The sequence below is a fragment of the Chromobacterium sp. IRSSSOUMB001 genome (assembly GCF_023507765.1).
In the GTDB taxonomy this organism is placed as follows: Bacteria; Pseudomonadota; Gammaproteobacteria; order Burkholderiales; family Chromobacteriaceae; genus Chromobacterium; species Chromobacterium haemolyticum.
Window position 1 is genome coordinate 229,509 of the sequence record NZ_JALCYU010000004.1, and the last position, 55,560, is coordinate 285,068.

Below are 55,560 nucleotides of genomic sequence, written 5' to 3' on the forward strand. Positions count from 1 at the left end.
CAGCGACAAGCGCTGGTCGATAAAGCTGCCGTTGAGCTGATTGATGCTCTGCGCCCGCTGGATCGCCTCTTCCAGCCCGGTCCAGGCCAAACTGGCTTCCGGCTTGTCCGCCAGCCAGATGTAAACCGTCTCGCTGTCCTGCACGCCGATCTGACGCATGAGTTCGCCGCGCTGAGCGGCGCTGACGGCCAGTTGGTCCAGCACGGCGCTCTTGCTCTCGGCCAGGGCGTCCAGCTGAATGTCAAAGCCCTGCACCAATACTTTTTGTTCCTGCTCCAGCAATGCGATCAGCCGGGCAACAAGATCGCTCTCGGCCCGGCACAACTGGCAGAATTCTTCAACAACGTTCATGCCTGACTCTCAACTGCGCGCTTAACGCGCCAACAATTCCTTGGTGGAGGCGATCAAACCGTCGGCGATCTTCTCCGGATTGACGTTGAACGTACCCGCGGCAATCGCCGATTTGATCGCGGCCACCTTTCCGGCGTCGAAGCCGGAATCGCCGCTGACCTTGCTTTCCACCGCGCTCAGACGGCTGGCCAAAGGGTTGATCGTCACGCTGTCGGATCCACTGGCGGCAGGGTTGGCATTGGCGGCCGCATCTCGCGGCGCGGCCTTGTTCTGGGTGCTGTAGCTTGCTGACAGCTTGCCCGAGTTATCTACTTTCATGGCATGGCCTTCCCAAAGGGAACCTGGATTACCTCTATTATCGGACGGAAAAACAATATCTTGAAGACTTTCTCCAAATATCCGCCCCCGCCCGCCGCGGCCATCACCTCGGCTTGCCGGCGAGCCGTCTCAATATATCACCATCACGCTGCCGTCCGCCTGCACTTGCCCGCGTATCACACGACCGGAGGCCATACGCACCGACACTTGCTCGCCTTCGGCGGCATTGCCTATCGCCAGCCCGTCGGCCGCCGCGGCGAAACCTTCTCCCGACGCCACCACCTTCACTCGCTGGTTGCTGTTCACTAGATAAGGCGCACGCACCATAAAGCTGCGCAACCAGGCGCCGGCCGGCGCGCCGGAGCGCATGGTCTTACCTATGGCCTGCTGCAGGTCGTCCAACACATTCCGCGCCAGGCTGGGATTGGCCACGTCGACTAAGCGCACGTCGGCGGCGCTCAGCACCTCGCCGGCCGCCACGGCCCGGCTCAGGGCCACGCCCATTTTCTTTTCATTGATCCGCACGGGAATCCGAAGTGCCCAACCCAGCTCCGGGCACGACACCGCGACGAAGGTGGCGCCGGTGGTCACGCCTGGCGTCGCCCAATCCGCCTTGGGCTGCGCGCAGGCCGGCACCGCCAGCTTACGGTCCAACTGCCCCAAGGTCCAAGTGGCGGGACGCATCGACAATTCGTGCTTGAGGAAGTCTCCGGCTAAAGCCTCCAAGCGTCCCAGGTCCTGCATGCCCGCGGCCGATGCCGCCACAGCCCAGACGCAGCACATCATCCAAAGTAGTAAACGTCGCATATCCGCATTCTAGCGCAAGCAGGGCCGGGACTGCAGCCTGCGCCCTCCTATTGACAATGCAGCGGAGAAATTAAAATACTCGCTTGAATAGAGCTTAGAGCCTGTTCAAAGTCTCGCGAGCAAGAGCGAGACAAGGCTAAAATGACTGAGAAAGCGGAATGTACGCGTGGTACATGAGCATTTCGAAGACGTTTTAACGCCGTATCGCTGAAGCGCAGCAGACTATGAACAGGTTCTAAGAATTTGTTCACGGTCTCTAGAGCTAAAGCGAGACTTTGAATAAGCTCTAACACTGCGGCAGACGCAAAAAAAACGGCCCCCATGGGGCCGTTTTCGCGTCCAAAGCGCTTCAGCTCAAACTGCGTTCGATGAAGGCTTTGACCTCGTCGGCGTCCGCCGGAAACACCGACACTTTCTGCGGCAGATCCTCCAGGCCGTCAAAACCGTCAGGCCGCGGCGGATCGCGGTCCAGCGCTTCGCGGATGGTGGCGGCGAACTTGGCGGGCAAAGCGGTTTCCAGACAAACCACGGTTTCGCCAGGGCTGCGCAACTCGCGAGCCACCTTGACCCCGTCGGCGGTATGAGTGTCCACCACCACGCCGTCTTCTCGGTCCAGCTGGCGGATAGTGGCCAGGCGGTCGGCATGGCTGCTCTTGCCGGAAACGAAGCCGAAGACCTCTGCTGCGGCGGCGGTCTGTTCCTCGGACAAGGTGAAACCGGTTCCGGCGTCCACCTGGCGCCACAGCGCTTTCAGCGCTTCCGGGTCCCGTCCCAGCAGATCGAACACGAAGCGCTCGAAGTTGGATGCCTTGGAAATATCCATCGACGGACTGGAGGTAACGTAGGTGTTGGCCGTGCCGCGAGGGCGGTAGGCGCCGGTGCGAAAGAACTCGTCCAGCACGTCGTTCTCGTTGGTGGCCACCAGCAGCCGTTCTATCGGCAAGCCCATCTGACGCGCAATGTGACCGGCGCAGACATTGCCGAAGTTGCCGGACGGCACGCAGAAGCTGACCTTTTCCTCATTGCTTGCCGTGGCGTTGAAATAGCCCTTGAAGTAATACACCACCTGGGCCACCACTCGCGCCCAGTTGATCGAGTTGACGGTGCCTATCTTGTGATGCGCTTTGAAGGCATGGTCGTTCTGCACCGCCTTCACGATGTCCTGGCAGTCGTCGAACATGCCCTGGATCGCGATATTGTGGATATTGGCGTCGTGCAGGCTATACATTTGCGCGCGCTGGAACGGGCTCATCAGTCCGTCCGGGCTCAACATGAACACTTGGATGCCAGCCTTGCCCCGCATCGCGTACTCGGCGGCGCTGCCGGTGTCGCCCGAGGTGGCGCCCAGAATATTCAGACGCTCGCCCTTCCTGGCCAGCACGTATTCGAACAGATTGCCCAGCAACTGCATCGCCATGTCCTTGAAGGCCAGCGTCGGGCCGTTGGACAGTTCCAGGATGGCCAGGCCATCATGCAGCCGCTTGAGCGGTGTGATCGCCTCGCTGCCGAAGGTCGCGCGGGTATAGGTACGCTCGACGATGGATTTGAGATCGTCTTCCGGGATATCGGTAGCGAACAGACGGATGACTTCAAAGGCCAATTCGGCATAGGACAGGCCGCGCCAGGCGTCCAGCCGCTCGCGATCAATCCGCGGATAGCTCTCCGGCAACACCAGGCCGCCGTCGGGCGCCAGGCCCATCAGCAGGATGTCGCTGAACGATTGCGGGGCCATGCCCCCGCGGGTGCTGATATAACGCATCAGGGAGTTTCCAGATATTGGGCGCAGGCGGCGGAGGCGTCCTTCATCCGCTGTTTGCCGCGCGGGTCGTCTTTCTTGATCTGGCCGGTCAGCACGCCCATCACCTCTTCCGAGGAAAAGCGGCCGGCCAGATGCTGGCTGGCGCACTGGCAATATTTTTGCACTTGTTCCGACGAGTGCTGGCCAACGCCGTCCGAAGCCGGAGTGCGTTTGACGCAGCCACGCATCAAAAAGCCCTGCAACAGGCTGTGCTGGCCGGGGGACAAGGGCGTCGCCCCGGCGCTTGCCAGGATCAGACCGGCGCCGAGGCCGGTCAGCCAGCGTTTAATCATTCAGTTCTTCCATGCGCAGGCGCACCACTTTGCCGGTGATGCTTTCCAGCGCCTCGATGCCGGAGATGGCGCGGTCAATCGCCTGTTCCTGCACGCGATGGGTCAGGATCACCACTTCGGCGGTGCCGTCGGACACCGAGCCTTTCTGGATGACCGCCTCGATCGAGATGCCGTTTTCCGCCAGCAAACGGGTGATGTTGGCCAGCACGCCGGCGCGGTCAGCGGCGCCGATGCGCAGATAGTAGGAGCTGACCACGTCGGAAATCGGCAGGATGGGCAGGTCCTGCAACTGGTCCGGCTGGAAGGCCAGATGCGGCACGCGGTGCTCCGGGTCCGCCGTCAGCAAGCGAGTCACGTCGACGATGTCGGCCACCACCGCGGAGGCTGTGGGCAGCGCGCCGGCGCCGGCGCCGTAGTACAAGGTGGGCCCCACCGCGTCGCCCTTGGCCAGCACAGCGTTCATCACGCCGTTGACGTTGGCGATCAACTGGCGCGCCGGAATCAGCGTCGGGTGCACGCGCAACTCCACGCCGGCGGGGGTGCGGCGGGTCAGGCCCAACAGCTTGACTCGGTAGCCCAATTCCTCGGCGTATTTGATGTCGCGCCCTTCCAGCTTGCTGATGCCTTCCAGATAACAGCGGTCGAACTGCATCGGAATGCCGAAGGCCAGCGCCGCCATGATGGTGAGCTTGTGGCCGGCGTCATGGCCTTCGATGTCGAAGGTGGGGTCGGCTTCCGCGTAGCCCAGCTGCTGCGCCTCGGCCAGCACTTCGGCGAAGCTCGCGCCCTTCTCGCGCATCTCGGTCAGGATAAAGTTGGAAGTGCCGTTGATGATGCCGGCAATCCACTCGATGCGGTTGGCGGACAAGCCTTCGCGCAGCGCCTTGATGATGGGAATGCCACCGGCCACCGCGGCCTCGAAGGCCACCATCACGCCCTGTTCCTGCGCGCGGGCGAAAATCTCGGTGCCGTGCAGCGCCAGCAGCTTCTTGTTGGCGGTGACCACATGCTTGCCGTTGGCGATGGCCTTGAGCACCAGCTCCTTGGCCACGGTGTCGCCGCCGATCAATTCCACCACGATGTCGACATCGGGGTTGTTCACCACCTGCATCGCGTCGGCCACCACGTCCACGTCCGGACCCAGCAAGGATTGCGCGCGGGCCTGGTTGCGGTTGGCCGCTTGCAGCAGGCGGATCTGACGGCCGGCGCGGCGGCTGATTTCCTCGGCGTTGCGTTTGAGAACGGTGGCGGTGCCGCCACCTACAGTCCCTACGCCCAATAGGCCGATATTGATCGGTTTCATTATCTGCTCCCTGTCTCTAGTATTTTGTCCCTGCCCGCGACGGCCAGCCCTGATCAAGAGCCGTGCCGCCAAGCCATTGCCGGCGCAGCGGGCGCGTGTCCCAAGTTTTCCTTGTCAGCGGACCGTATCCGCTGACAAGGAAAGCCTGATGGCAAGACGGGAGCCGCAGCCCCCGTCCCTCCGCTCAAACCTCAAGCCTCAAGCAACCGCGGTTTCAGGCTTCGCCGCCGTGGCGCTTGCGATAGTTTTCCAGGAAACGCGCAATGCGGCCGATGGCCTCGACCAAATCGTCCGAGTTGGGAAGGAATACCACGCGGAAGTGATCGGGCGCAATCCAGTTAAACCCTGAGCCCTGAACCAGCAATACTTTCTCCTCCTGCAACAGCTCCAGGATGAACTGCTGATCGTCGCCTATCGGGTAGACTTTGGGGTCCAGCTTGGGGAACAGGTAGAGCGCGCCCTGCGGCTTGACGCAACTGACGCCGGGGATGTCGGTCAGCAGCTTGTGCGCCAGATCGCGCTGGCGCGCGAGGCGGCCGCCCGGCGCCACCAGGTCGTCTATGCTCTGGTAGCCGCCCAGCGCCGTCTGGATCGCGAACTGCGCCGGCACGTTGGCGCACAAACGCATCGAGGCCAACATGTTCAGGCCTTCGATATAGTCCTTCGCGTGTTTCTTTTCCCCGGACAGAATCATCCAGCCCGCGCGGTAACCGCAAGCGCGGTAGTTTTTGGACAGGCCGTTGAAAGTGACCACGAACAGGTCCGGCGCCAGGGAGGCGATGGAGGTGTGCTTGACCTCGTCGTAGAGCACCTTGTCGTAGATTTCATCGGCGTAGATGATCAGCTGATGCTGGCGAGCCACCTCTACGATCTGCTTGAGCAGCGCCGGCGGGTAAACCGCGCCGGTGGGATTGTTGGGGTTGATTACCACGATGGCGCGGGTTGAGGGCGTGATCTTGGCGCGGATGTCGTCGATGCTGGGGAACCAGCCCTGCTCTTCGTCACACAGATAATGCACCGCCTTGCCGCCTGCCAGGCTGACGCCTGCGGTCCAGAGCGGGTAGTCCGGCGCCGGCACCAGCACTTCGTCGCCGTTGTCCAGCAGCGCCTGCATCGCCATAACAATCAGTTCGGACACGCCGTTGCCGACGATGATGTCGTCCATGCCCACATTGGGCAGCTGTTTTTGCTGGGCGTAATGCATGATCGCCTTGCGCGCGGCGAACAGGCCCTTGGAGTCGGAATAGCCGGAGGCTGACGGCAGGTTGACGATCACATCCTCGATGATTTCGTCCGGTGCGAAGAAACCGAACGGCGCGGGGTTGCCGATGTTCAGCCTGATGATACGATGGCCTTCGTCTTCCATCTTCTTGGCGTGCTCAAGCACCGGACCGCGGATGTCGTAACAGACGTTGGCGAGTTTTTGCGATTTATGGACTGGCTGCATGACGACAATGTTTTCCGTGGCTTGCCGCCCGCCGGAGACGGCGGTCTTGCCCTGGCGGCGCGGTTTGTGTTCTTTCATCTGATCTCTTTGGATGTCCCCGCTGAAGCGATGACCACGTTAACGTTGTGGCGGCAATCAGCGGCGGGGTCGAGTTATAATCCTATCCCAATCTCTGATGCACTGCAGCAGGTTCTTCGCCCCCGAAAAGGGCCGTCCGCCGCAGCGCTCGCAATCGGGAATCCACTCACATGAAAATGCAGCAATCGCTTGGACAGGGCCGCAACTTGTTCACCGGCTATGGCGAAGGCCATGTTCTGATCAACGCCCAGCGTCACGAAGGCAATCTGATCGTAACCGCGGACAGCGTGGCGCCTTGGCCGGTAACCGCTTTCGAGGATTTGCAAGAAAGCCATTTCAGCGCGCTGCTGGCGCTGCAGCCGGAAGTGGTGCTGTTCGGCACCGGCAAAAGCCTGCGCTTTTGCCACCCGCGCCTGTCCGCCGCGCTGGCCAACGCCGGCATTGGCGTGGAAACCATGGACACCCAGGCCGCCTGCCGCACCTTCAACATCCTGCTGGCGGAAGACCGTCGCGTCGTCGCCGCGCTGCTGGCGATTTGACTCAACCGGCGACCGGCCGCTCCGCCTGCGGACACATCCACACCAGCCAGGCCGCCAATAAGGCCGGCGTCGCGGCCAGCATGAACAGGCTGGCCAGGCTCCAGTCCTGACGCAGCAACTCGCCGCCCAGCCATGGCCCCAACACCGACCCCACCCTGCCGACGCCCAGGCTCCAGCCCACGCCGGTGGCGCGCAAGGAGGTGGGATAGGCGTTGGCCGCCAGGGCGTTGATCGCCGGCTGGCCGCCCACCACGCAAAAACCGGCGGCGAACAACAGGCCAAACAAGCCGGCCTGCTGCGCGCCCAACTGCCCCAGCATGGCAACGGCCGCCGCCGCCAGCGCGAAGCTTGGCAGCATCACCCGCAAAAAACCCAGCCGGTCTATCCAGATCCCCAACAGCAAAGTGCCGGCCACGCCGCCCAGTTGCAGCGCGGCGCCGGCGAGAATGGCGCTTTGCGTGTCCAACCCGGCGTCCCGCGCCAGGGCCGGCATCCAGTTGGACAGGAAATAGAGCAGAAGCAGATTCAAAAAGCTGAGCGTCCACAGGGTCAGCGTCAGCCGTGCGCGGCCGGCCCGGAATAAATGCGGCAACGACGCGGCGGCGACGGGCTCCCGCAGCGTCAGGCAAGACACCGTCGTCCCGCTCATCGCCGGGTCCAGACGCCGCAACCAGAACAGCGCCTGTTCGCGCCGTTGCCGCGACAACAGAAACTGCAACGACTCCGGCAACTGCCGCCACATCCACAGCGCCAACAGCAGCGGCGCGGCCCCGCCAACCGCAAACACCGCGCGCCAACCGTGGGCAGGAACCAGCCAAGCCGCCAGCAAGCCGCCCAACAGCGCGCCGACGGTGAAGCCGCAGGAAATCAGCATCATCATACTGACCCTGCGCCGGAGCGGACTGTACTCGCCGGCCAGCGCCATCGCGTTCGGCATGATGCCGCCCAGCCCCAGGCCGGTCAGGAAGCGCAGCCACAGCAGGTGCTCCAGTGTGGCGGCGAAGGCGGTGGCCAGCATGCCCAGGCCGAACCACAAAGTGCACAACAGCAGCAAGGCACGGCGGCCGAAGCGGTCCGCCAGCGGACTGAACAGTAAAGCGCCCAGCAGCAAACCAAGCAAGCCGGCGCTGAACACCGGCCCCAAGGACGGTTTGGCCAAGCCCCAATCCGCCAGCAGCGCCGGCGCGACATAGGCCATGGCCTGAACATCGACCCCATCCAGAATCATCAGCAAGCCGCAAAGCAGCAGCAGCCGACGCTGAAACCCGCCCAGCGGCCGCTGATCTAGCCAGACGTCGATCTCCAAACTTGAAGCTTGCGCCATTTCCACCCCCCGTTATGCCAATGGCAAACAAGATGTCCACAAAGCGCCCTCCGGTCAAGCCGCGCCTACAAAAAGCCCACCTTGAGGGTGGGCTTGTCGTCGGTCTGAACCGGATCAGTGTAGCTTCAAAGACGGCCTCGCGGCGCGGCGCAACTTGTCTCCGACATAGAGCAGGCCGGCCAGCACCCAGCCGTGTACAGCCGCTTGGTGCATACGGTACAGAGAGCTGTAGATCAGCTTGGCGCCGCGGCCCTCCACATAGTAGTCGCGCTTGGGGCCAACCACCGCCGCCAAGCTGCCCACCGCGCTGTGCTTGCCCAGCGACACCAGCATGCCCTGTGGCTTGAAGACGAAGGGCTTGCCCTGGCGGCCGGCAACGCGCCGGCTCAGTTCGTCCGCCAGCCAGCGCGCCTGCTGGTGCGCCACCTGGGCGGTGGCCGGCAGATTGCGGCCGCTGTCGCCGTCCGGCGCTTCGGCGCAATCGCCCAGCGCATAGACGCAGGCGGCGCCCTGGCAGCGCAGCCACTTGTCCACCTGCAATTGGTTGATGCGGTTGGTCTGCAGGCCCCCCAAACCGGCCAGCCACCCCGGCGCCTTGACCCCGGCGGCCCAGACAGTGATGTCGGCCGCCACCTTGTCGCCGCCCTGCAGTTCCACGCCATCGGCGTGCACGGCCGCCACCCGGCTGCCGGTCAGCACCTTGATGTTGCGCGCGGCCAATTGCTCCTGAGCATAAGCGGACAAAGACGGCGGCGCGGCGGCCAGGATGCGGTCCGCGCCTTCGATCACGCTGATTTCCACACGCTCCGGCTGCAGGCGCGCGCCGTAATGATGCAGTTCGCACAAGGTGTGGTTCAATTCCGCCGCCAGTTCGACTCCGGTGGCGCCGCCGCCGACGATGGCGATTCCAAGCTTGGCCAGCGGTTGCAAGCCGCTGCTGCAGCGGAAGGCCAGTTCCAACACCCGGTGGCGCAGCTTCTCCGCGTCGTCAGGGGTGTTCAGGAACATCGCGTGCTCGCCGACGCCGGGCGTGCCGAAATCGTTCGCCTCTGCGCCCACCGCCAGCACCAACCAGTCATAGGACACTTCGCGCGGCGGGCTCAGTTGCGCTCCGCCCGCATCGCGCACTTCGGCAAGCTGGATGCTGCGCCGTTCGGTGTCCAACGACTGCATATAGCCGAACTCGAACTCGTAACCGTTGCGATAGCCATGGGCGAAGTAATTGACCTCGTCCTCACCGGTGTTGAGCGCGCCGGTGGCCACCTCGTGCAACAGCGGCTTCCAGATGTGGGTGGGCGAGCCGTCGACCAGCACGACGCGGGCCTTGTGCTGCGCGCCCAGGGTGCGCCCCAGCCGGGTGGCGAGTTCCAGGCCGCCGGCGCCGCCGCCAACGACGACGATGCTGGGCAATGCGGAATTGCGACTTAACATGACAGATCCTTACAAGGTAGAAATCACTAAACAAACGTTCTGGCGGCAACACGCTTGTTTAGGGAGTTCTTGCTTCAGATCAAGGAAGAAGTATGCACAGGCTGGCAGTGCAAGCCAAGATTACACAGCAGAAAAAACCAAAGACATGACGGAGGGGAAAATGGCGAAACCAGCCGCCCGAGACGAAGCCGGCCCGGATTTCGCCATGAAAACCGGGCCGGGTAAGCGTTACGGAAAATGAAGGCATCCGCAGTCTCGCGACTTGAAAACGATCAGTGCTTGCTTGGTTCGTCGCCGATGGACGCTTCCAGTTCGCTCAGTCCCAGAAGCAGCAACTGCTCCAGTTGATTGAAAAAGCCCTCGCACTGGCCGCGTTGCGCCTCGTTCTCGAAATCGATGTCGTCGACGATGCGGCCAAGCAAGCCCAAGCCCACGCAATCCGGATTCGCGGCCAGCCACAGGGCTAATTCATCCGCGGCTTCGCAGCCGATGTCGTGGCCATGTCGCAGTTCCCGCGCCTCCGGCACTTGCCAATAATGAGGCGCAGCGCGGCCAGGGATATAACGGACATAGGGCAAGGCCGTTTCCCTGGCTTCAAGCTCGGACGCCCGATGGCGGAGAGGGGGAGCAAACCAAGATTTCATGATGAAGCCTCCTGTATGGAAGACATCTTTCAGCCCCGCTCACCGCCGCGGGGCGTAGCACTCACGACATGAAGCGTAAACACGCCTTGCGCTCCCAACCGGCTCCGGAGCTCACGCCATGACCCGCAGCCCAGTCTCGGCCAGACGAGCCGGCAGGGTCAAGGCGCGGCGGCCGCTTTCCCCGAGAAAGCTTTCAACGAGCTCTCAAAAGGACGCCTTGGCGACAAACTCCATTTCCTCGCGCGTGATCGGGTGACGCAAAGTCAGCCGCTCCGCGTGCAACAGCAAGCGCTCGGCTTTCGCCAACACCGCCTCCGGCGCGTAGATGTCGTCGCCCAGAATGGGATGGCCCAGATGCAGCATATGCATGCGCAGCTGATGGGCACGGCCGGTCAAGGGCTCCAGTTCCACTCGACTGGTCTGCCGCAAGCCGTCGCGCAGCACTACCCGGTAATGGGTAACGGCCTGCTTGCCGTTCTCGAAATCCACCTTCTGACGCGGGCGGTTCGGCCAGTCAATGATCAGCGGCAGGTCTACGGTGCCGCTGTTCTGTTCGACGATACCGTCCACCACCGCCACATAGCGCTTGTCCACCTTGCGATCCATGAAGGCGATGGATAACTCGCGCTGCATGCTGGCGCCGCGCCCCATCACCACCAGGCCGGATGTCGCCATATCGAGCCTATGCACGGTCAGCGCATCCGGATAAAGCCGCTGAACGCGGCTGATCAAGCAGTCCGCCTTGTCCTCGCCGCGGCCCGGCACCGACAGCAAGCCGGCAGGCTTGTTCAACACCAGGATCGCCTCGTCGGCGTAGATCACGTCTAGGCCTGTGTCCGGCGGCGGATTGTAATGTTCCAGATTATGGCGAATGGTCATGGGGCAATGGAAAGGAAAGCGGAAAAAGGCGGCGATTATCTGCGCTAAACGCTGCTGCGACAAGCTGTTGCCATGATTTTTCGCTAGCGCTGTCTCTTGAAATACACAGCCGGCGGCAGCATTCTCAACATCATCGCCTCCGGCGGCCGCAAGCGTCGCCGGTCTTCCCAGCATAGTCTGAAAAGGAACCGCCGCATGGCAGAACGCTTTTACATCGACCCCTATCAAACCCGGCTGGAAACCCGCGTGGCGCGGCACGACGACGCCGGTCTGGTGCTGGAGGACACGCTTTGCTACCCGCTTGGCGGCGGCCAGCCGGGCGATACCGCCACGCTAAGCTGGGACGGCGGCGGCTGTGCGATAAGCGATACCCGACGAGACCGCGAAACACGCGCCATCGTCCACTTGGTGCCCCCCGATACGCCGCGGCTCGCCGCCGGCACGGCGGTCACCCAGGAACTCGACTGGGCGCGCCGCCATCGCCACATGCGCATTCACACCTGTCTGCACTTATTGTCCGTGGTGATCAAGGCGGGTGTCACCGGCGGCAATCTGAGCGCGGAATCCGGCCGCCTGGATTTCGACTTGCCCGAGGGCATGGAGTTGGACCGCGAGCACATCGAAAACGAGTTGAACCGGCTAGTGGCGGAAGACCGCGCGGTGCGCATCGAAATGAGCAGTGGCGAGGCGCTGCAGCGGCAACCGGAGTTGATAAAGACCATGTCGGTGACGCCGCCGCTCCACCTGCCTGAAATCCGCTTGATCAATATCGACGGCATCGATCTACAGCCCTGCGGCGGCACTCATGTGCGCAGCACCGGCGAGATTGGCCCCGTCGTGGTGAAAAAGATTGAAAGCAAAGGCGCGCGCAACAAGCGGGTGGTAGTGGCGCTACGCGACTAAGAACCTGTTCACGATCTCGCGAGCTAAGGTGAGACAAGGCGAAAACGGCTGAGAAAACGGAGTGTACACACGGTACATGAGCATTTCGAAGCCGTACTCACCGTGTAACGCTCCACGACGCACAACGGATCGTAAACAGCTTCTAAACCCCTGCCGGCGCGGCCAGCCGTTGGCTAATCACGGCCAGTTCGACCTTCAGACTATCGACGAAACGCTCCAGCAACGGAGAGACGGGCCGGTGCAGCGGTCGCACCAGATTGACCGCGAACGGAATGGACACGCTAAAGCGCCTCACGGCGAGGCCCGCGCCGGCGTAATCCAGCGCGGTCAACGGATTAACCACGGCCACGCCAATGCCCTGCCGCGCCATGGCGCATACCGAGGCGGCGCTATGCGTCTCCACCACCATGCGCCGCTTGACCCCCCTCTCGGAGAACACCTGATCCAGCTGTTGCCGATAGCTATCAGCCGCCGCCAGGCTGATGAAGGCTTCGCCCTCGAAGTCTTCTGGCGCCAGCACCGTCTTGCTCAATAAGCGATGCCCTTCCGGCAACACGCACAACTCGTCCGCCTGCAGCAGGGGCTCCACCCTGGTTCCCGCCGGCGCGTGCGCGCTCTCGCTCAAACCCAGGTCATGGCGTTGCGCCGCCAGCCACTCCTCCAACAACGGCGATTCCTGCGGCGCGATGTTCAGGCTGATGCCCGGCGCTTGCGACAAAAAACGCCGACACACCGCCGGCAATAGCGATTGAGCGAAAACCGGCAAACAGACAATCGACAATTGCCCTTGTTCGAACTGGCGAATCGCCGCCGCGCTGCTGACGATGCGCTCCAGGCCCTGATAACTGCGCTGCACTTCCTCGAACAACAGCAACCCCTGCGCGCTAGGCCGCAAGCGGCCGCGGCTGCGCTCGAACAAGGCCATGCCCAGCAATTGTTCACAGCGCGCCAGTTCGCGGCTGACCGTGGGCTGCGAAGTGCGCAGCAAAACGGCCGCCTCGGTAACACTGCCGGTGGTCATCACCGCGCGAAACACTTCGATATGGCGCAGGCTGATGTCCATTCCGCCTCCTCTTAAGCAACTTGGCAATCCATATCATAAATGAAAGAGGTGGCGATAATTTGATATTTTATTTTTGCCGGGGCACGCGCCATGATGCTTCTGTCTGCCACCCCTAGCCAACGCCACGCCATGAAATGCTTTGACGCCCGCCAACTGACCGAACTCGCCCGCCAGTACGGCAGCCCGCTCTGGGTTTACCACGCCGACACCATTCGCCGGCGCATCGCCGAACTGAAGCGCTTCGACGTGATCCGCTATGCGCAAAAAGCCAACTCCAATATCCATATCCTCAGCTTGATGCGAGAACAGGGCGTCAAAGTGGACGCAGTGTCGCTGGGCGAAATCGAGCGCGCGCTCGCCGCCGGCTACAAGGCCGACTCCGCCGAGCCCTCCGACATCGTCTTCACCGCCGACGTGCTGGACCGCGCCACGCTGGAACGCGTGGCGGCCGCGGGCATCGCGGTCAACGCCGGTTCCATCGACATGCTGCGTCAGCTGGGCGCGGTCTCGCCCGGCCATAGGGTCTGGCTGCGCGTCAACCCCGGTTTTGGCCACGGCCATAGCCAGAAAACCAATACAGGCGGCGAGAATAGCAAGCACGGCATCTGGCATGAGCAAGTATCCGACGCGCTGGACGTGATCCGTCAATTCGGCCTTCATCTGGTAGGCCTGCACATGCACATCGGTTCGGGCGTTGATTACGGCCACCTGCAGCAGGTCTGCGGCGCCATGGTCAAGCTGGCGACTGAACTGGGGCACGACATCGAAGCGATCTCCGCCGGCGGCGGCCTGTCCATTCCTTACCGCGACGGCGACGCACGCATCGATACCGCGCATTACTTCGATCTATGGGACGAGGCGCGGCGGCGGATCGCCGCGCATCTGGGGCATCCGGTGCGGCTGGAAATCGAGCCGGGCCGTTTTCTGGTAGCTGAATCCGGCGCTCTGATCACCGAAGTGAGAGCGGTCAAGACCATGGGCAGTCGACGTTTCGTATTGGTGGACGCGGGATTCAACGATTTGATGCGCCCCGCCATGTACGGCAGCCATCACGATATTTCCGTCCTGAGCGTGGACGGAACGGAAAAATCCGGCGAGCGCGCGCCTTGCGTGGTGGCCGGGCCCTTGTGCGAATCGGGGGACGTCTTCACCCAACAGGAAGGCGGCGTGGTGGAAAGCCGCCCACTGCCGGACGCTCAGGTAGGGGATCTGCTGGTGTTTCACGATGCCGGCGCCTACGGCGCCACCATGTCGTCTAACTACAATAGCCGGCCGCTGCTGGCCGAAACCTTGATCGACGGCTCCTCTAGCCGCCTGATCCGCCGCCGCCAAACCATGGCGGAATTGTTGGAGCTGGAACGAGTCTAGGCCTGGATCAACTGAGCTTCAGGTCGTCCAGCGTCTGCTGGAAGGCCTGATAAATATCCTGATAACTGGCGTAGCCGTTGAACACGCCCACCACTTGGGGCGATTGCAAGCCGCGCGCCAGCAATTGCCGGCCGCGGCGCGAGCGCGGGCTCAGCGCGCGCAGCCGCTGGCTGCGCTCGTCCCAATACACCAGCTTGGCTTCGTCCGCGCCCTCCAGCCGTGAAATCAATTTGTCCACCTGCTCCGCCGGTTGCAGCATCATGCGGTGGGAGAGCCTCTTGCCAAGGGCGGATGCATATTCCATGAGTCATGTCCGGTGCTTCGCAGTGGGCCGGCGTGCGATCCATACTGCGGATTGGAAAAACCTTGCCGGCCCATGCCTCCAGAAAGGCAGCCAGCCGGCAACACCTCACATTTTTCTCAATAAGGGAATGCGCCACAATCGGATTAATCTTAAATTCCTGGCGAAAATACTGGCCGGCGAAAATGACAAAAGGGCGTCGAAACGCCCTTTGATACCGCCGTCCCTGGCTGTTCCCGCCTAGTTTTTCAGCACCATATTGTTGATAACGAACTTCACGCCCGGAACTTTTTCGGCAATCTGCCCTGCTTTGAACATTTGCTGGTCGTCGGTCATGCCGCCTTCAATCGTCACCTCACTCTTCTTGCTGCTCACCTTCAAACCAAGCGCCTGCAATTCGGCATCGCCGTTCAAGGCCTGCTGCACGCTGGCGGCCAGCTCCTCATCCGTCGGCGGGGTCTGTTCGGCGTAAGCCGGCAGGCCGGCGGACAGCAAGGTGGTCAACAGCAAGGCGCGGATGCAAAAACGTTTCATCAGATTCTCCAGTGATATGGCTCAAGCCCAAGCTTCAGCGCGAATGTTTTACCGCATACTAGCGAGGAAACTTTTCAATTTTGTTGCCGGTCCATGACAACGCGGCATGACGCTTCCGACCGTTAGCGCCGCCGCAACATTCGCCGCGGGCATCATTGCCCCGTCATGTGCGTCCCAGCGTAAAATCAGACCGAATTTGCAGCGCGTCGCTGCCTTAGCCCTGTTTCAGAGAATCTACCGCATGTTTAGAAAATGGCTGTTGTTACTGCTCGTCGTCGGCCTGGCCGCCTGCTCTACTTCCAGCCCGCCGGGCAAGCCTGGCGGCGCGGCGCGTGAAAGCGACGCGCCCACCTCGCTGCCGGCCTGGAGCCAGCAAGAACTGGGCGATACCCTCGTCGCGCTGAAGCAAAGCTGTAAAGCCATTGCCAGAAAGCCGGGCTGGTCCGAAGTGTGCAGGCAAGCCAACGGCATTGCCGCCGACAACGCTCAGGCTGTGCGCCAATTCTTTGAAAATCGCTTTGCCGCCTGGAAGGTCAACGACGGCGGCCGCGACAGCGGTTTGATCACCGGTTATTACGAGCCGCTGCTCAGCGGCAGCCGGACACGCAGCGAACGCACTCCCTGGCCGGTGTATGGCATTCCAGCGGACTTCTACAGCGTGGACGTTCCGGCCTCCCTCCGCGGCAAATCCAGCCTGACTGCGCGCCGCAGCGGTCCCAACCGGCTGGCGCTGAGCGCGGCCGGCGACATTGAGATCCGCCCCGCCGACTTTCCCGCAGACAGCCGCGGCACGCGGCTGAAAGGCAGACTGGACGGCAAGCGCCTGCTGCCTTATTACACCCGCGCCGAAATCAATCAGGGCAAGGGCGTGGCCAACGCGCCCATCCTGGCCTGGGTCGAAGATCCGGTGGAGTTGTTCTTCCTGCAAGTGCAAGGCTCGGGTCGCATCCAGTTGGACGACGGCAGCTTCATCCACGTCGGCTACGCCGAACAAAACGGTTACGGTTACCAATCGATCGGCAAATGGCTGGTGGACAAGGGGGAGTTGACCCTGGGCGACGCATCGATGCAGGGCATCAAGGACTGGCTGGCCCGCAACCCGCAACGCCGGCAGGAGCTGTTCGCGGTGAACCCCAGCTATGTGTTCTTCAAAAGCTTGCCGGGCGACAACGGCGGGCCAATGGGCGCGCTGGGCGTACCGCTGACCGGGGGCTACAGCATCGCGGTAGACCCGCGCTACATCCCGCTGGGCGCGCCGGTCTACCTGGTCACCACTTGGCCTCACTCCACCCAGCCGTTGACGCGGCTGGTGCACGCACAGGATACCGGCAGCGCGATCAAGGGCGCGGTGCGCGCCGATTTCTTCTGGGGTTACGGCACCGAAGCCGGCATGTACGCCGGCAGAATGAAGCAGCAAGGCAATCTGTGGATGCTGCTGCCCAAAGGCATGAACCCGTCCCAGGCCCTGTAAGCTGTTAAGCTCCCGGCGGCGCGCGCGCGCCAGCGCCGCCGCCTTCTTTTGTTCCCAACAGCCGCAAACCTCGCCCTCCTCCGACGATCCACCCTCTTTGTTCTCTCCGCCCGCGGCTTGGGCGACGCTTCGTCCAAGCTGACGCGGCGAGCGTATTGCCACCTAGCCTCTCCGCATTAGAGCCGGTTCAAAGCCTGCTGCGCGTCGTCTATGCAGCTACGAATCCGCACCAAGAAACCTCTCGCCCTTCCCCTACGCAAGCGCGTCTGTCATGGCCCCTTGCAGTCACAGTCCCATAGAACCCTTTTCAGGCAAGGCTTTCCTGCGTCCAAAGCATTATTCCATTCAAATTATCTTTTATTGAATTTTCCTAATATTGATTTTCATCAAGCGTCGAACAACACGAAATAAATAAGATTTTCGAAATTTTATATTTTTACGTTTTTATTGCTTTGTTCGATGGAGATGAAAATGACGACAATAGATAAGACGCCTCCCAAAATCAGCGTCTTTGCCTTTGTCATGATCACCGCCGCCGTGGTCGTCAGCGTCCGCACGCTGCCAATGACGGCTCAACCGGGGATGATGACGATTTTCCTGACCTTGGCGGCCGCGCTGCTGTTTCTGGTGCCCACCGCCCTGGTGTCCGCTGAACTGGCCACCGCCTGGCCGCAGGATGGCGGCCTGTTCATCTGGGTTCGCGAAGCCTTTGGCGAGCGCATGGGCTTTGTCGCAGTGTGGATGCAGTGGATACAGATGGTGTTCGGCATGACCTCCATCATCATGATCATCGCCGCCACTTTCGCCTATGTGTTCGACCCTGCCCTCGCCAGCAACAAGTTCTACATGCTAGCGATGATCGTGGGCATCTGGTGGGCCTGCACCTTGGTGAACATGCGCGGCGTGAAAACCCTGGGCTGGGTGTCCACCATCTGCGTGAGCCTGGGCGTCTTCATGCCCGGCGTGGTGCTGATCGGTTGCGGCATCGCCTATCTGGCCGGCGGCCATCCCATCATGACCGACGTGTCCTGGAGCTGGAACAACCTGGTCCCCAGCTTTAGCGACAGCGGCACGCTCGGCCTCTTCATCGGCTTCATTTTCGTGGTGATGGGCATGGAGGTGTCCGCGTCCAACGTCTCCGCCATCAAAGACGCCCGGCGCAACTATCCCATTGCCATCATCCTAGTGTCGGTGATCATGGTATTGCTATCCGTGATCGGCTCCGCGGCGATCTTCATAGCCATCCCCAAGGAAAAAATCTCGATGACCGCCGGCTTGATGCAGGCCTTCGAGCTCTACTTCAATCAATGGGGCATGGGCTGGCTGGCTCCTGTCATGGGCCTGTGCATCGGCCTGGGTCTGGTGGGCCAGGTGAACTCCTGGGTGCTGGGCCCGGTGCGCGGCTTGCAAGCCACCGCGGACTCCGGCGCACTGCCCAAATTCCTGCAGACGACCAACCGCCACGGCGTGCCGGTCACTCTGGTGCTGATCCAGGCGGCGGCCATTACCGTCGTCGGCGTGCTGATCACCGTGATGCCGAACGTGGATAACTTCTACTTCATGCTGATGGGCCTGACCGGGCTCGTCTATCTGGTGGCCTATCTGTTCATGTTCTCCGCCGCCATCTACCTGCGTTACAAGCGTCCGGACGTGGAACGCAGCTTCCGAGTGCCCGGAGGCAACGCGGGCATGTGGGTCTGCTCCGGCCTGGGCATCGTCATCTCGCTGCTGGCCGGCTACCTGGGTTTCATCCCGCCGGGCAGCTTCCATGGCTCCTCCCATGAATACCTGCAATTCCAGCTCATCGGGCTCGCCATCATGCTGGTGATTCCCTTCCTTGTGTACGCCTACGGCCAAAAAGCCAGGCACGCCCGCTCCGCCGGCGTTGCGCCGCGCACTTCTCCCGCCAGCAAAGCGCGTCCCGCCGAAGGCAAATGAGCCGCTTACGCCCCCTAAATTACAAGGTTAATCTGTTATGAACACTCCGAACGCCTCCCCGCTTAACGTCGATGCCCTATTCATCGGCCCCAAATCCGAAAACCGCGTGTTCTTCAAGGAAATGATGGAATACGCCGTGTCCGAACACCTGCACTGGCGCGCGGACTTCCATCCGGAAGACCCGGCGCTGGTCACCCCGGTGGAGCAGCACGCCGGCGATTTCCGCCAGACCCTGTACCGAACCGAAGGCATCCTGCGCCAGCTGTCCTCCAAGCTGAAAAACACCTCGGTGCCCTGGTTCTCCCCGCGCTATCTGGGCCACATGAATGCGGACACGCTGATGGTGTCCAACCTGGCCTACGTGATGACCATGATGTACAACCCCAACAACTGCGCGCACGAAGCCTCGCCCACCACCACCGAACTGGAAGTGGAAGCCGGCCTCGACCTGTGCCGGATGTTCGGCTACGACCCCAAACGCAGCTGGGGCCACATCACGTCCGGCGGCACCGTGGCCAACTACGAAGGCATGTGGGTGGCGCGTAATCTGAAGACCATTCCGCTGGCCATCGCCCAGCATGAAAAAGCCCGTGATCTGGTCGCCGGCAAAAGCGAGAAGGAACTGTTGAACCTATCGCCCAGCGCGGTGCTGGACCTGACCGACGAATTGAAAAAGCGTGGCCTGTTCGAAGAAGTACGCGCCTTGTCCTGCCGCGGCGTCGGCATCAAGCAAGGCTCGCTGGGCAAGATCCTGGTGCCGCAATCCAAGCACTACTCGTGGATGAAGGCGATGGACGTGCTGGGCATCGGCCAGGAACACATCGTGCCGCTGCCGGTGGACGAAAACTATCGCACCGACGTCGCCAAGATGCGCGAGATCACCTTCCGCCTGATCAAGGAAGGCCATCCCATCCTAGCCATGGTGTCCGTGGTGGGCACCACGGAGGAAGGCTCGATCGACCATGTCGACGAGGTGATCAAGCTGCGCGCCGAATGCGAACGGAAATACGGCGCCTCCTTCTACGTGCACGTGGACGCGGCCTACGGCGGCTATGTCCGCGCGATGTTCCTCGATGAGGACAACCGCTTCATGGACTACGACGCGCTGCTGGCCCGCTACCGCGCCGAAGACATCATCCCGGCCGGCGTCACCTGGCCCAAGCACGACGTTTACGAAGGCTTCAAAGCAATGGCGGAAGCGGATTCCATCACCGTGGATCCGCACAAGGTGGGCTACATCCAGTACGCGGCCGGCGCCGTCTGCATGAAGGACAAGCGCATCGTCGACCTGATCTCCTACCACGCCGCCTATGTGTTCGAAGAAGTGGACGAAGCCGAAGGCGCCGACACCAAGGTGGTGCTGGGTTCCTCCATCATGGAAGGCTCCAAGGCCGGCGCCACCGCCGCCGCGGTATGGGCGGCCCACCGCCTGGTGCCGCTGAACATCGGCGGCTACGGCAAAGTGATCGGCCGCGGCATCGTGACCGCGGACTGGTTCGCCCAGCGCCTGGCCTCCGCCAAGCCGCTGACCGTTGGCCGCCGCCGTTTCGAAGTGCGCCCCATCATGCACCCGGACTTCCACATGGTGAACTTCACCTTCAAGGAAATCGGCAATGACAGCCTGGAAGACCACAACCGGCTGAACAAGAAGATGTACGAGATCTGCTCCTACGCTTCCGGCCGCACCTACACCAACGATTTCCTGACCTCATCCACCTCTCTGTCCGTGGAAGAGTACGGCGACACCCCTTGGCACTACGTTGCTAGCCGCGGCTTCAGCCGGGCCGAATGGGACAAGGTGGAAAGCGTCTACATCCTGCGCGCCGCCGTGATGACTCACTTCCTGCGCAAAGCAGAGGATTTCGACGCTTACTGGGAACAGCTGCGCGAAGTCTTCGCCGCCAAGCTGGCCCATATCGTGGACATGGAAGACAAAACCGGCGCCGACACCCTGATCGCCGCCTGATCCCCCTCCGCTCCCGGCCTGGCCGGGAGCGTTTTTTTTCATCACCAGACCCAATACCGACTATGAGTTTGTCCGGTTTTTACGAACGCATCCTTCTCTTCATCAAGGATGGTTGAGGATTCCACATGCAAGTCAATTTCAAGGCCATAGGGGCCACCTTGCTGATTTCCGGCACCATGCTGGGCGCCGGCATGCTGGCGCTGCCGCTGGTGTCCGCTGGCATGGGTTTCGGCTACGCCTGCCTGACTCTGTTTCTGATCTGGGCGTTGATGACCTACACCGGCCTGATGCTGCTGGAGGTCTGCTTGTCTTTTCCCGAAGGCTACGGCTTCGACGCCATCGCCCGCTCGCTGTTCAAGGCCAAGGGCAGCTATCTGATCAACACCAGCCTGCTGCTCTTGCTCTACGCGCTCTCCTCCGCCTATATCTCCGGCGGCGGCTCCACCTATCAATCCAGTCTGCACCAGTACCTGGGCCTAAGCCTGTCTCCAGCCCAGGTCTCGCTGGTCTTCACCGTCCTGATCGGCGGCATCGTCTTCGCCAGCACCACGGCGGTGGACAAGGTCAACCGGCTGCTGTTCAGCCTGAACATCCTGATCTTTCTGGCGCTAAGCGCGGTTATCCAGCCCTACGTCGACACCGGCAATCTGTCGGAAAGCACGGATTCGGCCAAATACATGCTGGCGGCCATTCCCATGTTTCTGACCGCCTTCGGGTTTCACGGCAGCGTGCCCAGCATGGTCAAATACCTGGGCCGCGACCAGCCTCGCACGCTGCGCAACGTCTTCATCGCCGGCAGCCTGATCCCCATGGGCGTCTACCTGCTGTGGGTGTTCAACACCCTGGGCACGCTGCCGCGCTATGGCAGCCACAGCTTCCAGGCGATCTCGGCCCATAATGGATCGGTGGGCATGTTTCTGGACGAATTCCACGCGCTGGTGCCCACGCCGCAAGTGCCATCCCTGCTGTCCGCCTTCTCGTCCATCGCGCTGTTCACTTCCTATCTTTGCGTATCGCTCGGCTTGTTCGACGCCATGGCCAGCACTCTGAAACGCGGCGACAGCCTGCGGCAGCGGCTGCAAACCGCGCTGATCACTTATCTGCCGCCGCTGGGCTTCGCGCTGTTCTTCCCCGGCGGCTTCGTCGCCGCGCTGGGCGCCGCCGCCATTTTCCTGGTGGTGCTCGCCATCCTGTTCCCGGCGCTGGCCCTGATCAAACTGCGCCGCCAGGACAACTACCGTCCCGGCTACCAGGTCAGCGGCGGCGGCACCCTGCACTGGGCGATAGGCGGTTCCGGCCTCGCCATCATCTTGTTCCAGATCCTGGTGATGCAAGGACTGCTGCCCGTGTTCTGACGGCGCCTCCGCGCCGTCGTCCGGACGCGCGGCCAGCACGGCCGCGCGCCGCAATCATGGAGGTAAACGAAATGAAGCAATCGACCCTGATCCGGGATCTGCAGCAACGCGGCCTGATCGCGCAGGCCACCGACGCGGACGCGCTCGACGCGCTGCTGTCCCGGGAAACGGTCACCCTGTACTGCGGCTTCGACCCCACCGCCGACAGCCTGCACCTCGGACACTTGGTGCCGCTGCTGCTGCTCAAGCGCTTCCAGATGGCCGGGCACCGCCCTATCGCCCTGGTCGGCGGCGCCACCGGGATGATAGGCGACCCCAGCTTCAAGGCCAGCGAGCGCAAACTCAACACCGCGGAGGTGGTGGCCGGCTGGGTGGACAAGATCCGCCGCCAGGTGGAGCCCTTCCTCCGCTTCGAAGGCGACAACGCCGCGCTGATGGCCAACAACCACGAATGGTTCGCCAGCATGAGCGCGCTGGATTTCCTCCGCGATGTCGGCAAGCATTTCTCAGTCAACGCCATGATCAAGAAGGAATCCGTACAGCAGCGGATCCACCGCGACGATGTCGGCATCTCCTTCACCGAGTTCGCCTACAGCCTGCTCCAGAGCCACGACTACGTTGAACTGAACCGCCGTTTCGGCTGCAAGCTGCAGATCGGCGGCTCCGACCAATGGGGCAACATCACCGCCGGCGTCGACCTGGTCAGACGGGTGAACCAGCAGCAGGCCTTCGGCCTGACCATGCCCTTGATCACCAATAGCGATGGCACCAAGTTCGGCAAGAGCGAAGGCAACGCGGTCTGGCTGGACCCTAACAAGTGCTCGCCCTACGCCTTCTACCAGTTCTGGCTGGGCGCGGCCGACGCCGACGTCTACCGCTTTCTGCGCTACTTCACCTTTTTGTCCAATGAAGAGATCCAGGCCATCGAGGCCGAAGACCGCGCCTCCGGCGGCAAGCCACGGGCTCAGCGCATCCTGGCCGAGCAAGTCACCGAGCTGGTGCACGGTCCGGCCGCGCTCGCCGCCGCTCAGCGGATCACGCTTAGTCTGTTCGACAACGACGTGGAAGGCCTCAGCGCCGCGGACTTTGCTCAACTGGCCCAGGACGGCATGCCGCGGCTGACCCTGCCGCCGCAATCCACCCCGCTAATCGACGCCTTGGCGGCCAGCGGCCTGGCCGCGTCCAAAAGCGAGGCCCGCACGCTGCTGCAAAGCGGCGCGGTCAGCGTTAACGGCGCCAGAACGGAGGCGCTGGAAGCTCGGCTGGAACAGGCCGATCGCCGCCATCAACGCTATACCTTGTTGCGGCGCGGCAAGAAACAGTACTGTCTGTTGATTTGGGAATAAACGCGAGAAACCGCGTGAAACGGCCCGGACGCTGAAGCGCCGGGCTCGCCCCGCCCCAAGCCTGACGGCGAACGGGCGGGGCTGCCGGCCTCGAATCGGCCAGCGAGCTAGCGGGGCTGGAAGGCTTCCGTGCTCAATCCTTCCACCACCTGCATCACGTGGGAATAGTGCTGATCCAGCAATTGCAAGGTCCGGTCCGCATCCCTGGCCAACACGGCCTGCATGATGGCCTGATGCTCGCCCTCGTCGCTGTAACGCTTGGAGGACGGCAAAGCCGGATCAAACCAGATATGCCGATAGCGCTCCAAGCGGTTGTACAAGGACTCCATCATCTCCACAATCACCGGCGAGTGGCTGCCGCTGATGATGGCCAAGTGGAACGCCATGTGGCGGTCCGCCCAGTCCTGAAGATCCACATCCACGTCGTTCAGATCTATTCGGCTCAAACGGTGGTAGCTGGCCAACACCTCCAGTTCCCACGCCTCGTCTCCCTGCTCCAGCGAGCGGCGCACCGCCTCCTCCGCCAGCACTCGGCGCACCAGCAGAATGTCGTAAAGCTCATGGCGGGAAATCGGCGCCACCCAAAAACCGCGCTGCGGCTCCATCACCACGTATTTGCACCAGCTCAGGCGCAACAGCGCTTCCCGGATCGGAGAGCCTCCGGCGTCGTAACGCGCCTTGAGGTCATGCAACAGCAATTTCTGCGACGGGCGGTATACGCCCAACAGAATGTCCCGTCGCAACTCCTGGAATACCTTGTCGGCCAATGTGGCGTTACTGCTTGCCGCCTTTTTTTCCTTCTGTGGCATTCGGTTTTTTCCACATGAGAGCGCGCAATAGCGCGCGAAACGCTAGATAGTAACTGAAAACGACGTCGCATATTGATTTTCCCCATCGGAACAGGGGGGAAATAGCTAAAAGCTACGCCTATCCGGCATGGAAATCCGCAATCAGGGAAGCATTCAACAAAGAGACGGGCGAGGTGGCAATAACGGGGCGGCCGACCAAAACAAAAAGCCGACCTAAGCGTCGGCTTCTGATTTGAATCGCCAAGAACCGCCGTGTTTAGCGAGGAAGTCTTGGTGGGCCCCCGGGGAGTCGAACCCCGCACCAACGGATTATGAGTCCGCTGCTCTAACCAAGCATGAGCTAGAGGCCCAGAGCTGCGCATTATAACAGCCCAAAAGCAAAACCCCAAGCGTCTAATACCGACGGCTTGGGGTTTTCGTCCGGCGCAGGCTGTTAGCCTAAACCGGCGTCACATCGAATCACTGACCGCCCGGCTCGTTGTCCAGGAAGCTGCGCAGGCGTTCCGAACGGGTCGGGTGACGCAGCTTGCGCAGAGCCTTGGCTTCGATCTGGCGGATGCGCTCGCGAGTCACGTCGAACTGCTTGCCCACCTCTTCCAGCGTGTGGTCGGTGTTCATGTCGATGCCAAAACGCATGCGCAACACCTTGGCCTCACGCGGGGTCAGCGTGTCCAGCACTTCCTTGGTGGCGTCCTTCAGGCTGGAATACATCGCAGCGTCGGACGGCGCCAGGTTGTTCTGGTCTTCGATGAAATCGCCAAGATGGGAATCGTCGTCGTCGCCGATCGGGGTTTCCATGGAGATGGGCTCCTTGGAAATCTTCATGATCTTGCGAATCTTCTCTTCCGGCATCTCCATCTTTTCCGCCAGCTCGGCCGGGTCCGGCTCATGGCCGGTTTCCTGCAGAATCTGACGGCTGATGCGATTCATCTTGTTGATGGTCTCGATCATGTGCACCGGAATACGAATGGTGCGCGCCTGGTCCGCGATGGAGCGGGTGATCGCCTGGCGAATCCACCAGGTGGCGTAGGTCGAGAACTTGTAGCCGCGGCGGTATTCGAACTTGTCCACCGCCTTCATCAAACCGATATTGCCTTCCTGGATCAGATCGAGGAACTGCAGGCCGCGGTTGGTGTACTTCTTGGCGATGGAGATCACCAGACGCAGGTTGGCCTCGATCATCTCTTTCTTGGCGCGGCGCGCCTTGGATTCGCCCGCCGACATCTGGCGATTGATTTCCTTAAGCGCCTTGATCGGCAGCATCGCACGATCTTGCAACTCGGACAGCTTGGTCTGCTTCTCGATGATCGCGTGTTTGAAGCGGGTCAACGCCTCCGCCCAGCCCTTGCCCGAATGGATCTCGTTTTCCACCCAATCAAGATTGGTCTCGTTGCCCGGGAACACCTTGATGAAGTGAGCACGCTCCATGCGCACGCGGCTGACACAGATATCCTGGATGTCGCGCTCGTAAGTGCGGATTTCGTTGACGCGGCTGCGCAGCGAGTCGCACAGGCTTTCCACTTGGCGGGTGGAGAAGCGCACCAGCATGAACTCCGTGGTGATCGCGTCTTGCAGCTCCAGGTATTCCTTACTCTGCGCACCCTTGGCGGAGAGCACCTTGACCATCTTGTCAAACAACATGCGCACGCCGGCGAAGTGCTCCAGTGCATGCTGCTTCAGCTCTTCGAGGTTGATACCGGCGGCGTCGGCGGCATCGCCTTCCTCCTCCTCTTCTTCCTCTTCCTCTTCGGCCTCAGCGTCGAGCAACTCGTCCTCGTCCGCCTGCGCGGCGAACGCGGCCTCCTCCTCGGACGGCGCGTTCAGATCGATGAAGCCGTCAACCACCTCGTCCACGCGCACTTCGTCGCGGCCGACGCGTTCCACCAGCTCCAACACTTCGGCGATGGTGCCCGGACAAGCCGAAATCGCCTGGATCATGTACTTCAGGCCGTCTTCGATCCGCTTGGCGATTTCGATCTCGCCTTCGCGGGTCAGCAACTCCACCGAACCCATTTCGCGCATATACATGCGCACCGGATCCGTGGTGCGGCCAAATTCGGAATCCACCGAGGACAGCGCCGCTTCGGCTTCTTCCACGGCGTCTTCATCGGCCACCGGCGGAGTGGCGTCGGACATCAGCAGGGTGTCCGCATCCGGCGCTTCGTCGTAAACCTGGATGCCCAGACCGGAAATCATCGTGATGATGTTTTCGATCTGCTCTGCGTCGGACACGTCTTCCGGCAGGTGGTCGTTGATTTCCGCGTAGGTCAGATACCCACGCTCTTTACCCAAGGCGATCAGCTGGCGCAGGCGTTTACGCTGCTCTTCCAGGCTCATCACTTCGGTTTCGTTTTCCTGCACGTCTTTTTGATTTTCGGGAGAGGCCGCCATTTCGCTTCCTGCTTGAAATAAGCCGAAAAAAACAGTTGATAATAACACAAGCAAACAACGCTGTTTGTGTAGCCCTGCGGGGCGCTTTTAAAACCACGGCATCGCTTTCGGCAATCCGGCGCGCGCGCCCGACTGCTCGGCAATCTGCCGGGGCGGCGACATCGTCAAGCGTTTGGCGCCAGCAAATCCCGCAGCAATTCCCCTAGCAATCTGACTTCTTCCGGAGTCAGGCCTTCGTTCCGGTCCTTTTGTTTTAGCCGTTCCACCTGAGTTTGATGCAGCATTTTCAGGAGCTTGGCAGCGCCGTCCTGAAACTGCTGTCTATCCTCCTCGCTGGGATCGGCGAACTCGTCCGGGTCCTGCATGGCCTGCTGCAGAACACTATCCACCAGCCCTTCGTATGGAGTGCCGCGCAGGCTTTCCATCAATTGCGCCGTATTCGGCGGCTGGTCGTGCCCTTGCACGCATTCGGCCAACATGGCAAAGCAGGCAAGCTCGTCGGACAGTGCCATACTGTCCGGCAAACGCACATCGCCGGCCCAACCAGGGTTCAATAGCAGCCATTTGATCAGGCGCGTCACCATGGAGGACTGTGGCGGGCGATGCGATACCTCCGGCAAACGGTGCTCCCGCTTGCCTTTGCGCTCCGACTTCCGTTGGCCCGTCGTCAACATGTCGAATTCGTCGACATCCACACCGGCGAGTTCCGCCAGTCTTTTCTTGATGATGAAGCCCAGGGCCGGAGCGGCAATCTGCGCCAGAAGGGGCGCGGCCTGACGGATCAGATCGGCCTTGCCTTCCGGCGTGGTCAGGTTCACCTCGCGACACAATTCGCGGGTGAAGTAAACGGACAGAGGCAAGCTCTGCTCTTCCAATACTTTTTCAAAGGCCTCGGCGCCGAACTCGCGGATATAGCTGTCCGGGTCATGTTCCTGCGGCAGGAACAGAAAATTCAGCGCCTTGCCATCCTGCAATTGCGGCAGGCTGTTTTCCAGCGCTCGCCAGGCGGCCTTTTGGCCAGCCTTATCACCATCGAAACAGAAGTAAACTTGGTCGGCGTGGCGCATCAACTTGCGCACGTGTTCGCCGGTGGTGGCGGTACCCAGCGTGGCCACCGCATAGCCGACTCCAAACTGAGCCAGCGCCACCACATCCATATAGCCTTCGACCACCAGCACGCGGTTTTTATCCCGTATCGCCTGGCGCGCCTCGTAGAGGCCGTACAGTTCCCGGCCCTTCTCGAACAAAGGCGTTTCCGGCGAGTTCAGGTACTTGGGCTCGCCCTTGCCCATCACCCGGCCGCCGAAGCCGATGATGGCGCCGCGCTGGTTGCGGATTGGGAACATCACCCGATCGCGGAATCGGTCGTAACGCTGGCCCTTCTCTTCGTTGACGATGACCAAGCCGGTATCGACCAGCTTGTCGTCCTGGTAATCCGGAAAAACCGTATCCAGGTTCTGCCAGCCGTCCGGGGCGAAGCCAAGGCCGAAGCGACCGGCCACTTCGCCGCTCAAACCCCGGCCTTTCAGATAGGAAATGGCGTTGGGCGCGGACTTCAGCTGCTGTTTGTAGTAGCCTGCCGCCATTTGCATTATCTGCTCCAGCGACAGTTTGCGTTCGCGCGCGGCGCGGCTGGCCTCTGGATTGGCGTGAGCGCGGCTGTCCGGCACCTGCATGCCGATGCCTTCCGCCAGCAGCTTCACGGCGTCGACGAAGCCCAGCCCTTGGTATTCCATCACGAAGCCGATGGCCGAACCGTGAGCGCCGCAGCCAAAGCAGTGATAAAACTGCTTGGACGGACTCACCGTGAACGACGGCGACTTTTCCTTATGAAACGGGCAGCAGGCCAGATAGTTCTGGCCACCCTTTTTCAAAGGGACGTAACGATCCACCACGTCGACGATATCGACGCGGGACAACAACTGATCAACAAAATCCTGAGGGATCAAGCAAGGTCACCGTTGGCTCGGGCCGACAAAGCGGCCCGAAGCGGGCTCAACCGGCCAGCTTGGCCTTGATGCTGGCGGACACCTGCGCCATGTCGGCACGGCCGGCCAATTGCGGCCGCAGAAGCCCCATAACCTTGCCCATGTCCTGCATGCCGGCGGCGCCGCTGTCGGCGACGGCCTTGGCCGCCAGAACATCAATCTCCTCGGCGGACAGTTGCTGCGGCATATAGGCCATCAGCACGTCCATCTCGAATTTTTCCTTGTCGGCCAGGTCCTGGCGCTGAGCCGCCTCGTACTGGCTGATCGAATCACGGCGCTGCTTGAGCATCTTGTCGATGACGGCCACAACGCCGGCGTCGTCCAGCTCCACCCGCTCGTCCACTTCCTTCTGCTTGATGGCCGCCAGCAACAGGCGGATGGCCGCCAGTTTGTCGCTTTCCCGCGCTTTCATTGCAGATTTCATGTCGTCGCTGATTCGCTGCTTGAGGCTCATTGCTTGCTTTCCGGAAGATGACCGCCACCCGTCGCGGGCGGCGAGTGCGCACTTGAGAGAGAGTCAAACCCTGATGACATTGGTTTTGAAAAGCTCAAAACCCATGCCGTCAGAGTCTGCTAACGGGGAACTACAAATGGCAAAACCGCAGGCTAGGCCTGCGGTCCTGCTTACTGACCAGACGAACTCTTAGTAGAGTTTCGGCGGCAGCATTTGGCTGCGGATGCGCTTGTAGTGGCGCTTAACAGCAGCGGCGTGCTTGCGCTTGCGCTCGGCAGTCGGTTTTTCGTAGAACTCGCGGGCGCGCAGTTCGGTCAGCAGACCGGTTTTTTCCACCGCGCGCTTGAAGCGACGCATTGCAACTTCAAACGGCTCGTTCTCTTTAACACGAATGTTCGGCATTGAATCTAGTATCCTTAGTTCCTAGCGCCCAGACGTGACTGGGGCTATAAAAAACAGCATTTTAACAACGTTACGCGGTTTGGAAAAGTCTGAAGCGTTCCGACCAAGCAATCTGTGGCGCTTTACGCATCACGGCTTGACGGAAGAAATCACCCCCTCACTAGGAGAACTAGGTACTGCACTATAAAAACGTTTCGGCATCCGGCCGGCAAGATATGCCGAGCGGCCTGCTTCTACAGCCTGTTTCATGGCGTGCGCCATCAACACCGGTTGTTGCGCGGCGGCAATCGCGGTGTTCATCAGCACGCCATCGCAGCCCAGTTCCATCGCGATTGCCGCGTCGGACGCGGTGCCGACGCCGGCGTCAACCAGCACGGGAACCTTGGACTGCTCAATAATCAACTTCAAATTCCACGGATTCAGAATCCCCATCCCGGAGCCAATCAAGCTGGCCAGCGGCATGATGGCGCAGCAGCCTATTTGCTCCAACTCGCGGGCGATAATGGGATCATCCGAGGTATACACCATGACGTCGAACCCCTCGGCCACCAATACTTCAGCCGCTTTAAGGGTTTCCTTGACGTTGGGGAACAAGGTATTCGGATCGCCCAGCACTTCCAGCTTTACAAAACGATGGTCGTCCAGAAGCTCTCTGGCCAGGCGCAAAGTGCGAATGGCATCGACGGCGGAATAACATCCCGCCGTGTTGGGGAGAAGGTTATACCGGTTTTTGGGCAAAAAGTCCAGCAAATTGGGTTCGCCGGCGTTCTGCCCCAGGTTGACTCGGCGAATGGCGACGGTGACGATTTCCGTTCCCGACGCGTCAAGCGCCTGCGCCGTCTCCTCAAAATCCCGATACTTGCCGGTCCCCACCAGCAAACGCGAATTGTAAGCCTTGCCTGCGATGATCAGTTGATCCGCCACTCCTGCACCTCTATCAGCTTTGCCGCTCAGCCTCCGCCGACGGCCACCACGATTTCGAGTTCGTCGCCGTCGACCAGCCCGGTAGCCGGATACTGGCTGCGCGGCACGATCTCGCCATTCTTTTCCAGCGCTACGCGCTTGCCGGTAAGGTCCAGCGCCGCCACCAGCTCGGCCACGTTGGCTACGTCGGCCAGTTCGCGGCCCTCGCCGTTGATCTTGAGTTTCAGCATCTCATCTCCGTTGCACGCGCTGCACCACCGGCAGCACGCGAATAGCGCTCAGCACCCGCTCCAGGTGCTCGACGCCCTCCACCTGCAAGCGGAAGTGGATATTGAACAGACCGTCGCCATCGCGGCTGCTGTCCTGGGTGTCGGCGCTTTCGATATTGGCCGAAGCCTGCGAGATCGCGGTGGCGATATCCGCCAGCGCGCCGCGCTCGTTGCGGGACAACACGCCAACGGTGACGCCGAACATACGGTCGCGTTGCGCTTCCCAATTGACGTCGAGAAGCTTGTCGTGATCCGCCCGCCGCGCGTTCGGACACCCCTTGCGGTGGATGACCAGGCCTTGGCCCTTGGTGATCACGCCTAGAATCTCGTCGCCCGGCAGCGGGTTGCAGCACGGCGACAGCTGCACCATGCCGCCCTCGTTGCCGCGTATGGTCACGGGGCCCACCTTCACTTCCTCACCCAGCCGTTCGCCAGCCAGCTCCAGCAAGCGCCGCGCCACCACGATGGGCATCAGCTTGCCGGCGCCGATATCGGCCAGCACGTCTTGATGAGAAGCTAGCTTCTCGCCGAAAGCGGCCAGATACTCCACCCACAGCTCATCGCTCAGCGCCAACGGCGTCACCGCCAGCGCGCCTATCGCTTGCTTGAGCAGCTTCTCGCCCAAGCCCACCGCCTCTTCCTGCTGCAGGCTCTTCAGATAGTTGCGAATGCCGGAGCGCGCCCGCCCGCTCTGCACGAAGGTCAGCCAGGACGGATTGGGCTTGGCCTGGGTGGAGGTAATGATTTCCACGGTATCGCCGTTGCGTAGCACGGTGCGCAAAGGCACCAACGCGTGATTGACGCGCGCGGCGATGCAGCGATGGCCGATGTCGGTGTGCACCGCGTAGGCGAAGTCCACCGGCGTCGCGCCCTGAGGCATCACCATGATCTTGCCCTTGGGCGTGAATACGTAGACCTCGTCCGGGAACAGGTCGATCTTGATATGCTCGAGGAATTCGACCGGATCGTCGCTCTCCTCCTGCATGTCCATGATTTTCTGCAGCCACTGATGGGTGCGCTGCTGGGCGGTGTTAACACCATCGCCGCTCTTGTACATCCAGTGCGAGGCCACGCCGGCCTCGGCCACGCTATTCATCTCGCGGGTGCGGATCTGCATCTCCACCGGTGTGCCATAGGGGCCGAACAAGGTGGTGTGCAGGCTCTGGTAGCCATTGCCCTTGGGAATGGCGATGTAATCCTTGAATTTGCCGGGAATCGGCTTGTACAGACTGTGCAAGGCGCCCAGCGCCAGGTAACAGCCCGGGATGTCGTTGACGACGACGCGGAAGCCGTAAATGTCCAGCACCTCGGAAAACGACAGGTGTTTTTCCTGCATTTTCTTGTAGATGCTGTAGAGGTTTTTCTCCCGCCCCTTGATCGTGGCTTCGATATTGCTTTGCACCAGCTTCTGACTGACGGACTGCAAAATCTTGGTCACCACTTCGCGGCGGTTACCGCGCGCAGCGCGCACCGCCTTGGACAGCACGCCGTAGCGATGCGGATGCAGGTGCTTGAACGCCAGATCCTGGAGTTCGCGGTAAACCTTGTTGAGGCCGATGCGATTGGCGATCGGCGCGTAGATCTCCAGGGTTTCCAGCGCGATGCGTCGCCGCTTGTCTTCGCGCATCGAGTCCAGCGTGCGCATATTGTGCAGGCGGTCCGCCAGCTTGACGATGATGACGCGGATATCGCGCGCCATCGCCAGCACCATTTTGCGGAAGCTTTCCGCTTGCGCGGTTTCCTTGGTCTGGTATTCCAACCTCTCCAACTTGGAAAGGCCGTCCACCAGATCGGCGATGATCTTGCCGAACTTTTCGATCAGCGTCGGCTTGGTGACGCCGGTGTCTTCCAGCACATCGTGGAGCAATGCGGCGGCGAGCCCCTGCACGTCCAGTCGCCACTCGGCCAGCATGCCGGCCACCGCCAGCGGGTGGGTGATGTAAGGTTCGCCGCTCTTGCGGGTTTGCCCTTCGTGCGCCGCGCGGCTGACCTCGAAAGCCTGCCGCAACAGCTGGACGTCCTCCGGCTTGAGATAACGCGCGACAGACTCGAAAAACGCTTGCGCTTCGCTGTCGATCAGGGCGTTATAGTCGATTTCATCCTCGATGCCGGTTGCCATAACCCACCACCCACTTGCAATCAGGCTTTGCCGCGGCTCAGAACTTCCTTGCCGACATGGCCGGCGGCGATTTCACGCAGCGCGACAACGGTGGGCTTATGGCGGCCAGCTTCAACGAAGGGGCTGGCGCCGGAAGCCACTTGACGCGCGCGGTAGGCCGCGGCCAGGGTCAGGTCGAAACGGTTCTGGATGCGGTCCAGGCAATCGTCAACAGTAATACGGGCCATATGCTTTCTTTCTCAAAGTTGCCAAGGGCATTGTCGATCGCCGTTCTTGCGGCGGCAACAACGCCCAGAGGGATCACTATATCTAAATTTTAGTCGACTCACCAACAAACGGTCGGATCAGCCGCCCTGCCCCATCCGCGCCAGCATCGGGGCCAGCTTGCGGCACTGGATGGCGCTGCGCAGCCGGTTGGCGCGCACCACGCTGATCAGATCGAGGCGAGCGCGTTCGAAATCATCGTTGACCACGATGTAGTCGTACTCAGATATCTTGTCGATCTCGGCGCGAGCGGAGGCCAGCCGGCGGCGGATCACATCCTCGCTGTCGGTGGCGCGGCCGCGCAGACGGCGCTCAAGTTCTTCGATGGACGGCGGCGCGATGAAGATGCCGATCGCCTCGGGAAAGACCTTGCGCACCTGCTCGGCGCCCTGCCAATCGATTTCCAGCAGGATGTCCTGCCCCACGTCCAGACGGCTGCGTATCCACGGCGCGCTGGTGCCGTAATAGTTGCCGTAGACTTCCGCGTACTCGAGGAAATCGCCGCGCTCTATCATGGACTTGAACGTCGCCTGATCGACGAAATGGTAATGCTTGCCGTCCACTTCGCCCTTGCGCGCCGCGCGCGTGCTATAAGAAATGGACAGCTCCACGGAAGGTTCCGCGTCTAGCAAGGCCGCCACCAGCGAGGTTTTCCCCGCGCCGGAAGGAGCGACCACGATAAAGATATTACCGGTTGGCTGGCTCATGAAAAGGTACTTCCTGCCAAATGAGTAATTCTCCAGAATACCATAAGCGCGCGTCTGCTGTTAATCGCCAAGTTATTTTCACGTCAAGATTTAGGTAAATCTCTTCAGGCTGAATAAAATGGCTCGTTTTTTTCCTACCTTATCTCCTTTGGAGCGCGTTTCGCCATGCAATTCCTTGACAGCTTCTTCAAGCTGAAAGAACACGGCACCACGGTGAAGACCGAAGTCATCGCCGGCTTTACCACCTTCCTGACCATGGCTTACATCATCCTGGTCAACCCGCTGATCCTGTCGAGCACCGGCATGGACCTGAACGCCGTCTTCGTCGCCACCTGTCTGGCCGCCGCCCTCGGCACCGCCATCATGGGCCTGGTGGCCAATTACCCGATCGCGCTGGCGCCGGGCATGGGTCTGAACGCCTACTTCACCTTCAGCGTGGTCAAGGGCATGGGCCTGTCCTGGGAAACCGCGCTGGGCGCGGTGTTCATCTCCGGCATCGTGTTCCTGGCGGTGAGCCTGTTCCGCGTGCGCGAGGCCATCGTCAACGCCATCCCGCAATCGCTGAAGTTCGCCATTTCCGCCGGCGTAGGCATGTTCCTGGCCATCATCGCTCTGAAGAACGCCGGCGTGATCGCGCCGCACCCGGAAACCTATCTGACCCTGGGCGACATCCACAAACCCACCACCCTGCTGGCGGTCCTGGGCTTCTTCCTGATCGTGGCGCTGGAATACCGCAAGGTGCCGGGCTCCATCATCATCGGCATCCTGGTGGTGACGGTGCTGTCCATCGCCATGGGCTTGTCTCCGTTCAAGGGCGTGGTGGCGCCGGTGCCCAGCATGGCGCCCACCTTCATGAAGATGGATATCGCCGGCGCGCTGCAAGCCGGCCTGATCGGCGTGATCTTCGTGTTCTTCTTCGTGGATCTGTTCGACACCACCGGCACTTTGGTGGGCGTATCCCATCGCGCCGGCCTGCTCAAGGACGGCAAATTGCCGCGCCTGAAGCGCGCGCTGTTGGCTGATTCGGTGGCGATCACCGCCGGCGCGGTGATGGGTACTTCGTCCACCACCGCCTATGTGGAATCCGCCGCCGGCACCGCCGTGGGCGGCCGCACCGGCCTGACCGCCATGGTGGTGGCGTTGCTGTTCCTGGCCTCGCTGTGGCTGTCGCCTTTGGCCGCCACCGTGCCCGCCTACGCCACCGCGCCGGCGCTGTGCTACGTGGCGGTGCTGATGGCGCGCGGCCTGGCCGAGATCGACTGGAGCGATCTGACGGAATCCGCGCCGGCGGTGATGACCGCCCTGGCGATGCCGTTCACTTTCTCCATCGCCGACGGCATCGCCTTCGGCTTCATCAGCTATGCGGTGATCAAGATCCTGGCCGGTCGTTTCTCCGACCTGAAACTGCCGGTGCTGGTCATCGCCGCGCTGTGGATCTTCAAGCTGGCTTTCTTCCACTGAAACGTCAATAATTGATGCGGACTCCTAGCCTGCCGCGCTGCGCGGCGGGCTTTTTCTTGTGGGCCGCGCGGCGATTCTCTTCATTTAGAAGTACAATAAGGCCATGGAAAACCTTAGCAATCTCGACTACTCCAGCTATCTGAAAGGCTGGATCCGCACTGTGCCCAACTGGCCGCAACAAGGCGTGATGTTCCGCGACATCACCCCGCTGCTGCAGAACCCCAAAACCTTCCGCATGCTGATCGACATCTATGTGCACCGCTACATGATGGAGAAGGTGGACCTGGTGGCCGGCCTGGACGCGCGCGGCTTCATCATCGGCTCGGTGCTGGCTTACGAGTTGAACGTAGGCTTCGTGCCTATCCGCAAGCGCGGCAAGCTGCCTTTCACCACGGTGGAAGAGGAATACGAGCTGGAATACGGCAACGCCGCTGTCGAAATGCACACCGACGCCTGCAAGCCGGGCGACCGCGTAATCCTGATCGACGACCTGGTGGCCACCGGCGGCACCATGATGGCCGGCTACAAGCTGCTCAAGCGCATGGGCGCCGACGTGTTGGAAGCCGCCGCCATCATTGAGTTGCCCGAGCTGGGCGGCGGCAAGCTGGTGCGCGACGGCGGCCTGGAGTTGTTCACCGTCTGCGCTTACTGAGCCGGATTCGCCCGCCATGCGAACGGAGCCCTTGGGCTCCGTTTTTGTTTGGCCGCGACCTAGACCTGTTTACGATCGACTACCCGTCGTGAAACGTGGCTCGGTGAGCGCACCTTCAAAATGCTCATGTACCGTGTGTACACTCCGCTTTTGAGCCGTTTTCGCCTTGCCTCGCCCTTGCTCGCGAGATCGTAAACAGGTTCTTAATCCGTCTCCACAGCCACCTTCAAGGCCTGGCCGCGCGCGCTCAGCTTCAGCGGCGCGCCGGCGGTGCTGGGCAACTTGCTATCCACCGAGGCCGCCGCGCCGCGCACTTCGTACTGCAGCGTTGCGGACTTCGGCAGCGTCAGCGCCAACTTGCCGGTGGTGGCGTCCAACGACAAGGAACCGCTGGGCTTGGCGTCGGTCAGCCTCACCTTCGCCTTCACCGCCTGGCCGTCAAAGGCCATGTCGCGGCTACTGCCCTCGAAAGCCAGCGTCAACGCCTGCCCCTTGAACGCCAGCTTGTCGTAAGCGCCCTTGGCCTGCGCCCTGATCGCGTCGGCGGACATGGAGAGGCTGGCAGCCTTGCCTTCCAGCGTCAGATCCACCGCTTTGCTGTCCACCCGGATCGCAGAATAAGCACCACGGATCGAACCCTTGACCGCGGCCAGCCCCAACTCCACCTGCTTGCCCGGTTTCAGATTGCCCGCGATCTCCAGCCCGCAGCCGGCGCCCAGCAGTTTGTTGTTGAGCTTGACCGTGATCGTAACCACGCCGCCTTCGCGCCGCACTTGGGCACTGCACTGATTCGCGTCCCAATTGCTTTTGTTCAGATCAAGCTGATACGGTCGTTTGTCATCCGCACTCAGCTTGAGCACGGCGGCGTCTCCCTTGATCACCAGCTTTTCAATCGGCGCCTCCGCCGCGTGAACCGCCGCGCCGCACGCCATGCCCGTCAACATCAGCAACCGCATAGCCTCACGCATCATCACGTTCCCCTTTCTCAAGTTGAAACCGCCGCCGCGGCCGGCGGCGCTTGTTTTCGTCACTGCATAAACAGCCAGTACATCGCGATAACGCCGCAAGCCGCCGCCATCCCGCCCACAGCATGGCGGGCTAGCCGCGCCCACAGAGCGCTCGACACCCCTTGGCGCGCAAAGGCCGAAACGGTGCGCCTCCGGGAGTCCGCCAGCGCGGCGATCAGGCGGCTCTCATTGCGCTGGTCTGCCACCGCGTCGCGAATGTATTCGCGATAGTCGCTCAGAATCTTGCGCAGCTCGGATTCGGGCAAGCGCTCCATGGTCAGTTGCAATTGTTGAATGCATGCGTCGTGTTTCATGTTTCTCTCCCAAATCCGGTCAAAATCTCACTCTTCACACCGCGTTGCCGCCCAAGCTCCTGCCCGCCACCAAGTCGATCTGATAACGGACGTAGTGCACCAATCCGCGCCAGGTCAGCCGCGTCAGCCATACGCAAAACACCAGCCCCAATCCCCCAACCAGCAACAACACGAATCCGCTGACCGCCGCCGAACTCTGTAACGACAAGCCCGGAATGCCATTGATCTCGAAATGGTCCTTGCCGTCCTTCAGCGACAGCCGGTTCTCCTTGATCACCAGTGAACTCTCGCCGTCGCTCAACACCAGATCGCCCGCTTGCCCGGCCTCGCCGGCGGCGGCGGAAGCTTCCGCCGAGATCATCCGCCAGCGCAGCGAGCGGCCGTCCCCATCCTGCGCCAGCACCATGCTCTCTCCGCCGTCAGATGTCAGCGTCAGCGCGCGCAATTGCCCGCGCTCCAGGCTGACGGAGCGCTCGCTCTCGCGTTTGATCGATTGCCGCGCGGCCGCATTGCTGGCGTCCACTTTCAATTCGCCGCCGTCGTAGCTGACCCGCACCGGATCGCCGCTCCGCAGTTGCAGGCTGGCGGTTTCATCCTCCTCCAGCGTCAGCAGCAGCCTCCCCTGCCTCAGGGTCACGCCGTGGACCGGCTTTCCGTCGGCCTCGACTTTGAACTCAACCTTGCCGTTCACGGGCGACAGGCTGGGCTCCAGCTCCGGCCAGCCGAACAGGCTGTTGCCGCCCCAGGCCGCCACCAGCGCCACACCGGCTATCAACAGGCTGCCGGACACCATGTAGCCTATGGACAGGCATAGCAGGTAGAGCATGAACGGCAGCGCCAGGAAGAAATTCAGCACGCCCAGGCCGGCGACCGAGGCCACCACCCTCATCAAATTGCCGAAGGAACGATGGTTCTCCCATTGGCGGTAATGCGCCTGCGCTTTCAGTTCCTTGGCCAACTTCTGCGGGCTGCCCAACGCGGCAACCACCTCGTCCTCGGCGCGGCCGGCTTCTTGCGCGTCGCTGAAATACTCTTGGTAGTCGGCGACGATTTCACGGATCTCCTCCGCCGGCATGCCGGCCAGAGCCTGTTCCAACTGCTCCAAAAACACTTTGCGATTCATGCTTGTCGTTCTCCTGGCTGGCCGGCCGCCGGCAGGCGACTCAGCACGCTGTCCACTTCGCTGACGAACTCCTGCCACTCACGTCGCATCAGCTCCAGTTCCCGCTTTCCCGCCTCGGTCAGCGCGTAATACTTGCGCGAAGGTCCGGACGCGGATTCCACCAGATAGGTGCTGACCCAGGATTCGTTCTGCAGCCGGCGCATCAGCGGATAAATCGTCCCTTCGCTGATTTCCATCGTGCGCGACAAGGTGCTGACCAATTCGTAGGCGTAACTGTCTGACTGGGCCAATACCGCCAATACGCACATGTCCAGGGTCCCCTTCTTCAACTGGGTTTTCATCTTGCCTTCCTTGAAACCGCCCGGTCCTTCTCGCCCAGCTACCTTGCATTGCAAGATAGCTGGGCGGACCAAGGCATAAATCTGCTTGTGGTTGCACTATACAAACCACTACCTTGTACCGCAAGGTATCTTTCATTACCCAATGACAAATAGTTCTTACTGCGGCTTTCTCGCAACAAATCAGAATGTCATTACTGACACCATATTGCGTTGCAAAATACGCCTTGCCATCCATAATTCAACAGCAACAATGACATTGAACTAAATATCAACCAAGCCGGTTCCCGCAACCGGCCACTCTTTCGACGGGGATTTCGATGGCAAAAGCAAACAGGCCCAGCATTGCGCTGGTCTTGGGCGGCGGCGCGCCCAACGCAACCTTGATGGCCGGCGCACTGGTCTCGCTGATGGAGGCCGGCGTCGAATTCGACATCATCTCCACCTCCGGCGCCGGCGCCATCGTCGGCCTCTTGTACGCGGCGCCGCGCAAGGGCACGCCGCTGGACAATTTGCGCCGGCTGGCCGATCTAGGCGTATCCGATCCGATTTACCGGCTGCTGCCGATCAACTACAAGGTGTTCAACAAACCCGGCCCGGCCGCCGACATGTGGCGCAGTTGGCAAAGCCAAAATCCGCTGCTGCAATCCATTCAGCAACAAGCCGACCAAGGCCCCTGGCAACGCCTGCTGGCCGATTGGACATCGCTGCTGCTGGCCACGCTCTGCCCCAGCGATCTGGGCCCCAACAGCCAAGGCCTGTGCGCGCACGTGCCCTTCATCGAGGAGATCGTGGATTTCGATCGCCTCAAGGCCATTGCGCCTCAGTTCTACCTGAACGCCTACAACATCACCCGCGGCGAGATGCGCTGCTGGGACAAGAGCGAAATCGGCCACGAGCACTTTCTGGCCGCGCTGTCCTTTCCCTTCATCTACCCGCCGTATCCGCTGGCCGACGGCGACTACATCGAAGGCGCGGCCATAGACACGCTGAACTTCAAGCAGTTGTTCCGCGATCACCCGCATATCGACTACACCCTGGTGTTCGACGTGCTGGGCAGCGACAGGCTGCTGCACCCGCCGCGCGGCCTTTACGACGCCTGGGTGCAATCCATCATCACCCCGCTGACCGAAATCGCGCGCGACGACCTGAAGCTGTTCGAGGCGCTGCACAACAAGGACGATCAAGGCCGGCCGCGAACCGAGGTGCTGAAGATCCAGTTCGACAAGCTGATTGACCCGCAGCGCCGCGCGGAAGAGTTGGACTGGTCGCACTCCAATCTGTCCCAGCTGTATCAGATCGGCTATCAGGCCGGACAAGATCTGCTCCGTCAGCACCGCGGCAAGCTGCTGGGCTAGGTCTAGACGACAAAAAGGGCTGCCTGACGGCAGCCCTTGACGCTTGGCTAAGCACCGGCGACATCAATACCAGCTGATGCCGGCCTTCTCGGTGGAGATCACGGTGCCGGCCTCGCCCTTGACGATTTTCTCGATGTCTTCCAAGGCGCCGATCACCGCTTTCTTGCCGGTCAGGCGGGCGAATTCGCAAGCGGCCTCCACTTTCGGGCCCATCGATCCGGCAGCGAAGCCCAGCTTGTCCATTTCGTCCGGATGCGCCTGCTTGATCGCCTTGGCTTCCGGCGTGCCCCAACCGACAAACACGCTCTTCACGTCGGTGGCGATCACGAAGTAGTCAGCGTCGATTTCACGCGCCAGCAAGGCAGAGGCCAGATCCTTGTCGATCACCGCTTCCACGCCCACCAGCTTGTCGCCCTCGTACATGGTGGGAATGCCGCCGCCGCCGGCCGCGATCACCACCACGCCTTTTTCGATCAGCCATTTGATCGGGCGCATTTCGAAGATGCGCTTCGGTTTCGGGCTGGGCACCACGCGGCGGAAGTATTCGCCGTCGGCCTTCACCGTCCAGCCTTTTTCCGCCGCCAGCTTGTCGGCTTCTTCCTTGCTGTAGACCGGGCCGACAAACTTGGTCGGGTTCTTGAACGCCGGGTCCTTGGCGTCCACTTCGGTCTGGGTCAGGATGGTGGCGATGGGCACTTCGAACGGCAACACATTGCCGAGTTCCTGCTCAACCATGTAGCCGATCATGCCTTCGGTCTGCGCGCCCAGCACATCCAGCGGATAGGGCGTCACTTTTTCGTCCACATGGCGGGCATAAGCATCGTTCTGCAGGCCCAGCAGGCCCACTTGCGGCCCGTTGCCGTGGCACATCACCAGGTTGTGGCCCAGCCGGGTCACGCCGGCCAGTTGTTCGGCGGCCACTTTGACGTTGGCGCGCTGATTGTCGGCGGTCATGGCCTCGCCGCGACGTTGCAGGGCATTGCCGCCCAGAGCTACGACGACTCGCATATTCTGTTCCTCGCTATTGCCGCGCCCGCCGTCTGCGACGGCGAGCCGCGTTCTTGATGTGAAACCGGCCAAGGTTCCCGGTCAGGGAAGCCTTGGCCGGCAAAAGTGCAGCTAGGGATGCCTAAGGCCGGATCAATCGCCCAGCGTGGCCACCAGGATGGCCTTGATGGTGTGCATGCGGTTCTCGGCCTGTTCGAAGGCGATGCAGGCTTCGGACTCGAACACGTCCTCGGTCACTTCAATGCCGTTGGCCAGGTCCGGATACTGCGCGGCGATTTCCTTGCCCACCTTGGTTTCGCTGTTGTGGTAGGCCGGCAGGCAGTGCATGAACTTCACTTGCGGGTTTTCGGCGGCGGCCATCAGCGCGGCGTTCACTTGGTAAGGCTTCAGCAGCTTGATGCGTTCGGCCCAGACTTCGGCCGGCTCGCCCATCGACACCCATACGTCGGTGTGGATGAAGTCGGTGCCTTTGACCGCGGCTTTGGCGTCTTCGGTCAGCGTGATGCGCGCGCCGGTCTTGGCGGCGATTTCACGGCACTGCGCCACCAGCTCGTCGGTCGGCCACAGGTGCTTGGGCGCGCCGATGCGCACGTCCATGCCCAATTTGGCGCCGATCACCAGCAGGGAGTTGCCCATATTGTTGCGGGCGTCGCCCAGATAGGTGTAGCTGATCTGGGAGATAGGCTTGTCGCTGTTTTCCCACATGGTCAGCACGTCGGCCAGCATCTGGGTCGGGTGCCATTCATCGGTCAGGCCGTTGTACACCGGCACGCCGGCGAACTTGGCCAATTCGGTCTCCACCATGTGCTGGTCGAAGCCGCGGTATTCGATCGCGTCATACATGCGGCCCAGCACGCGGGCGGTGTCCTTCATCGATTCCTTGATGCCGATTTGCGAACCGGATGGCCCGAGGTAGGTCACGTTGGCGCCTTGGTCGTAGCAGGCCACTTCAAACGCGCAGCGGGTGCGGGTGGAGGTTTTTTCAAAGATCAGGGCGATGTTCTTGCCCTTCAGGTGCTGCTGTTCGGTGCCGGTGTACTTGGCGCGCTTCAGGTCGCGGGCCAGGTCGAGCATGTAGCGGATTTCGCGCGGGGTGAAGTCCAGCATGCGGAGGAAGTTACGGTTGCGCAGATTGAAAGCCATGATATTGCTCCTGATTAGAGTCTGGGCAAGCCGGCCGTCGTTTCCGGGGAAACCGGCGGTCAACCTGTCTTTTTGCACATGAATTTTGAGTTGTCCTCCCGGCCGCGCCCGCGGCCGGGACACTACAGCCGAATTACACTTTCACTTCGTCTCGAGTGATCGGGCAAGTCATGCAGTGACCGCCGCCGCGGCCGCGGCCCAGCTCGGAAGCCGGAATCTCGATCACTTCCACGCCGTGCTCGCGCATCAGGCGGTTGGTGTAGGTGTTGCGGTCGTAAGCCACGACCACGCGGCGATCCAGCGCCACCACGTTGTTGCCGTCGTCCCACTGTTCGCGTTCGCGCTGGTAAGCGTCGCCGCCGGTCTGGATCACGCGGATTTCCTTGAGACCCAGCGCCTGGCGCACCACTTCCACCAGGTGCACGCCCTCATGGCGTTCGAAGCGGATTTCGCCTTCGCGGTCGCCGGCGTACATGCTGGTGCATGTAATGTCGTCCACCACGTCCGGGAACAGCGACAGCAGGTCGATGTCGAGGAAGCTGAACACGGTGTCCAGGTGCATCGCCGCGCGGGACTTAGGCATCTGGCAAGCGATCACGCGAGTGGCGCCGCCTTCCTTGCCCAGCACGCGCTTGGCCACTTGCACCACCGCCTGCGGGCTGGTGCGCTCGCCCATGCCGATCAGGACCACGCCGTTGCCGATAGGCATCACGTCGCCGCCTTCCAGCGTGGCCGGGCCGTGTTCCTGGTCGCAATCGCCCCACCATACTTTCACCTTGCCGGCGAACATCGGGTGGAATTTGTAGATGGATTGCAGGATCAGGGTTTCCTGACGGCGCGCCGGCCAGTACATCGGGTTCAGCGTCACGCCTTCATAGATCCAGCAAGACGGGTCGCGCTGGAACAGGCTGTTCGGCACCGGCGGCAGCACGAATTCGGACTGGTCCAGGTAGCCGCCGAACAGGCCTTTCGGGTCGAACGGCAGTTCGAACTTGGCGATGCCGCCCACCAGATGCTCGGCCAGTTGCGAAGACGGCATTTCATCCAGCCAGCTGCGCAGATCGCGCAACATGCCGATACCTACGTTGTCGGCCTTGACCTTGCGGTCCAGGATCCAGGCGCGGGAAGCCTTGTCGTCCAATACCTTGGCCAGCGCGTCGTGCACCTCCACCACCTCGATGCCGCGGGAGCGCATTTGCTCAACCATGTAGGCATGGTCTTTTTGCGCGCGCTCAACCCAGATCACGTCATCGAACAACAGGCCGTGGCAGTTGTCCGGGGTCAGGCGCTTATGCGCCAGGCCGGGACGGCACACCATCACAGTTCGCAACTTGCCGCACTCGGAATGAACACCAAACTTGGTCATGACAAACTCCTTAATGATATTGGGGGAGCTGGTGGAGGCCCGTGGATCTCGCGCGCCTCCGGTAATCTTCTTACTTCGGAATCCGACTTAGAGCGTCAGCGCTCCGGTGAGCAACTCGTATCCGGCGAACAAACCCGCCACCACGATCAGCGCAGCCAGTACCGCTTCCGGACCAGTGAACGCTTTCTCGCCGCGTTCCTTGCGAGCCCACAGGTAGAACAGCAGACCCGGGGCGTACAGCACCATCGACAGGAACAAATACTTCAGGCCGGCGGCGTAGATCAGCCAGATGCCGTAGACCGAAGCGATGGTGGCGATGCTGAACTCTTTGCCGCTGGACTCGCCCTGGGCGTAGCCCTCGCCGCGCTTGGCCACCAGCAAGGCATAGCCGGCGCACAGCAGGTAGGGAATCAGAATCATCGAGGTGGCCAGCGACAGCAGCGCCAGGTAGCCCGCGGAACTGAACAGCGTGATGATCAGGAACAGTTGGATCAGACCGTTGGTCAGCCACAGCGAGGCGGCCGGGGAGCCATTGGCGTTGGTGGTGCCGAATACCTTGGGCATCACGCCGTCCTTGCCTGCCAGGTAGGGCGCTTCGGAAGCCAGCAGCGTCCAAGCCAGCAACGCGCCACCCACGGAGATCACCAGACCGGCGTTCATCAAGTTGGCGCCCCAGGGACCGATGGCTTTTTCCAGCACATAGGCGGTGGACGGGTTTTTCAGCGCGGCCAGTTCAGCCTGGGTCATGACGCCCAGCGACAGCACAGACACCGCGACCAGCAAGGCGATGGTCAGCAGGAAACCAATCACAGTGGCCTTACCCACTTCTTTCATGTTTTCCGCACGGCTGGAGAACATCGATGCGCCTTCGATGCCGATGAACACCCATACCGTCACCAACATGGTGCTCTTCACTTGGTCGACAACCGAGCCGAGTTTGGTCGAGCCCCAGAAATCCAGGTTAAAGGTATCCACTTTGAAGGCGAAGATAACCAGCAGAATGAACAACGCCAACGGGACCAGTTTGGCTACGGTGGTGATGGTGTTGATGAAGGCCGCGCCGTGCACGCCGCGCAGCACTAGGAAGTGCAAGGCCCACAACAGGATGGATGCGCAGACGATGGCGGTGGTGGTATTCCCCTCACCGAACACAGGGAACCAGAAGGCCAGCGCCGAGAACATCACCACAAAATAGGATACGTTGCCGATCCAGGCTGAAATCCAGTAACCCCAGGCCGAGTTGAAGCCCATGTAGTTGCCAAAACCCGCCTTGGCGTAGCCATAAACGCCGCCTTCAACTTCCGGCTTGCGGTTGGCCAGCATCTGGAAGGCAAATGCCAGAGTCAACATCCCGAAGAAGGTAATCACCCAACCGATCAAGATAGCGCCGGCTCCGGCACCCGCCGCCATGTTCTGAGGCAGCGAGAAGATGCCGCCGCCGATCATGGAGCCCACCACCAGAGCGGTCAGCGCGCCAAGCTTGAGCTTGGGAGCGCCGCCGCCTTGGGTTTCAGTTTCCGTAGACATTTTCGTTCTCCGTGAGAGTACATTAACCTGCAAATCTGTTGTTATATAATTAAATTCTTATCATCTGAGACAATGGTATACCTCGGATTTAGTGATCGCCAGAACAGTCGAACATCCGTTTGACCTGCATCAAATAGCTTCCCCTGCCCTATCTCACCCACAATGGCAATAGAACAAAAGCTTTATAGAACTCACTCATAAGAATGACAAAATAATAAAATGTGCAGCGCACAAAATATTTGCTTACTTTTCTTTTAAAAAATTATTAATTATTGCTGCGTGAAATATTGCGGGAGAAAATTCAGAAAGGGGATATTCCGGCAAGCAGAAATCAAGACAAGCGCCTATCGACGTGATAAGCGATAAAAGAACGCGGGATCAAGAACAAGGCGTAAAACGCAAAAAAAAGTGGATGCGGCCCACCACCGCATCCACCAACACACACATCAAGAGGATAAACACATGCTGTTTGCTCAGACGCTCACTCCGGCTTTTTCACGTTCTTGAAAATCGCCACCAGAGCGCCTAGCACCACCAGGGTAGTCACCACAATGGTCACCAAGCTTAAAATGCCGACATCGTCGGAGAGAAGCAGAGTCAGAAGTTCCATCGCCACTCCTTTTCCGGGGCCACGCCCCATATAGGTTTCTTGACCTTCATCTTAGCCAGTTGGGGCGCCCGCCCATTGACCCAAATCAAATGGTATGCCCAACAAATTTGATGCAAGACAAATAAAAAGCCCCTGACTCTAGCCAGGGGCTCATTTCCTAAAAATCAGCAACTTATATCATTACAGTTGCTCGAAAAGCGATACAGTCCGGATCCGTTCCATCTCAAAAATTGGCGCTCGTCATCCACGTCGAGCCGATGTGCTCACTTGCTGCCGCCCATATCCTTGGACAGGAAAAACGCGTCGGAAAAGAATTCATCCTCCGGCAAGCCGCGTTCGCGCGTGAAGCTGCCGTGCGCGGCCTCCACCATCAGCGGCGCGCCACAAGCGTAAACCTGATAGCCGGACAAATTTTCGAAATCCTCCAGCACCGCCTGATGAACGAAGCCGGTGCGGCCCGCCCACTCGTCTGTCGGCAGCGCGTCGGACAATACCGGTATGAAGGTGATGTTGGGATTCTGCGCCTGCCAGGCACCGGCCAGTTCCGCCATATAGAGGTCGGCCTTGGTCCGCGCGCCCCAATAGAACACCATCTCGCGCTGGATTCCGCTGTGGATCGCATGCTCGATAATGCCCTTGACCGGCGCGAAGCCGGTGCCGCTGGCCACGAAGAGGATGGGCTTGTCGGAATCCTCGCGCAGGAAGAAGGAGCCCAGCGGGCCCTTGAAGCGCATGATTTCGCGTTCCTTCATCTGACTGAACACGTAGTCGGAGAACGAACCGCCAGGTTGATGACGGATGTGCAACTCTAGAAAAGCGTCGTCATGCGGCGCGTTGGCGATGGAGAAGCTGCGCTTCTTTCCATCCTTCATCAGGATGTCGATGTATTGACCTGCCTTGAACTGCAGGCGCTCCGATACCGGCAACTTGAGCTTGAGCACCGCCACGTCGTGGATTTTCTCGATTTTCTCTACACGGCACGGCAAGGTCTTGATCTGGATATCGCCCGCTCCAGCCACTTCGCGAGCCTCGATGGTGATGTCGCCCTGAGGGCGGGCACAACAGAACAGAGCCAGCCCCTGGGCGCGTTCGGCCTCGGTCAGGGCTTTTTCCTGGTAACCATCCTGGCTCACTTCGCCATCCACTACCTTGCCTTTGCAGGCGCCGCATGCCCCGTCGCGGCAGCCGTAGGGCAGGCCCACTCCCTGACGCAAAGCCGCTTCCAATACGGTTTCATGCGGCTCGACGCCAAATGTATGCCCGCTGGGGAGCACTTTCACCTGCGCTGTCATCTGTTTCCTCTACTCAATATCTGGCTAAAATGCGCATCATGCGAACTCTGATGATCATCGGCGCCGGCGATGTCGCGCGCCGCGCTTTGCCGGAACTGACCCGCCGCTGGCGAGTGCTGGCGCTATGCCGCTCAAGCGCGAGCGCCGAAGCGCTGCGCCGGCAGGGCGTCACGCCCATCCGGGGCGATCTGGACAACCCCGTCACTTTGCGCCGATTGGCCGGCCTGGCCGACGATCTGCTGCTGACCGCTCCCCCCCAGGAAACCGGCCGCAAGGACTTGCGCATGCGCAAGTTGTTGTCTGCGTTGGCAAAAGGTTGCAGGATACCACAGCGCCTAGTCTATATCAGCACCAGCGGCGTGTACGGCAACGCTGATGGCGCTTTGCTGGATGAAGGCGCCCGTCCTCGCCCGCACAACGATCGCGCCTTCCGCCGCTTGGACGCCGAAACCCAATTGCGAAGCTTTGCCGCAGCCCACGGCAGTCAACTGACCGTGTTGCGCGCGCCGGGCATCTACGCCGACAACCGCCTTCCGCTGAGCCGTTTCGCCTCGCAAACGCCGCTGATCCGCCCGGAAGAGGACAGCTGGAGCAATCACATCCACGCCGACGACCTTGCCGCCGCCTGCGTGACGGCATTGCGGCAATGCCGCGGCGGCCCTCGCGTATACAACGCCAGCGACGATCAGCCGCTTCCAATCAGCGAATGGTATCGCCGGCTCGCCGCCACGCTTGGCCTGGTCTTGCCGCCCTTGCTGCCTCGCGAGGAAGTCCGCGCCCAGGTCTCCGCTGGTCTATGGTCGTATATGATGGAGTCCAGGCAGTTGGACAACAGGCGTTTGCGCCGGGAATTGCTGCCGGTACTCCGCTGGCCCGACACTGCCGTCTACCTGGCGGCGCTGGCCCAAGCGCCGGAACGCATCGCCGTCGCGCTCGCCTCGGCGGCCAAGATTCGGTAACATCGCGGTTTTTTTGAGTTTTCAGCAGGCTTCTCTATGGAAAATCCGGCATTTCAACGCGCCATCCGCAGCTTCGTCCTGCGCCAAGGCCATCTGTCCACCGGCCAGCAACGCGCGATGGACGAAGGCATGCCGCGCTGGGGCATAGAATACCGCCCCGAGCGCATTGATCTGGAGCAGGCCTTCGGCCGCGCCGCGCCCAAAATTCTGGAGATCGGCTTTGGCATGGGCGGCGCCACCGCCGAAATCGCCGCCGCCAATCCGGATCAAGACTACCTGGGCGTGGAAGTGCACTCTCCCGGCGTCGGCAATCTGTGCAAGCTGATAGCGGAAAAAGAATTGAGCAATCTGCGCATCATCCGACACGACGCGGTGGAGGTGCTGGATCACATGCTGGCCGACGGCAGCCTGGATGGAGTGCATATTTTCTTCCCCGACCCCTGGCACAAGAAACGCCACAACAAGCGGCGCTTGATCCAGGCGCCGCTGGTGGAGAAGCTGATCACCAAGCTCAAGCCGGGCGGCTACCTGCACGCCGCCACCGATTGGGAAGACTACGCCTTGCAAATCATGGACGTGTTCAGCAGCCAGCCGCAGTTGGTCAATACCGCCGATGGCTACGCGCCACGCCCGGACTACCGCCCGCTGACCAAGTTCGAGGCCCGCGGCATCAAACTGGGTCACGGCGTGTGGGACGTCATTTTCCGCCGCCTCTGATCCCCTCCCACGCCCGTCGCAAGCGGCGGGCGTCAGCGCCTGTCAAAAGCTCTCCGGCCAGAGAGAGATCGTGAACACGTTCAGAGCACGTACCCGCCGGGCCACGCAGCGCGGTAGTCTTTGAACAGGCTCTCAGCCGGCTCGCGGCAATAAAGCCTCGATATCCTCCAGCAACTCGTGCGGCTCCACCGCCGGCTCGTAACGCTTGACCACCCTTCCCTTCGCATCGATCAGGAATTTGGTGAAGTTCCACTTCACCGGGTGTGGATGGGTGGAGTCTGCTTGAGTCAGCCAGCGCCACAGCGGATGAGCCCGCGGCCCGTTAACCTCCACCTTCGCGAACATGGGGAAATCCACCTCGAAGCGCGTCCGGCAAAAACGCTCGATCTCGGCCTCGTCGCCCGGCTCCTGGCCGCCGAACTGATTGCAGGGGAATCCCAGCACAACCAGTCCGCGGCCGCCCAAGCCTTGCTGCAAATCCTGCAAGCCGGCGTACTGCCGGGTGTAGCCGCACTCGCTGGCGGTATTCACCACCAACGTCACTTGACCGGTGTACGCCGACAGCGGCTGTTCGCTGCCGTCTATGCGCGCGGCGGTGAAGTCGTAAAGCGTGGTCATGGCCACCTCCGTCTCGTATAATGAGCGCTCCCGAGAATCCACTCAGGCACTATCCGATGTTGTTCAATCCCAGCCGGCAGGACGCCCGGCGCTTCTTCTTCGACACCTGGCAGAAATCCAAATCCGGGACGGACTTGTCCGATCTGGAAAAAATGGTGCTCCCCATTCTTATAGACCACCCGGAGTATCACGCCATTCTGGATCGGCCGGAACAGTATATGGAACAGGAGTGGACTCCGGAAATGGGCCAGAGCAATCCCTTCCTGCACCTGGGCCTGCATGTGGCTATTGAGGAGCAGCGCTCCATCGACCAGCCCTTCGGCATCCGCTCCTTGTACGCCCAGCTGGCGCTGCGCCACGGCAGCGAACATCTGGCTCAGCACGCGATGATGGATTGTCTCGGCGAAATGATCTGGCACGCTCAACGCCATGGCGGCGGACCGGACGTGAACCGTTACATAGGCTGTATTCGCGGCAAGTTGGGCATGGGAGCGGAGGAGCAACCCCGCATCAACCCTAATGACATCCCAGACTGACGCAGCACGCCCAACAAGCGCTTGCTCATGACCAACGCCCGGCTCAGCCGGGCGTTTTGCATTGCCCGGCGACAGGCAAAAAAAGAGCCGTGGGGGGAAACCCTCCACGGCGATCAAGCGGGGCAGCTCGTACTGGCAAAGCCAGAAGAGCAGCTTCATGCTATTCCCACAATAAACAAAATGCAAATAGTTTTTCAACAGTTAACAACAAATAAAATATTAAATCATTTATATAAATATAATATTTAAAATGAATCATTAAAAAAAGCCGGCCTTAGCCGGCTTGAAGCCTGAAACGAACGCGTCTCACAACAAACGATTGCGCTCTATGCCCGCTACAAAGGCCGCGATATTGTCCACCAGCTGCGCGGCCAGACGCTCCATCGCCTGCCGGCTGGCCCAGCCCACATGAGGGGTGACAATCAAATTGGGCAAGCGGGTTTTCAACAGAGGGTTGCCATGTACCGGCGGCTCTTCGCTCAGCACGTCGAAACCGGCGCCGCCCAGTTGCCCATATTTCAGCGCGGCCACCAGGTCCTCCTCGTTAACCAAGCCCCCGCGCGCGGTGTTGATCAACAAGGCGCCGGGCTTCATCAGCATCAGCTCCGGCTGGGCGATCAAGTCCCGGGTTTCCTCGGTCAGCGGGCAATGCAGCGAAATCACATCGGCCTGCGCCAAGGCCTCGGCAAAAGCCACATGACCGGAGCGCAGCGCCTTCGCGCCTTTGCGCTCGACGAACAACACTTCCATGCCAAGCGCGCCGGCCATCTCCGCCAAGCGCAGGCCAATACCGCCCGCGCCGACAATCCCCAGGGTCGCGCCGCGCAAATCGCGGATCGGCGCGCCGAAATGGCAGAACTGTCTCGATTGCTGCCACACTCCTGCGGCGACGTCGCGCTGATAAGCCGGCAGGTTCTTGGCCAGGGCCAGCATCAGGGTCAGCGCGTGTTCGGCCACGGTGTCGTCGCCATAATGGCGGATATTGCAGACCGCGATGCCCAGCTCGCGACAGGCGTCCAGGTCGACATGGTTGTAGCCCGTGGCGGCCACCGCCACCAGCTTAAGCCCGGGCAATTGCTCCAGGGTTTCCCGACGCAACGGCACCTTGTTGGTGATGACGATGTCCGCCCCCGAGCAATTTATCGCCGCGTCTTCGACGCTGGTGGAGGGGAACTCGTGATATTCGGACGGGAACGGCAAAAGCGGAACCGGGACAGGCAAGCTGTCCCGGTCAAGAAACACGACGGAGTGGGTCATCGGCTATTCAGTCATCTCTCGAAAGTGATCAAATCGCGGTAAGCATGCCAGCTGGCCAGCGCCAGAACCGGCATGATGATGATCAGGCCCAGGAAATAAGTCGCAAAGCCCACCGCGCTCAGCGTCACAATGATAGCCGCCCATATGCCCATCGTCAGCAGATTCTTCAGCACCGCCTGCACGCTGGCGATCATGGCGGTGACGGTGTCCACTTCCTTATCCAGCATCAAGGGGATAGAGACCACGCTGACCGAAAATACCACCTGAGCAAACAGGAAGCCCACCGCGAAGTAAGCCACCAGGAAGGCGAGATTGTCCGGATTGAAGGCATTGACCACAATGTCGTTCAAGGATGGCAAGGCGGCGGTGTCGTAGAACAGCGCGAACATCAGCAAGGACACCCGGAACCAGCCGAACACCAGCACCGCCAGCAAGGCCGCGTACAAGGTGAAAGCCGGCAAGTTGACGCGCCAGGCCGCCATGCTGTGCGCCAGCTTGACCCGTCCATGACCGTCGAAAGCCTCCATCTGCTTGGCGATGTCGTACAGACCTATCGCCAGAAAGGGGCCGGCCAACAGGAAAATGGTGGCGAAGGTGATGATCAGCTCAGGAGAGTGTTCGGAGTACAAGGTCAGCAAATACCCCATCAATACGAATACCGCGCCGTAAAACAGGCAGTCGGCCGGGGCTTTTTGAAAATCGCGGAAGCCTTTTTTCAGCCATTGCAACGGCCGGGAGGTTTCCACCCTGCGCGCAACCGGGCGATCGCGCGGGATATCGTGAGTCGCGTCCATGACAAGTCCCCCTCAAGGATACGATGCGAGGCAGCCCCCGCATCCTTACCGTTATACGCCACGCGTCGCAAAACACAAGCTGGCCGTCCGGCTGCTATAATCCCGCGATTGCCACGGCCCTTGGCGCGCGCCGCGCTTCGCGCCGCCGGGCCGGGCCTCATCCCGCGCTTGCGCGAAAGGACATCTCATGAGCGAACTGATTATCGAAGAACTGGCGATCGGCGACGGCGCCGAAGCCGTCAGCGGCCAGGAAGTCACCGTGCACTACACTGGCTGGCTGACCGACGGCACCAAGTTCGATTCCAGCAAGGATCGTTTCCAGCCGTTCAGCTTCCCGCTGGGCGCCGGCTATGTGATCAAGGGCTGGGACCAAGGCGTGGCCGGCATGAAAGTGGGCGGCAAACGCAAGCTGACCATCCCGGCCGAGCTGGGCTACGGCGCGCGCGGCGCCGGCGGCGTGATTCCTCCCAACGCCACTCTGGTGTTCGAGGTGGAGCTCTTGCAAGTGGGTTGAACCCCTGCTGTGCAAGGACGTAAAAAAAGCTTCCCCAGGGAAGCTTTTTTCATTGGATGGCGCGGGCTTATTTCTTCACGCACTGATGCTGACGACGGCGGCGCATCCAGACGAAGGCCACGCCCAGCAGCAAGGCGGCCACCACCGCCAGAATGCCGGCCTGCCCGCGATGCACCATGGTCATCAACCACTCGCGGTTGGCGGCGCCGTAATAGCCCAGATACACCCATACCGGCACCGAGATCAGCGCGGCGAAGCCGTCCATCAGCAAGAAACGCCAGTAGGAGATGCGGCGAGTCATGCCGGCGGTAATGAAGATGGGAGAGCGCAGTCCCGGTAGAAAACGGGCGACGAACAATACCCAATTGCCGTACTTTTCGAACTTCTCCTGCACCGCTTCAAAACGCTCTTGAGTCAGTATCCGCGCGATGGGCCGGAACTTCAGCACCCGGTTGCCAAACACTCGCCCGGCGGTGAACATGATGCCGTCGCCTGCCAGCACCCCGGCCATGCCGACGAGAAACATCCAATGCACATTGGTGTAGCCTAGGCCGGAAATAATGCCGCCGGCCACCAAGGTGATGTCTTCTGGAATCGGCACGCCGAAACCGCATACCAGCAACACGGTGAATACGGCGACATAGCCGTAGCCAGTGAAAAAATCGAGAAGTATTTGCAGAGTGTCCATTTTGTTCCGCTTGCCGCCATGTCTCCGTTCAGGACGATCCTGGCGCGGCTGCGTTATCGGGGTACATCACCAGGGGCTTATAATAGCACACCTCCAACGCAGACTTTCTTGACATGACTCGCCCTATCCAGGTGGAAATCCACCGCGCCGCCATCCGCCACAACTACCTGCTTTCCCGCGCCCAGGCCCCTCAAGCCAAGGCGTACGCCGTGCTCAAGGCCAATGCCTACGGCCATGGACTGCTGGATGCGGTCCAAGCCTTGGCCGATGTCGCCGACGGCTTCGCCCTGCTCAATATCGAGGACGCCGTCCGCTTGCGCGAAGCCGGCATCCAACAGGACATCGTACTGCTGGAAGGCGCTTTCGACGCCGAGGAAGCCGCGGCGATGACGCACTACCGGCTAGGCGGCGCGGTACATTCCCAACAACAGATAAGCTGGCTGGCCAAAGGTTCCGCCAAACAGCCGGTTTCCGTTTGGCTGAAGATCAATAGCGGCATGAACCGGCTGGGCTTCACCCCGGCGGAGGCCCCCGCCGCGCTCGCGCAATTGCGCGCTCAACCCGGCGCGCGCGTCGATGCGCTGATGACCCACTTCGCCACCGCCGACGACGACTACGGCGTCGCCGAACAATGGGGGCGCTTCCAGCCCTTGATCGCGCCCAGCGCGCTGCCGGTCAGCGCCGCCAACTCCGCCGCGCTGTTCCGCCACCCGCATACCCACGGCGCCATCGTGCGGCCCGGCATCGTGCTCTACGGCTGTTCTCCCTTCGCCGACATCGACGCCGCCGGCTTGGGCCTACAGGCGGCGATGACGCTAAGCAGCCGGATCATCGCGGTGCAAAAGGTGCCAGCCGGCGACGCCGTCGGCTACGGTCGACGCTTGGTGGCCGAACGCGACATGCGCGTCGGCATCGTCGCTTGCGGCTACGCCGACGGCTATCCGCGCATCGCCGACAACGGCACGCCGGTCGCGGTGGATGGCCTGCCCAGCGGCATCGTCGGCCGGGTATCCATGGACATGCTGGCGGTGGACCTGAGCGCACTGCCTCAAGCCGGCATTGGCAGCCGGGTTGAACTGTGGGGCCCTCAAGTGCCGATAGAACAAGTCGCCGCCGGCGCGGGCACTTTGGGCTACGAACTGATGTGCGCAGTGGCGCCGAGAGTGCCGCGCGTCGTCAATAACTGAGCCCGGCGCAGCCAGCCGCAGGCGGCCAACATACCCAAGACCGCGCCGCTCCAATGCGCCGACGTCAAGACCGGCTCGCCGCCGCTCCAATTGCCTGGAAACAGGCTTTGCCACACCAGCCGGGCCAGCAGGGCGGCCAGCCACAAGCCGCGCCAGCGCGGCTGCGTCAGTGCCAGCGCCGCCCACCAGCAATAAACCAGGCCGGATGCGCCGACAAAAGCCTGCGGCGTCGGCCATAGCCACTGCATGACGGCGATTAGCGGCGGCGCCGCCAGCGCCAACCCCAGCAGCAGCGACGCCCGTCCCTGCCCCAAGCAGGCCAGCACAGCCAGCGCCGCGCTGTTTAAGCAGGCGTGGCGCGCGTCGGCATGCACCCAGCCGCCGCTCAGCGCCCGCCACCACTCCTCGGCGTTCCACGGCTCGAAACGCCACGCCAGCGCCCCCGCACCCCAAGGCGCGGCCAGCGGCAGCAGGACGACGAGGCATAAACCCAGCTGCAGCCGGCCGGCCAGGGTCTTCAGCGCTTGCGGCGCCACAGCGCCGTCGCTCCTAATGCGCCCAAGCCCAGCAGCAACGCCAGGCCGCCTTCGTCCGCTGCCGCCACCGCGTTGCCGCGACGCGCCACGTCGACGTACAAGGGGTCATGGTCCGAAGAACGGTAAGCGTCCGCCGCGTAGTATTTCTGCTGCTGCTCCGCGCTCTTGAACTCGCTGCTGTACTCCAGCGCCGTCGGCTCATCGGCGTTGATGTGCCACTCCCCGGCGGCCAGCACCATGGAGCTCAGCGGCTTATCGGCCAAGGCATGGTCCAGGTTGCCGGATTCACCGTTGAATACATAGGAATAGGCATCGCGGCTCCAACGCGCCAGCAGATTGTTGAAGCCCGCGCTTTCAAAGGCGCGGATCGGATCTTCCTTGGCGTAGGAATTCATATCGCCCAGCAATAGCATGCCATCGTTAGGGCCGGGCTGCGGACGGGTGGCGTACCACGCCATCAGATCGCGCACCGCCTGCACCCGGGTCAGATTGCAATTACCCTGACCGTCGCCCTTATCCACGTCGGCCTGCCCGTCCACTACCATGTCCGCGCAGCTGCTGCCCTTGGACTTCAGATGGTTGACCGCCACGGTGACCCGGGTCTTGCTCTTGGCGTCCAGCACAAAAGTCTGCAACAAGGCCGGCCGGTTCTTCTGCGGATTGCCTACCACCCTCACCTCGGCCTTGCCCTCCGCCGTCACCACGGTCGGACGGTAGATCAGGCCGGTGGTGATCGCGTCGCTGCCCACTTGCGGCAGGCCGGGGTTGGCG

The 55,560-nt window shown here is 61.5% G+C and carries 58 protein-coding genes and 1 tRNA gene (2 of these 59 running past the window's edge); 18 read left to right on the forward strand and 41 right to left on the reverse strand.

Translation table 11 applies throughout. The features are described 5' to 3' along the window. The 7 genes from MOV80_RS07100 to MOV80_RS07130 all read right to left on the reverse strand — a co-directional run. Positions 1-351: the 5' portion of a flagellar protein FlgN gene (locus MOV80_RS07100; RefSeq protein WP_019100619.1), read on the reverse strand. 114 nt of this gene lie to the left of the window's left edge; only the first 351 of its 465 coding nucleotides appear in the window; the start codon lies at positions 349-351; the stop codon falls past the left edge of the window. A 21-nt stretch (positions 352-372) separates the two neighbouring features. Next, positions 373-669 (reverse strand): flagellar biosynthesis anti-sigma factor FlgM, encoded by a 297-nt coding sequence (gene flgM / locus MOV80_RS07105; protein ID WP_019100618.1) that lies wholly within the window; start codon positions 667-669, stop codon positions 373-375. A 129-nt stretch (positions 670-798) separates the two neighbouring features. Further along, on the reverse strand, positions 799-1,476 hold the full coding sequence (flgA, locus tag MOV80_RS07110; RefSeq protein ID WP_039753955.1) for a flagellar basal body P-ring formation chaperone FlgA: 678 nt from the start codon (positions 1,474-1,476) through the stop codon (positions 799-801). A 349-nt stretch (positions 1,477-1,825) separates the two neighbouring features. Continuing rightward, positions 1,826-3,235, reverse strand: coding sequence for a threonine synthase (gene thrC, locus MOV80_RS07115; protein ID WP_118268315.1), 1,410 nt, complete (start codon positions 3,233-3,235; stop codon positions 1,826-1,828). Beyond that, positions 3,235-3,567: a hypothetical protein gene (locus MOV80_RS07120; RefSeq protein ID WP_019100614.1), complete on the reverse strand. Its 333-nt coding sequence runs from the start codon at positions 3,565-3,567 to the stop codon at positions 3,235-3,237. The genes thrC and MOV80_RS07120 overlap by 1 nt, the downstream gene beginning before the upstream one ends. Beyond that, a complete protein-coding gene (locus MOV80_RS07125) occupies positions 3,560-4,870 on the reverse strand; it encodes a homoserine dehydrogenase (RefSeq protein ID WP_019100613.1) in 1,311 nt (436 codons plus the stop codon). Before MOV80_RS07125 ends, MOV80_RS07120 begins: the two co-directional genes overlap by 8 nt. A gap of 214 nt (positions 4,871-5,084) precedes the next feature. Next, positions 5,085-6,317, reverse strand: coding sequence for a pyridoxal phosphate-dependent aminotransferase (locus MOV80_RS07130; protein WP_118268656.1), 1,233 nt, complete (start codon positions 6,315-6,317; stop codon positions 5,085-5,087). Positions 6,318-6,565: 248 nt separating this feature from the next. On the opposite strand from MOV80_RS07130, the gene MOV80_RS07135 reads away from it, so the two are divergent. Then, complete coding sequence (locus MOV80_RS07135) at positions 6,566-6,934, forward strand: Mth938-like domain-containing protein (protein WP_039753953.1); 369 nt, start codon at positions 6,566-6,568, stop codon at positions 6,932-6,934. Between the two features lies 1 nt (position 6,935). Here the strand turns inward: MOV80_RS07135 and MOV80_RS07140 are convergent, their stop codons facing one another. Then, positions 6,936-8,258: an MFS transporter gene (locus tag MOV80_RS07140; protein ID WP_081574285.1), complete on the reverse strand. Its 1,323-nt coding sequence runs from the start codon at positions 8,256-8,258 to the stop codon at positions 6,936-6,938. 114 nt (positions 8,259-8,372) lie between these two features. Then, positions 8,373-9,689 carry an NAD(P)/FAD-dependent oxidoreductase gene (locus MOV80_RS07145; RefSeq protein ID WP_019100609.1) on the reverse strand — a complete coding sequence of 439 codons (1,317 nt, stop codon included), beginning with the start codon at positions 9,687-9,689 and terminating at the stop codon, positions 8,373-8,375. On the opposite strand from MOV80_RS07145, the gene MOV80_RS07150 reads away from it, so the two are divergent. After that, a complete protein-coding gene (locus tag MOV80_RS07150; RefSeq protein WP_162897126.1) occupies positions 9,688-9,930 on the forward strand; it encodes a hypothetical protein in 243 nt (80 codons plus the stop codon). The two genes, MOV80_RS07145 and MOV80_RS07150, sit on opposite strands and share 2 nt — an antisense overlap. Before the next feature lie 31 nt (positions 9,931-9,961). Here the strand turns inward: MOV80_RS07150 and MOV80_RS07155 are convergent, their stop codons facing one another. Both MOV80_RS07155 and MOV80_RS07160 read right to left on the reverse strand, forming a co-directional pair. Beyond that, on the reverse strand, positions 9,962-10,333 hold the full coding sequence (locus MOV80_RS07155; protein ID WP_162897127.1) for a hypothetical protein: 372 nt from the start codon (positions 10,331-10,333) through the stop codon (positions 9,962-9,964). A 204-nt stretch (positions 10,334-10,537) separates the two neighbouring features. Then, a complete protein-coding gene (locus MOV80_RS07160) occupies positions 10,538-11,212 on the reverse strand; it encodes a pseudouridine synthase (protein WP_039753968.1) in 675 nt (224 codons plus the stop codon). Between the two features lie 195 nt (positions 11,213-11,407). Between MOV80_RS07160 and MOV80_RS07165 the strand changes: the two genes are divergently transcribed. Continuing rightward, entirely contained in the window at positions 11,408-12,115 is a 708-nt protein-coding gene (locus MOV80_RS07165; RefSeq protein WP_039753965.1) for an alanyl-tRNA editing protein, read from the forward strand. A gap of 142 nt (positions 12,116-12,257) precedes the next feature. On the opposite strand, the gene MOV80_RS07170 is transcribed toward MOV80_RS07165, so the two are convergent. Further along, on the reverse strand, positions 12,258-13,178 hold the full coding sequence (locus MOV80_RS07170) for a LysR family transcriptional regulator (protein WP_019100605.1): 921 nt from the start codon (positions 13,176-13,178) through the stop codon (positions 12,258-12,260). Between the two features lie 90 nt (positions 13,179-13,268). Here MOV80_RS07170 and lysA point away from each other — a divergent pair, with 90 nt between their 5' ends. Then, the gene (lysA, locus tag MOV80_RS07175) at positions 13,269-14,546 is read left to right on the forward strand and encodes a diaminopimelate decarboxylase (protein WP_240333833.1); all 1,278 of its coding nucleotides are present in this window, start codon (positions 13,269-13,271) and stop codon (positions 14,544-14,546) included. 7 nt (positions 14,547-14,553) lie between these two features. On the opposite strand, the gene MOV80_RS07180 is transcribed toward lysA, so the two are convergent. Both MOV80_RS07180 and MOV80_RS07185 read right to left on the reverse strand, forming a co-directional pair. Then, positions 14,554-14,850, reverse strand: a complete 297-nt coding sequence (locus MOV80_RS07180) for a hypothetical protein (RefSeq protein WP_143330252.1) — start codon at positions 14,848-14,850, stop codon at positions 14,554-14,556. Positions 14,851-15,087: 237 nt separating this feature from the next. After that, positions 15,088-15,381: a BON domain-containing protein gene (locus MOV80_RS07185; protein WP_019100602.1), complete on the reverse strand. Its 294-nt coding sequence runs from the start codon at positions 15,379-15,381 to the stop codon at positions 15,088-15,090. Positions 15,382-15,622: 241 nt separating this feature from the next. Between MOV80_RS07185 and MOV80_RS07190 the strand changes: the two genes are divergently transcribed. The 5 genes from MOV80_RS07190 to tyrS all read left to right on the forward strand — a co-directional run bounded on the left by MOV80_RS07190 (position 15,623) and on the right by tyrS (position 23,457). Next, positions 15,623-16,852: an MltA domain-containing protein gene (locus tag MOV80_RS07190; RefSeq protein WP_019100601.1), complete on the forward strand. Its 1,230-nt coding sequence runs from the start codon at positions 15,623-15,625 to the stop codon at positions 16,850-16,852. Positions 16,853-17,323: 471 nt separating this feature from the next. Then, positions 17,324-18,790 carry an amino acid permease gene (locus tag MOV80_RS07195; RefSeq protein ID WP_161524267.1) on the forward strand — a complete coding sequence of 489 codons (1,467 nt, stop codon included), beginning with the start codon at positions 17,324-17,326 and terminating at the stop codon, positions 18,788-18,790. Positions 18,791-18,827: 37 nt separating this feature from the next. Next, entirely contained in the window at positions 18,828-20,756 is a 1,929-nt protein-coding gene (locus tag MOV80_RS07200) for a pyridoxal-dependent decarboxylase (RefSeq protein WP_118268318.1), read from the forward strand. A 125-nt stretch (positions 20,757-20,881) separates the two neighbouring features. After that, on the forward strand, positions 20,882-22,111 hold the full coding sequence (locus tag MOV80_RS07205; RefSeq protein WP_249604962.1) for an aromatic amino acid transport family protein: 1,230 nt from the start codon (positions 20,882-20,884) through the stop codon (positions 22,109-22,111). A gap of 71 nt (positions 22,112-22,182) precedes the next feature. Beyond that, on the forward strand, positions 22,183-23,457 hold the full coding sequence (gene tyrS, locus MOV80_RS07210; protein ID WP_249604963.1) for a tyrosine--tRNA ligase: 1,275 nt from the start codon (positions 22,183-22,185) through the stop codon (positions 23,455-23,457). 107 nt (positions 23,458-23,564) lie between these two features. On the opposite strand, the gene MOV80_RS07215 is transcribed toward tyrS, so the two are convergent. The 11 genes from MOV80_RS07215 to gmk all read right to left on the reverse strand — a co-directional run bounded on the left by MOV80_RS07215 (position 23,565) and on the right by gmk (position 33,784). Then, positions 23,565-24,266: an FCD domain-containing protein gene (locus MOV80_RS07215; protein WP_118268320.1), complete on the reverse strand. Its 702-nt coding sequence runs from the start codon at positions 24,264-24,266 to the stop codon at positions 23,565-23,567. A gap of 271 nt (positions 24,267-24,537) precedes the next feature. Further along, positions 24,538-24,616 (reverse strand) — tRNA-Ile (locus MOV80_RS07220). A 109-nt stretch (positions 24,617-24,725) separates the two neighbouring features. After that, positions 24,726-26,657 (reverse strand): RNA polymerase sigma factor RpoD, encoded by a 1,932-nt coding sequence (gene rpoD / locus MOV80_RS07225; RefSeq protein ID WP_043591289.1) that lies wholly within the window; start codon positions 26,655-26,657, stop codon positions 24,726-24,728. 164 nt (positions 26,658-26,821) lie between these two features. Continuing rightward, positions 26,822-28,606: a DNA primase gene (gene dnaG / locus MOV80_RS07230; RefSeq protein WP_118268321.1), complete on the reverse strand. Its 1,785-nt coding sequence runs from the start codon at positions 28,604-28,606 to the stop codon at positions 26,822-26,824. 46 nt (positions 28,607-28,652) lie between these two features. Continuing rightward, the gene (locus MOV80_RS07235; protein ID WP_249604964.1) at positions 28,653-29,099 is read right to left on the reverse strand and encodes a GatB/YqeY domain-containing protein; all 447 of its coding nucleotides are present in this window, start codon (positions 29,097-29,099) and stop codon (positions 28,653-28,655) included. Between the two features lie 189 nt (positions 29,100-29,288). Further along, on the reverse strand, positions 29,289-29,501 hold the full coding sequence (gene rpsU, locus MOV80_RS07240; protein WP_039756346.1) for a 30S ribosomal protein S21: 213 nt from the start codon (positions 29,499-29,501) through the stop codon (positions 29,289-29,291). A 129-nt stretch (positions 29,502-29,630) separates the two neighbouring features. Next, positions 29,631-30,425 (reverse strand): thiazole synthase, encoded by a 795-nt coding sequence (locus MOV80_RS07245; RefSeq protein ID WP_019103872.1) that lies wholly within the window; start codon positions 30,423-30,425, stop codon positions 29,631-29,633. Between the two features lie 26 nt (positions 30,426-30,451). Further along, positions 30,452-30,655 (reverse strand): sulfur carrier protein ThiS, encoded by a 204-nt coding sequence (gene thiS / locus MOV80_RS07250; protein WP_118268322.1) that lies wholly within the window; start codon positions 30,653-30,655, stop codon positions 30,452-30,454. 1 nt (position 30,656) lies between these two features. After that, entirely contained in the window at positions 30,657-32,813 is a 2,157-nt protein-coding gene (locus tag MOV80_RS07255) for a bifunctional (p)ppGpp synthetase/guanosine-3',5'-bis(diphosphate) 3'-pyrophosphohydrolase (RefSeq protein ID WP_019103870.1), read from the reverse strand. A gap of 20 nt (positions 32,814-32,833) precedes the next feature. After that, positions 32,834-33,040: a DNA-directed RNA polymerase subunit omega gene (rpoZ, locus tag MOV80_RS07260; protein ID WP_019103869.1), complete on the reverse strand. Its 207-nt coding sequence runs from the start codon at positions 33,038-33,040 to the stop codon at positions 32,834-32,836. Positions 33,041-33,157: 117 nt separating this feature from the next. Then, positions 33,158-33,784, reverse strand: a complete 627-nt coding sequence (gmk, locus tag MOV80_RS07265; protein ID WP_019103868.1) for a guanylate kinase — start codon at positions 33,782-33,784, stop codon at positions 33,158-33,160. A gap of 165 nt (positions 33,785-33,949) precedes the next feature. Between gmk and MOV80_RS07270 the strand changes: the two genes are divergently transcribed. Together MOV80_RS07270 and MOV80_RS07275 are read left to right on the forward strand one after the other, a co-directional pair. Further along, entirely contained in the window at positions 33,950-35,245 is a 1,296-nt protein-coding gene (locus MOV80_RS07270) for an NCS2 family permease (protein WP_019103867.1), read from the forward strand. Positions 35,246-35,348: 103 nt separating this feature from the next. Beyond that, positions 35,349-35,897 (forward strand): adenine phosphoribosyltransferase, encoded by a 549-nt coding sequence (locus tag MOV80_RS07275; protein WP_019103866.1) that lies wholly within the window; start codon positions 35,349-35,351, stop codon positions 35,895-35,897. A gap of 203 nt (positions 35,898-36,100) precedes the next feature. Here the strand turns inward: MOV80_RS07275 and MOV80_RS07280 are convergent, their stop codons facing one another. From MOV80_RS07280 to MOV80_RS07295, 4 genes are read right to left on the reverse strand one after another with little or no spacing between them, the layout of a single operon-like run. Continuing rightward, entirely contained in the window at positions 36,101-36,868 is a 768-nt protein-coding gene (locus tag MOV80_RS07280) for a hypothetical protein (protein ID WP_249604965.1), read from the reverse strand. Between the two features lie 56 nt (positions 36,869-36,924). Further along, on the reverse strand, positions 36,925-37,218 hold the full coding sequence (locus MOV80_RS07285; RefSeq protein ID WP_019103864.1) for a hypothetical protein: 294 nt from the start codon (positions 37,216-37,218) through the stop codon (positions 36,925-36,927). A gap of 34 nt (positions 37,219-37,252) precedes the next feature. Continuing rightward, positions 37,253-38,341: a DUF1700 domain-containing protein gene (locus MOV80_RS07290; RefSeq protein WP_019103863.1), complete on the reverse strand. Its 1,089-nt coding sequence runs from the start codon at positions 38,339-38,341 to the stop codon at positions 37,253-37,255. Continuing rightward, the gene (locus MOV80_RS07295; protein ID WP_019103862.1) at positions 38,338-38,682 is read right to left on the reverse strand and encodes a PadR family transcriptional regulator; all 345 of its coding nucleotides are present in this window, start codon (positions 38,680-38,682) and stop codon (positions 38,338-38,340) included. The genes MOV80_RS07290 and MOV80_RS07295 overlap by 4 nt, the downstream gene beginning before the upstream one ends. A gap of 317 nt (positions 38,683-38,999) precedes the next feature. Between MOV80_RS07295 and MOV80_RS07300 the strand changes: the two genes are divergently transcribed. Next, the gene (locus MOV80_RS07300) at positions 39,000-40,037 is read left to right on the forward strand and encodes a patatin-like phospholipase family protein (RefSeq protein ID WP_039756343.1); all 1,038 of its coding nucleotides are present in this window, start codon (positions 39,000-39,002) and stop codon (positions 40,035-40,037) included. A 63-nt stretch (positions 40,038-40,100) separates the two neighbouring features. Here the strand turns inward: MOV80_RS07300 and arcC are convergent, their stop codons facing one another. From arcC to MOV80_RS07330, 6 genes are all read right to left on the reverse strand, one after another. Continuing rightward, a complete protein-coding gene (gene arcC, locus MOV80_RS07305) occupies positions 40,101-41,045 on the reverse strand; it encodes a carbamate kinase (RefSeq protein WP_019103860.1) in 945 nt (314 codons plus the stop codon). A gap of 132 nt (positions 41,046-41,177) precedes the next feature. Beyond that, positions 41,178-42,188 (reverse strand): ornithine carbamoyltransferase, encoded by a 1,011-nt coding sequence (locus MOV80_RS07310; RefSeq protein ID WP_019103859.1) that lies wholly within the window; start codon positions 42,186-42,188, stop codon positions 41,178-41,180. Positions 42,189-42,321: 133 nt separating this feature from the next. Further along, entirely contained in the window at positions 42,322-43,554 is a 1,233-nt protein-coding gene (locus MOV80_RS07315) for an arginine deiminase (RefSeq protein WP_019103858.1), read from the reverse strand. Between the two features lie 87 nt (positions 43,555-43,641). Then, positions 43,642-45,081: an arginine-ornithine antiporter gene (arcD, locus tag MOV80_RS07320; RefSeq protein WP_118268323.1), complete on the reverse strand. Its 1,440-nt coding sequence runs from the start codon at positions 45,079-45,081 to the stop codon at positions 43,642-43,644. Between the two features lie 481 nt (positions 45,082-45,562). Continuing rightward, positions 45,563-45,691 carry a DUF3149 domain-containing protein gene (locus MOV80_RS07325; protein WP_019103856.1) on the reverse strand — a complete coding sequence of 43 codons (129 nt, stop codon included), beginning with the start codon at positions 45,689-45,691 and terminating at the stop codon, positions 45,563-45,565. A gap of 263 nt (positions 45,692-45,954) precedes the next feature. Continuing rightward, positions 45,955-46,983, reverse strand: a complete 1,029-nt coding sequence (locus tag MOV80_RS07330) for a CDP-6-deoxy-delta-3,4-glucoseen reductase (RefSeq protein WP_019103855.1) — start codon at positions 46,981-46,983, stop codon at positions 45,955-45,957. A gap of 38 nt (positions 46,984-47,021) precedes the next feature. Between MOV80_RS07330 and MOV80_RS07335 the strand changes: the two genes are divergently transcribed. Next, the gene (locus tag MOV80_RS07335; protein WP_081574284.1) at positions 47,022-47,942 is read left to right on the forward strand and encodes an NAD-dependent epimerase/dehydratase family protein; all 921 of its coding nucleotides are present in this window, start codon (positions 47,022-47,024) and stop codon (positions 47,940-47,942) included. A gap of 36 nt (positions 47,943-47,978) precedes the next feature. Next, the gene (trmB, locus tag MOV80_RS07340) at positions 47,979-48,659 is read left to right on the forward strand and encodes a tRNA (guanosine(46)-N7)-methyltransferase TrmB (RefSeq protein WP_019103853.1); all 681 of its coding nucleotides are present in this window, start codon (positions 47,979-47,981) and stop codon (positions 48,657-48,659) included. A 132-nt stretch (positions 48,660-48,791) separates the two neighbouring features. Here the strand turns inward: trmB and MOV80_RS07345 are convergent, their stop codons facing one another. Continuing rightward, positions 48,792-49,277: a glutathione peroxidase gene (locus MOV80_RS07345; RefSeq protein ID WP_019103852.1), complete on the reverse strand. Its 486-nt coding sequence runs from the start codon at positions 49,275-49,277 to the stop codon at positions 48,792-48,794. 56 nt (positions 49,278-49,333) lie between these two features. Between MOV80_RS07345 and MOV80_RS07350 the strand changes: the two genes are divergently transcribed. Both MOV80_RS07350 and MOV80_RS07355 read left to right on the forward strand, forming a co-directional pair. Further along, positions 49,334-49,813: a DUF1841 family protein gene (locus tag MOV80_RS07350; protein WP_043591312.1), complete on the forward strand. Its 480-nt coding sequence runs from the start codon at positions 49,334-49,336 to the stop codon at positions 49,811-49,813. A gap of 27 nt (positions 49,814-49,840) precedes the next feature. After that, positions 49,841-50,062, forward strand: a complete 222-nt coding sequence (locus tag MOV80_RS07355; RefSeq protein WP_141113091.1) for a hypothetical protein — start codon at positions 49,841-49,843, stop codon at positions 50,060-50,062. Positions 50,063-50,119: 57 nt separating this feature from the next. On the opposite strand, the gene MOV80_RS07360 is transcribed toward MOV80_RS07355, so the two are convergent. Both MOV80_RS07360 and MOV80_RS07365 read right to left on the reverse strand, forming a co-directional pair. Beyond that, positions 50,120-51,070, reverse strand: a complete 951-nt coding sequence (locus MOV80_RS07360) for a D-2-hydroxyacid dehydrogenase (RefSeq protein WP_019100424.1) — start codon at positions 51,068-51,070, stop codon at positions 50,120-50,122. 11 nt (positions 51,071-51,081) lie between these two features. After that, a complete protein-coding gene (locus tag MOV80_RS07365) occupies positions 51,082-51,864 on the reverse strand; it encodes a DUF2189 domain-containing protein (RefSeq protein WP_043591313.1) in 783 nt (260 codons plus the stop codon). 187 nt (positions 51,865-52,051) lie between these two features. Here MOV80_RS07365 and MOV80_RS07370 point away from each other — a divergent pair, with 187 nt between their 5' ends. Beyond that, a complete protein-coding gene (locus MOV80_RS07370) occupies positions 52,052-52,378 on the forward strand; it encodes an FKBP-type peptidyl-prolyl cis-trans isomerase (protein WP_019101992.1) in 327 nt (108 codons plus the stop codon). Positions 52,379-52,445: 67 nt separating this feature from the next. Here the strand turns inward: MOV80_RS07370 and MOV80_RS07375 are convergent, their stop codons facing one another. Continuing rightward, complete coding sequence (locus tag MOV80_RS07375) at positions 52,446-53,066, reverse strand: DedA family protein (RefSeq protein ID WP_019101991.1); 621 nt, start codon at positions 53,064-53,066, stop codon at positions 52,446-52,448. Positions 53,067-53,179: 113 nt separating this feature from the next. On the opposite strand from MOV80_RS07375, the gene alr reads away from it, so the two are divergent. Continuing rightward, positions 53,180-54,253 (forward strand): alanine racemase, encoded by a 1,074-nt coding sequence (alr, locus tag MOV80_RS07380; protein ID WP_019101990.1) that lies wholly within the window; start codon positions 53,180-53,182, stop codon positions 54,251-54,253. Here alr and MOV80_RS07385 read toward each other — a convergent pair. Further along, positions 54,199-54,789 (reverse strand): rhomboid family intramembrane serine protease, encoded by a 591-nt coding sequence (locus MOV80_RS07385; RefSeq protein WP_043591318.1) that lies wholly within the window; start codon positions 54,787-54,789, stop codon positions 54,199-54,201. The two genes, alr and MOV80_RS07385, sit on opposite strands and share 55 nt — an antisense overlap. Next, positions 54,771-55,560 carry the final stretch of an ExeM/NucH family extracellular endonuclease gene (locus MOV80_RS07390; protein ID WP_161524277.1) on the reverse strand. Its footprint extends 1,127 nt past the window's final position, so 790 of the gene's 1,917 nt are visible here — the last part of the coding sequence; its start codon lies off the right edge, out of view; the stop codon is at positions 54,771-54,773. The genes MOV80_RS07385 and MOV80_RS07390 overlap by 19 nt, the downstream gene beginning before the upstream one ends.

Coding starts and splice junctions, on each gene's coding strand:
- MOV80_RS07325 (WP_019103856.1), bottom strand. CDS start 45,691: ATGGAACTTCTGACTCTGCTTCTCTCCGACGATGTCGGCATTTTAAGC.
- arcC (WP_019103860.1), bottom strand. CDS start 41,045: ATGCGAGTCGTCGTAGCTCTGGGCGGCAATGCCCTGCAACGTCGCGGC.
- MOV80_RS07345 (WP_019103852.1), bottom strand. CDS start 49,277: ATGACCACGCTTTACGACTTCACCGCCGCGCGCATAGACGGCAGCGAA.
- MOV80_RS07375 (WP_019101991.1), bottom strand. CDS start 53,066: ATGGACACTCTGCAAATACTTCTCGATTTTTTCACTGGCTACGGCTAT.
- MOV80_RS07360 (WP_019100424.1), bottom strand. CDS start 51,070: ATGACCCACTCCGTCGTGTTTCTTGACCGGGACAGCTTGCCTGTCCCG.
- MOV80_RS07350 (WP_043591312.1), top strand. CDS start 49,334: ATGTTGTTCAATCCCAGCCGGCAGGACGCCCGGCGCTTCTTCTTCGAC.
- MOV80_RS07160 (WP_039753968.1), bottom strand. CDS start 11,212: ATGACCATTCGCCATAATCTGGAACATTACAATCCGCCGCCGGACACA.
- MOV80_RS07205 (WP_249604962.1), top strand. CDS start 20,882: ATGCAAGTCAATTTCAAGGCCATAGGGGCCACCTTGCTGATTTCCGGC.
- MOV80_RS07120 (WP_019100614.1), bottom strand. CDS start 3,567: ATGATTAAACGCTGGCTGACCGGCCTCGGCGCCGGTCTGATCCTGGCA.
- MOV80_RS07315 (WP_019103858.1), bottom strand. CDS start 43,554: ATGACCAAGTTTGGTGTTCATTCCGAGTGCGGCAAGTTGCGAACTGTG.
- MOV80_RS07330 (WP_019103855.1), bottom strand. CDS start 46,983: ATGACAGCGCAGGTGAAAGTGCTCCCCAGCGGGCATACATTTGGCGTC.
- MOV80_RS07270 (WP_019103867.1), top strand. CDS start 33,950: ATGCAATTCCTTGACAGCTTCTTCAAGCTGAAAGAACACGGCACCACG.
- MOV80_RS07355 (WP_141113091.1), top strand. CDS start 49,841: ATGACCAACGCCCGGCTCAGCCGGGCGTTTTGCATTGCCCGGCGACAG.
- MOV80_RS07180 (WP_143330252.1), bottom strand. CDS start 14,850: ATGGAATATGCATCCGCCCTTGGCAAGAGGCTCTCCCACCGCATGATG.
- alr (WP_019101990.1), top strand. CDS start 53,180: ATGACTCGCCCTATCCAGGTGGAAATCCACCGCGCCGCCATCCGCCAC.
- rpoZ (WP_019103869.1), bottom strand. CDS start 33,040: ATGGCCCGTATTACTGTTGACGATTGCCTGGACCGCATCCAGAACCGT.
- MOV80_RS07215 (WP_118268320.1), bottom strand. CDS start 24,266: ATGCCACAGAAGGAAAAAAAGGCGGCAAGCAGTAACGCCACATTGGCC.
- thiS (WP_118268322.1), bottom strand. CDS start 30,655: ATGCTGAAACTCAAGATCAACGGCGAGGGCCGCGAACTGGCCGACGTA.
- MOV80_RS07285 (WP_019103864.1), bottom strand. CDS start 37,218: ATGAAACACGACGCATGCATTCAACAATTGCAACTGACCATGGAGCGC.
- MOV80_RS07280 (WP_249604965.1), bottom strand. CDS start 36,868: ATGATGCGTGAGGCTATGCGGTTGCTGATGTTGACGGGCATGGCGTGC.
- MOV80_RS07295 (WP_019103862.1), bottom strand. CDS start 38,682: ATGAAAACCCAGTTGAAGAAGGGGACCCTGGACATGTGCGTATTGGCG.
- MOV80_RS07195 (WP_161524267.1), top strand. CDS start 17,324: ATGACGACAATAGATAAGACGCCTCCCAAAATCAGCGTCTTTGCCTTT.
- MOV80_RS07155 (WP_162897127.1), bottom strand. CDS start 10,333: ATGAAATCTTGGTTTGCTCCCCCTCTCCGCCATCGGGCGTCCGAGCTT.
- gmk (WP_019103868.1), bottom strand. CDS start 33,784: ATGAGCCAGCCAACCGGTAATATCTTTATCGTGGTCGCTCCTTCCGGC.
- trmB (WP_019103853.1), top strand. CDS start 47,979: ATGGAAAATCCGGCATTTCAACGCGCCATCCGCAGCTTCGTCCTGCGC.
- rpoD (WP_043591289.1), bottom strand. CDS start 26,657: ATGGCGGCCTCTCCCGAAAATCAAAAAGACGTGCAGGAAAACGAAACC.
- arcD (WP_118268323.1), bottom strand. CDS start 45,081: ATGTCTACGGAAACTGAAACCCAAGGCGGCGGCGCTCCCAAGCTCAAG.
- flgA (WP_039753955.1), bottom strand. CDS start 1,476: ATGCGACGTTTACTACTTTGGATGATGTGCTGCGTCTGGGCTGTGGCG.
- MOV80_RS07300 (WP_039756343.1), top strand. CDS start 39,000: ATGGCAAAAGCAAACAGGCCCAGCATTGCGCTGGTCTTGGGCGGCGGC.
- MOV80_RS07170 (WP_019100605.1), bottom strand. CDS start 13,178: ATGGACATCAGCCTGCGCCATATCGAAGTGTTTCGCGCGGTGATGACC.
- MOV80_RS07365 (WP_043591313.1), bottom strand. CDS start 51,864: ATGGACGCGACTCACGATATCCCGCGCGATCGCCCGGTTGCGCGCAGG.
- rpsU (WP_039756346.1), bottom strand. CDS start 29,501: ATGCCGAACATTCGTGTTAAAGAGAACGAGCCGTTTGAAGTTGCAATG.
- tyrS (WP_249604963.1), top strand. CDS start 22,183: ATGAAGCAATCGACCCTGATCCGGGATCTGCAGCAACGCGGCCTGATC.
- MOV80_RS07185 (WP_019100602.1), bottom strand. CDS start 15,381: ATGAAACGTTTTTGCATCCGCGCCTTGCTGTTGACCACCTTGCTGTCC.
- MOV80_RS07140 (WP_081574285.1), bottom strand. CDS start 8,258: ATGGCGCAAGCTTCAAGTTTGGAGATCGACGTCTGGCTAGATCAGCGG.
- MOV80_RS07200 (WP_118268318.1), top strand. CDS start 18,828: ATGAACACTCCGAACGCCTCCCCGCTTAACGTCGATGCCCTATTCATC.
- MOV80_RS07150 (WP_162897126.1), top strand. CDS start 9,688: ATGACAGATCCTTACAAGGTAGAAATCACTAAACAAACGTTCTGGCGG.
- MOV80_RS07275 (WP_019103866.1), top strand. CDS start 35,349: ATGGAAAACCTTAGCAATCTCGACTACTCCAGCTATCTGAAAGGCTGG.
- MOV80_RS07145 (WP_019100609.1), bottom strand. CDS start 9,689: ATGTTAAGTCGCAATTCCGCATTGCCCAGCATCGTCGTCGTTGGCGGC.
- MOV80_RS07235 (WP_249604964.1), bottom strand. CDS start 29,099: ATGAGCCTCAAGCAGCGAATCAGCGACGACATGAAATCTGCAATGAAA.
- MOV80_RS07130 (WP_118268656.1), bottom strand. CDS start 6,317: ATGCAGCCAGTCCATAAATCGCAAAAACTCGCCAACGTCTGTTACGAC.
- MOV80_RS07125 (WP_019100613.1), bottom strand. CDS start 4,870: ATGAAACCGATCAATATCGGCCTATTGGGCGTAGGGACTGTAGGTGGC.
- MOV80_RS07255 (WP_019103870.1), bottom strand. CDS start 32,813: ATGGCAACCGGCATCGAGGATGAAATCGACTATAACGCCCTGATCGAC.
- MOV80_RS07165 (WP_039753965.1), top strand. CDS start 11,408: ATGGCAGAACGCTTTTACATCGACCCCTATCAAACCCGGCTGGAAACC.
- lysA (WP_240333833.1), top strand. CDS start 13,269: ATGATGCTTCTGTCTGCCACCCCTAGCCAACGCCACGCCATGAAATGC.
- flgM (WP_019100618.1), bottom strand. CDS start 669: ATGAAAGTAGATAACTCGGGCAAGCTGTCAGCAAGCTACAGCACCCAG.
- MOV80_RS07335 (WP_081574284.1), top strand. CDS start 47,022: ATGCGAACTCTGATGATCATCGGCGCCGGCGATGTCGCGCGCCGCGCT.
- MOV80_RS07370 (WP_019101992.1), top strand. CDS start 52,052: ATGAGCGAACTGATTATCGAAGAACTGGCGATCGGCGACGGCGCCGAA.
- MOV80_RS07290 (WP_019103863.1), bottom strand. CDS start 38,341: ATGAATCGCAAAGTGTTTTTGGAGCAGTTGGAACAGGCTCTGGCCGGC.
- MOV80_RS07190 (WP_019100601.1), top strand. CDS start 15,623: ATGTTTAGAAAATGGCTGTTGTTACTGCTCGTCGTCGGCCTGGCCGCC.
- MOV80_RS07310 (WP_019103859.1), bottom strand. CDS start 42,188: ATGGCTTTCAATCTGCGCAACCGTAACTTCCTCCGCATGCTGGACTTC.
- thrC (WP_118268315.1), bottom strand. CDS start 3,235: ATGCGTTATATCAGCACCCGCGGGGGCATGGCCCCGCAATCGTTCAGC.
- MOV80_RS07135 (WP_039753953.1), top strand. CDS start 6,566: ATGAAAATGCAGCAATCGCTTGGACAGGGCCGCAACTTGTTCACCGGC.